Annotated in this window: 42 protein-coding genes, 2 tRNA genes, 7 pseudogenes, 1 riboswitch and 2 other annotated features (1 of these 54 running past the window's edge); of the genes and pseudogenes, 4 read left to right on the top strand and 47 right to left on the bottom strand. The window is 39.3% G+C overall.

Annotation, left to right across the window (positions count from 1 at the left end; all coding sequences use genetic code 11):
- From lon to ilvE, 15 genes are all read right to left on the bottom strand, one after another.
- Positions 1 to 1,282, bottom strand: partial view of an endopeptidase La gene (lon, locus tag JCM9140_RS09840; RefSeq protein ID WP_235715318.1) — the 5' portion only. 1,040 nt of this gene lie to the left of the window's left edge; only the first 1,282 of its 2,322 coding nucleotides appear in the window; its start codon is at positions 1,280 to 1,282; its stop codon lies off the left edge, out of view.
- 131 nt (positions 1,283 to 1,413) lie between these two features.
- Positions 1,414 to 3,084 (bottom strand): ATP-dependent protease LonB, encoded by a 1,671-nt coding sequence (lonB, locus tag JCM9140_RS09835; protein WP_034745455.1) that lies wholly within the window; start codon positions 3,082 to 3,084, stop codon positions 1,414 to 1,416.
- A gap of 154 nt (positions 3,085 to 3,238) precedes the next feature.
- Complete coding sequence (gene clpX, locus JCM9140_RS09830; RefSeq protein WP_034745452.1) at positions 3,239 to 4,513, bottom strand: ATP-dependent protease ATP-binding subunit ClpX; 1,275 nt, start codon at positions 4,511 to 4,513, stop codon at positions 3,239 to 3,241.
- 515 nt (positions 4,514 to 5,028) lie between these two features.
- Positions 5,029 to 6,321, bottom strand: a complete 1,293-nt coding sequence (tig, locus tag JCM9140_RS09825) for a trigger factor (RefSeq protein WP_034745451.1) — start codon at positions 6,319 to 6,321, stop codon at positions 5,029 to 5,031.
- Between the two features lie 143 nt (positions 6,322 to 6,464).
- A complete protein-coding gene (locus JCM9140_RS09820; protein ID WP_206777495.1) occupies positions 6,465 to 7,328 on the bottom strand; it encodes a HEAT repeat domain-containing protein in 864 nt (287 codons plus the stop codon).
- Entirely contained in the window at positions 7,322 to 7,504 is a 183-nt protein-coding gene (locus tag JCM9140_RS24220; RefSeq protein ID WP_206777494.1) for a hypothetical protein, read from the bottom strand. The genes JCM9140_RS09820 and JCM9140_RS24220 overlap by 7 nt, the downstream gene beginning before the upstream one ends.
- Before the next feature lie 202 nt (positions 7,505 to 7,706).
- Entirely contained in the window at positions 7,707 to 8,285 is a 579-nt protein-coding gene (gene leuD / locus JCM9140_RS09815; RefSeq protein WP_034745446.1) for a 3-isopropylmalate dehydratase small subunit, read from the bottom strand.
- 12 nt (positions 8,286 to 8,297) lie between these two features.
- Positions 8,298 to 9,716: a 3-isopropylmalate dehydratase large subunit gene (gene leuC / locus JCM9140_RS09810; RefSeq protein ID WP_034745444.1), complete on the bottom strand. Its 1,419-nt coding sequence runs from the start codon at positions 9,714 to 9,716 to the stop codon at positions 8,298 to 8,300.
- A 116-nt stretch (positions 9,717 to 9,832) separates the two neighbouring features.
- On the bottom strand, positions 9,833 to 10,924 hold the full coding sequence (gene leuB, locus JCM9140_RS09805; protein ID WP_034745442.1) for a 3-isopropylmalate dehydrogenase: 1,092 nt from the start codon (positions 10,922 to 10,924) through the stop codon (positions 9,833 to 9,835).
- A gap of 12 nt (positions 10,925 to 10,936) precedes the next feature.
- A complete protein-coding gene (locus tag JCM9140_RS09800; RefSeq protein ID WP_034745440.1) occupies positions 10,937 to 12,484 on the bottom strand; it encodes a 2-isopropylmalate synthase in 1,548 nt (515 codons plus the stop codon).
- A gap of 13 nt (positions 12,485 to 12,497) precedes the next feature.
- Positions 12,498 to 13,499 carry a ketol-acid reductoisomerase gene (gene ilvC / locus JCM9140_RS09795; protein ID WP_034745438.1) on the bottom strand — a complete coding sequence of 334 codons (1,002 nt, stop codon included), beginning with the start codon at positions 13,497 to 13,499 and terminating at the stop codon, positions 12,498 to 12,500.
- A 60-nt stretch (positions 13,500 to 13,559) separates the two neighbouring features.
- A complete protein-coding gene (ilvN, locus tag JCM9140_RS09790; protein ID WP_034745436.1) occupies positions 13,560 to 14,081 on the bottom strand; it encodes an acetolactate synthase small subunit in 522 nt (173 codons plus the stop codon).
- Positions 14,078 to 15,805, bottom strand: coding sequence for an acetolactate synthase large subunit (gene ilvB / locus JCM9140_RS09785; RefSeq protein ID WP_034745434.1), 1,728 nt, complete (start codon positions 15,803 to 15,805; stop codon positions 14,078 to 14,080). The genes ilvN and ilvB overlap by 4 nt, the downstream gene beginning before the upstream one ends.
- 117 nt (positions 15,806 to 15,922) lie before the next feature.
- Positions 15,923 to 16,166, bottom strand: a binding site (T-box leader).
- A 3-nt stretch (positions 16,167 to 16,169) separates the two neighbouring features.
- Positions 16,170 to 17,837: a dihydroxy-acid dehydratase gene (gene ilvD / locus JCM9140_RS09780; RefSeq protein WP_034745432.1), complete on the bottom strand. Its 1,668-nt coding sequence runs from the start codon at positions 17,835 to 17,837 to the stop codon at positions 16,170 to 16,172.
- Between the two features lie 50 nt (positions 17,838 to 17,887).
- Complete coding sequence (gene ilvE, locus JCM9140_RS09775; protein ID WP_034745430.1) at positions 17,888 to 18,781, bottom strand: branched-chain-amino-acid transaminase; 894 nt, start codon at positions 18,779 to 18,781, stop codon at positions 17,888 to 17,890.
- Positions 18,782 to 19,086: 305 nt separating this feature from the next.
- On the opposite strand from ilvE, the gene JCM9140_RS09770 reads away from it, so the two are divergent.
- Positions 19,087 to 19,500 (top strand): hypothetical protein, encoded by a 414-nt coding sequence (locus tag JCM9140_RS09770; RefSeq protein ID WP_034745428.1) that lies wholly within the window; start codon positions 19,087 to 19,089, stop codon positions 19,498 to 19,500.
- A gap of 31 nt (positions 19,501 to 19,531) precedes the next feature.
- Here JCM9140_RS09770 and JCM9140_RS09765 read toward each other — a convergent pair.
- The 10 genes and pseudogenes from JCM9140_RS09765 to JCM9140_RS09720 form a co-directional block, all read right to left on the bottom strand.
- Positions 19,532 to 19,608: transfer RNA gene (locus JCM9140_RS09765), tRNA-Arg, on the bottom strand.
- A 2-nt stretch (positions 19,609 to 19,610) separates the two neighbouring features.
- Positions 19,611 to 19,681, bottom strand: a tRNA-Gly gene (locus tag JCM9140_RS09760).
- Positions 19,682 to 19,981: 300 nt separating this feature from the next.
- The gene (locus tag JCM9140_RS09755; protein ID WP_034745426.1) at positions 19,982 to 20,494 is read right to left on the bottom strand and encodes a metallophosphoesterase family protein; all 513 of its coding nucleotides are present in this window, start codon (positions 20,492 to 20,494) and stop codon (positions 19,982 to 19,984) included.
- 11 nt (positions 20,495 to 20,505) lie between these two features.
- Positions 20,506 to 21,095, bottom strand: a pseudogene (locus JCM9140_RS09750) (XTP/dITP diphosphatase).
- Positions 21,096 to 21,114: 19 nt separating this feature from the next.
- The gene (gene rph, locus JCM9140_RS09745; RefSeq protein ID WP_034745424.1) at positions 21,115 to 21,852 is read right to left on the bottom strand and encodes a ribonuclease PH; all 738 of its coding nucleotides are present in this window, start codon (positions 21,850 to 21,852) and stop codon (positions 21,115 to 21,117) included.
- 131 nt (positions 21,853 to 21,983) lie between these two features.
- Complete coding sequence (locus JCM9140_RS09740; RefSeq protein WP_034745422.1) at positions 21,984 to 23,069, bottom strand: GerMN domain-containing protein; 1,086 nt, start codon at positions 23,067 to 23,069, stop codon at positions 21,984 to 21,986.
- A 284-nt stretch (positions 23,070 to 23,353) separates the two neighbouring features.
- Positions 23,354 to 24,148 carry a glutamate racemase gene (racE, locus tag JCM9140_RS09735; protein ID WP_034745420.1) on the bottom strand — a complete coding sequence of 265 codons (795 nt, stop codon included), beginning with the start codon at positions 24,146 to 24,148 and terminating at the stop codon, positions 23,354 to 23,356.
- Between the two features lie 29 nt (positions 24,149 to 24,177).
- Positions 24,178 to 24,621 (bottom strand): MarR family winged helix-turn-helix transcriptional regulator, encoded by a 444-nt coding sequence (locus JCM9140_RS09730; RefSeq protein ID WP_034745418.1) that lies wholly within the window; start codon positions 24,619 to 24,621, stop codon positions 24,178 to 24,180.
- Between the two features lie 142 nt (positions 24,622 to 24,763).
- Positions 24,764 to 26,478, bottom strand: a pseudogene (gene ptsP, locus JCM9140_RS09725) (phosphoenolpyruvate--protein phosphotransferase).
- Positions 26,478 to 26,741: a phosphocarrier protein HPr gene (locus tag JCM9140_RS09720; protein WP_034745416.1), complete on the bottom strand. Its 264-nt coding sequence runs from the start codon at positions 26,739 to 26,741 to the stop codon at positions 26,478 to 26,480. Before JCM9140_RS09720 ends, ptsP begins: the two are co-directional and overlap by 1 nt.
- A gap of 543 nt (positions 26,742 to 27,284) precedes the next feature.
- On the opposite strand from JCM9140_RS09720, the gene JCM9140_RS09715 reads away from it, so the two are divergent.
- Positions 27,285 to 27,509: a helix-turn-helix domain-containing protein gene (locus JCM9140_RS09715; protein WP_034745414.1), complete on the top strand. Its 225-nt coding sequence runs from the start codon at positions 27,285 to 27,287 to the stop codon at positions 27,507 to 27,509.
- A gap of 111 nt (positions 27,510 to 27,620) precedes the next feature.
- Here JCM9140_RS09715 and JCM9140_RS09710 read toward each other — a convergent pair whose 3' ends face one another.
- From JCM9140_RS09710 to JCM9140_RS09690, 5 genes are all read right to left on the bottom strand, one after another.
- Positions 27,621 to 28,085: an acyl-CoA thioesterase gene (locus tag JCM9140_RS09710; protein ID WP_034745412.1), complete on the bottom strand. Its 465-nt coding sequence runs from the start codon at positions 28,083 to 28,085 to the stop codon at positions 27,621 to 27,623.
- Between the two features lie 290 nt (positions 28,086 to 28,375).
- Positions 28,376 to 29,125 (bottom strand): succinate dehydrogenase iron-sulfur subunit, encoded by a 750-nt coding sequence (gene sdhB, locus JCM9140_RS09705; protein WP_034745410.1) that lies wholly within the window; start codon positions 29,123 to 29,125, stop codon positions 28,376 to 28,378.
- A complete protein-coding gene (gene sdhA, locus JCM9140_RS09700) occupies positions 29,122 to 30,891 on the bottom strand; it encodes a succinate dehydrogenase flavoprotein subunit (RefSeq protein WP_034745408.1) in 1,770 nt (589 codons plus the stop codon). The genes sdhB and sdhA overlap by 4 nt, the downstream gene beginning before the upstream one ends.
- 13 nt (positions 30,892 to 30,904) lie before the next feature.
- On the bottom strand, positions 30,905 to 31,534 hold the full coding sequence (locus JCM9140_RS09695) for a succinate dehydrogenase cytochrome b558 subunit (protein ID WP_034745406.1): 630 nt from the start codon (positions 31,532 to 31,534) through the stop codon (positions 30,905 to 30,907).
- Between the two features lie 309 nt (positions 31,535 to 31,843).
- Positions 31,844 to 33,193 carry a TrkH family potassium uptake protein gene (locus JCM9140_RS09690; protein WP_034745404.1) on the bottom strand — a complete coding sequence of 450 codons (1,350 nt, stop codon included), beginning with the start codon at positions 33,191 to 33,193 and terminating at the stop codon, positions 31,844 to 31,846.
- Positions 33,194 to 33,377: 184 nt separating this feature from the next.
- On the opposite strand from JCM9140_RS09690, the gene JCM9140_RS09685 reads away from it, so the two are divergent.
- Entirely contained in the window at positions 33,378 to 33,782 is a 405-nt protein-coding gene (locus tag JCM9140_RS09685; RefSeq protein ID WP_034745403.1) for a YslB family protein, read from the top strand.
- A 31-nt stretch (positions 33,783 to 33,813) separates the two neighbouring features.
- Here the strand turns inward: JCM9140_RS09685 and JCM9140_RS09680 are convergent, their stop codons facing one another.
- The 17 genes and pseudogenes from JCM9140_RS09680 to JCM9140_RS09600 form a co-directional block, all read right to left on the bottom strand.
- On the bottom strand, positions 33,814 to 35,043 hold the full coding sequence (locus JCM9140_RS09680) for an aspartate kinase (protein WP_034745401.1): 1,230 nt from the start codon (positions 35,041 to 35,043) through the stop codon (positions 33,814 to 33,816).
- A 116-nt stretch (positions 35,044 to 35,159) separates the two neighbouring features.
- Positions 35,160 to 35,348: riboswitch (Lysine riboswitch) on the bottom strand.
- Positions 35,349 to 35,419: 71 nt separating this feature from the next.
- Positions 35,420 to 37,194, bottom strand: a pseudogene (gene uvrC / locus JCM9140_RS09675) (excinuclease ABC subunit UvrC).
- Positions 37,195 to 37,326: 132 nt separating this feature from the next.
- Entirely contained in the window at positions 37,327 to 37,641 is a 315-nt protein-coding gene (gene trxA, locus JCM9140_RS09670) for a thioredoxin (protein ID WP_034745400.1), read from the bottom strand.
- A gap of 202 nt (positions 37,642 to 37,843) precedes the next feature.
- Entirely contained in the window at positions 37,844 to 38,821 is a 978-nt protein-coding gene (locus tag JCM9140_RS09665; protein WP_034745399.1) for an electron transfer flavoprotein subunit alpha/FixB family protein, read from the bottom strand.
- Positions 38,822 to 38,833: 12 nt separating this feature from the next.
- A complete protein-coding gene (locus tag JCM9140_RS09660) occupies positions 38,834 to 39,604 on the bottom strand; it encodes an electron transfer flavoprotein subunit beta/FixA family protein (RefSeq protein ID WP_034745398.1) in 771 nt (256 codons plus the stop codon).
- Positions 39,605 to 39,660: 56 nt separating this feature from the next.
- A complete protein-coding gene (locus tag JCM9140_RS09655; RefSeq protein ID WP_034745397.1) occupies positions 39,661 to 40,431 on the bottom strand; it encodes an enoyl-CoA hydratase in 771 nt (256 codons plus the stop codon).
- Positions 40,432 to 40,451: 20 nt separating this feature from the next.
- Positions 40,452 to 41,075, bottom strand: a complete 624-nt coding sequence (gene fadR / locus JCM9140_RS09650) for a fatty acid metabolism transcriptional regulator FadR (protein ID WP_052002169.1) — start codon at positions 41,073 to 41,075, stop codon at positions 40,452 to 40,454.
- A gap of 64 nt (positions 41,076 to 41,139) precedes the next feature.
- Complete coding sequence (locus JCM9140_RS09645) at positions 41,140 to 42,780, bottom strand: AMP-binding protein (protein WP_052002170.1); 1,641 nt, start codon at positions 42,778 to 42,780, stop codon at positions 41,140 to 41,142.
- A 303-nt stretch (positions 42,781 to 43,083) separates the two neighbouring features.
- On the bottom strand, positions 43,084 to 44,790 hold the full coding sequence (locus tag JCM9140_RS09640) for a long-chain-fatty-acid--CoA ligase (protein ID WP_034745461.1): 1,707 nt from the start codon (positions 44,788 to 44,790) through the stop codon (positions 43,084 to 43,086).
- A gap of 343 nt (positions 44,791 to 45,133) precedes the next feature.
- A pseudogene (locus tag JCM9140_RS09635) lies at positions 45,134 to 45,546 on the bottom strand (DUF350 domain-containing protein).
- Positions 45,547 to 45,561: 15 nt separating this feature from the next.
- Positions 45,562 to 47,922 (bottom strand): endonuclease MutS2, encoded by a 2,361-nt coding sequence (locus tag JCM9140_RS09630; protein ID WP_034745394.1) that lies wholly within the window; start codon positions 47,920 to 47,922, stop codon positions 45,562 to 45,564.
- A gap of 36 nt (positions 47,923 to 47,958) precedes the next feature.
- Positions 47,959 to 49,683 (bottom strand): DNA polymerase/3'-5' exonuclease PolX, encoded by a 1,725-nt coding sequence (gene polX, locus JCM9140_RS09625; RefSeq protein WP_034745393.1) that lies wholly within the window; start codon positions 49,681 to 49,683, stop codon positions 47,959 to 47,961.
- Positions 49,684 to 49,824: 141 nt separating this feature from the next.
- Complete coding sequence (locus JCM9140_RS09620; protein WP_034745392.1) at positions 49,825 to 50,364, bottom strand: CvpA family protein; 540 nt, start codon at positions 50,362 to 50,364, stop codon at positions 49,825 to 49,827.
- 1 nt (position 50,365) lies between these two features.
- A pseudogene (gene zapA / locus JCM9140_RS09615) lies at positions 50,366 to 50,640 on the bottom strand (cell division protein ZapA).
- Positions 50,641 to 51,535: 895 nt separating this feature from the next.
- Positions 51,536 to 53,959, bottom strand: coding sequence for a phenylalanine--tRNA ligase subunit beta (gene pheT / locus JCM9140_RS09610; RefSeq protein WP_034745391.1), 2,424 nt, complete (start codon positions 53,957 to 53,959; stop codon positions 51,536 to 51,538).
- 13 nt (positions 53,960 to 53,972) lie between these two features.
- Positions 53,973 to 55,006, bottom strand: a pseudogene (pheS, locus tag JCM9140_RS09605) (phenylalanine--tRNA ligase subunit alpha).
- A 57-nt stretch (positions 55,007 to 55,063) separates the two neighbouring features.
- Positions 55,064 to 55,293, bottom strand: a binding site (T-box leader).
- A 62-nt stretch (positions 55,294 to 55,355) separates the two neighbouring features.
- A pseudogene (locus tag JCM9140_RS09600) lies at positions 55,356 to 56,109 on the bottom strand (TrmH family RNA methyltransferase).
- 123 nt (positions 56,110 to 56,232) lie between these two features.
- Here JCM9140_RS09600 and sspI point away from each other — a divergent pair.
- Positions 56,233 to 56,439 (top strand): small acid-soluble spore protein SspI, encoded by a 207-nt coding sequence (gene sspI, locus JCM9140_RS09595; protein WP_034745390.1) that lies wholly within the window; start codon positions 56,233 to 56,235, stop codon positions 56,437 to 56,439.
- The last annotated feature ends 1,232 nt before the right edge of the window (positions 56,440 to 57,671 follow it).

The raw sequence follows: 57,671 nt of genomic DNA, 5'->3' as shown, positions 1-57,671 counted from the left end.
TTTTATCAATTTCATCTAATAGAAAAACAGGATTGATCGAACCCGCTTTTTTCATCCCTTGAATAAGACGTCCTGGCATAGCCCCGACATACGTTCTGCGATGACCACGAATTTCTGCTTCGTCGCGAACACCACCAAGAGAAATGCGGACAAATTTTCGATTTAATGAACGAGCAATGGAACGAGCTAATGACGTTTTCCCCACTCCTGGAGGACCAGCAAGACAGAGAATAGGGCCTTTTAGCTCACGTGTTAATTGCTGTACCGCTAAATATTCTAAAATTCGTTCCTTTACCTTTTCCAATCCATAATGATCTTCATCTAAAATTTCTTCTGCTCGTATGACATCTAACTGATCTTCTGTTTCATATGTCCAAGGAAGTTGAATAAGCCAATCTAAGTAATTACGTAATACGGAGCTTTCAGCAGAATTAGTCGGCATCTTCTCGTAACGATCTAGTTCTTTTAGAAATTTCTCTCTTATGGATTCAGGCATTTCAACTTCTTCTGCTTTTTCACGCAACGTTGAAACTTCACCTGATCGACCTTCTTTATCACCAAGTTCTTTTTGAATGGCTTTCATTTGTTCCCGCAAATAATACTCTTTTTGCGTTTTTTCCATCGACTTTTTCACACGTTGACTAATTTTCTTTTCTAAACCAAGTACCTCTTGTTCGTTGTTTAGAATCTCAATCAACTTCAACATTCGAGATCTCACGGATTGAAGTTCAAGCAATTCTTGTTTTTCTGGAAGTTTTAATGGCAAGTTCGCTGCAATAACATCAGCAAATTGTCCTGCTTCATTAATATCCTTTACTGAAGCTAAAGTTTCAGCAGATACTTTCTTTGAAACCTTTGCATATTGCTCAAACATAGCCAAAAGATTACGCATCAAAGCTTGTATTTCAGGAGTAAGGTACGTATCTTCCTCCATCATTAGCTCTGCATTCACTTGTAAAAAATCTTCCGTCTGCACAAATTGGTCAATTCGTGCTCGTTGCAATCCTTCAACATGAATACGAACCGTTCCATTTGGTAATTTCAAAAGACTTTTCACTTTTGCAAGTGTACCAATTGGGTAAATCTCTTCCTCTGTTGGGTCATCTATTGAAATTTCTTTCTGAGTTGCGAGTAAAATTTGATGGTCTGTTTCCATCACTTGCTCTAACGCCTGTACGGATTTCGGTCTTCCTACATCTAAATGAAGCACCATTGCTGGAAAAACTAGCAATCCGCGTAACGGTAGAAGCGGAATTTGTCGCCTTACATTCATTTCGACCATCCGCATACACCTCCATCTCCAAGTACATCCTATTTCTTCTTATACCCAATTATTTCCTCATTTGAAACCATTGGCTTTGATTCAATATTGAATGATTCAATTTTATCTTAACCATTTTTGTTTGTCTAATATTAGACCGGTGCGATGGAAGGATTCAGCTCCGTACTAGCCGGGACCGTTTCTTCTTCTTTTTCTTCTTGTTCAATTGCTAGGTCAAGTACCTCATCTAAATGTTCGACAGCGATCACTTCGATACCCGTAATCTTTTGAAGAATCGCTTGTTCATTTTCTTTTGGGATAATAACCATTTCAGCACCAGCTAGTTTTGCCGCCTCTACTTTCGCTACGACACCACCAATCGGTTTAACTTTTCCATGAATCCCTAATTCGCCTGTCATCGCGATAGTATTTTTCACTTTTTCTCCTTGAATAGCTGAGTAGATTCCAGTTGCAATTGCGGTTCCCGCTGATGGACCATCAACCGGACCGCCTCCAGGGAAATTAACGTGAATATCGTAATCTTGTGTCGGTATTCCCATGCGTCGAAGAACGGTAACGACATTTTCAACAGAGCCTTTTGCCATACTTTTTCTTCTAATGGAACGCATTTGATTTCCTGTACTCTCTTCCTCTGCAATTCCTGTAATATTCACAGTTCCTTTTCCAGGATTTTCGAGTACGTTTACTTCAATTTCTAACAATGCTCCCAAGTTGGGTCCATAGACGGCAAGTCCATTCACTAAACCAATCGCAGAATCGTTATGGATCTTCCTTTCTGGTCTTGGTGCAATTTGACTTGCATGAAGGACCCACTCAACATCTGCTACGGTCAATTCTGTACGATTTTCAGCTGTAGCAATTCCGGCTGCAATTTGAACGATGTTAACTGCCTCACGTCCATTTGTCGCATATTTGGCAATGCGTTCAATTGCTCCTTCCTCTGCACCAAACTGAATTTTATTTGCTGCCTTTTCAGCAATTTGAATAATTTCCTTTGGCTTTAGTGCGCGGAAGTACACTTCTAAACAACGAGATCGAATAGCAGGTGGTAGTTCATCTGGTGTTCTTGTCGTAGCACCAACGAGCCTAAAGTCAGCTGGTAATCCTTTTTGAAAAATCTCATGAATATGTCTTGGGATTTGTTGGTTTTCTTCACTATAGTAGGCACTTTCAAGAAACACTTTCCGATCCTCTAGAACCTTAAGTAACTTATTTAATTGAATCGAATGCAATTCCCCAATTTCATCAATAAATAGCATTCCGCCATGAGCTTTAGTCACGGCACCATGCTTAGGTTGAGGTATTCCCGCTTGTCCCATCGCTCCTGCTCCTTGATAGATCGGGTCATGAACCGAACCGATTAACGGATCCGCAATCCCTCTTTCATCAAAACGAGCAGTTGTCCCATCGAGCTCAACAAACACAGCATCTTGAGAAAATGGAGACTTTCCATTCTTTTTCGCTTCTTCTAATACAAGTCTGGCTGCTGCTGTTTTCCCAACCCCTGGTGGTCCATAAATGATCACATGTTGAGGATTTGGTCCACATAACGCAGCACGGAGTGACCGGATGCCTTCTTCTTGCCCAACGATATCCTCAAATGAGATAGGGCGCACTTTTTCGGCCAAAGGCTCACTCAGTGAGATCGAACGCATTTTTCTTAGCTCCTCCATCTCTTTGCGTGACTCACGGTCAATTGAGACCTTTTGATTACGTTGGTTTTTTAATAAATTCCAAAAATAGACTCCAATGATGACCCCAAAAAATAACTGAATCACCAGTGCAATTCCTGTCCAGTTCATGATGAAACCTCCCAGAAGTAGTCGTTTTGTTTCCCTTAGTATGACCGGGAAAAACAACACTAATCAAAGAAAAAATTGAGAATGATTGGAGGAAAACAACATTCGATTGGACGAATACCAAAAAGCGAATCCTTGACGGATTCGCTTTTTTTCATTAAGCACTTTCTTTTGGTTCTGATTTTGGCAATGTGATCTCTTCCCCATCAGCTGTGAGTAACGTTGGCAATTCATTGTCCGTTACACACTTATCGTGAATAATACACTTCACGATATCTTCACGAGATGGTAGATCAAACATCACATCTAACATGAGCGTTTCAATGATGGAACGCAATCCACGAGCCCCCGTCTTACGTTCAATTGCTTTATTTCCAATTTCACGTAAGGCTTGTTCTGTAAATTCTAATTCTACATCATCTAGCTCTAACAATTTCTTATATTGTTTTACTAGCGCATTTTTTGGCTTTGTCAAAATTTCAACTAGTGCATCAATATCAAGTGGCTCTAAGCTTGAGATAACTGGTAAACGGCCAATAAACTCAGGTATTAAACCAAAACGAAGCAAGTCTTCAGGCAACACTTTTCCTAAGTATTCTCCTGGCTTTAAATCTTCTTGCTTCACATCAGAACCGAAACCAATTACTTTCTTACCAAGGCGGCGTTTAATAATTTGCTCGATTCCATCAAACGCACCACCACAAATGAATAATACATTCGTCGTATCAATTTGAATAAACTCTTGATGCGGATGCTTCCGGCCACCTTGTGGAGGAACACTTGCACTTGTACCCTCAAGAATTTTTAATAGTGCTTGTTGAACCCCTTCTCCTGAAACATCACGAGTAATGGAAGGGTTCTCTGATTTACGTGCTACCTTGTCAATCTCATCAATATAAATGATCCCTTTTTCAGCCTTTTCTACATCATAGTCAGCTGCTTGAATCAACTTTAATAAGATATTCTCAACATCTTCACCAACGTAACCAGCCTCTGTAAGTGATGTTGCATCAGCGATTGCAAACGGTACATTAAGTATACGAGCCAATGTTTGAGCTAGTAACGTTTTCCCGCTACCTGTTGGCCCAATCATACATATGTTACTTTTAGCAAGCTCTACTTCATCTGAACGTGATAATGAATTAACACGCTTATAATGATTGTAAACCGCTACTGATAAAGACTTCTTCGCACGATCTTGCCCAATGACGTAATCGTCTAAAATTTGTCTAATTTCATTTGGCTTCGGAATTTCCTGGAACTCAACCTCTTCCTCTGTCCCAAGCTCCTCCTCAACAATTTCGGTACAAAGTTCAATACATTCATCACATATATACACGCCTGGTCCGGCAACTAACTTACGAACTTGGTCTTGTGTTTTTCCGCAAAAAGAACACTTAAGTTGTCCTTTTTCTTCATTAAACTTAAACATTCAATCATCACCCCTTAGAAAATATTGTACCATCCTCAAGTAACTGTGCCTAAAAAAGCTTTTTTATGAATGGACATGACAATACAATAATTACATTACGAATCTTCATAATCGTTATGTGTCGTCATTGTATCACATAATCAATCAGAACATCTAAAGAAAACCCTTATCTCCTTTAACGACTATGACCAGAATTGATACTGCTATTTCACACCTCCATGCTATTTAAAATTTACCGGGTTACTATGTGATTTTGAATCAACATAGAAGACGAGCAATCAAATATGATTACTTCATTTTATGTATGGATTGATTATACATTCAAGATTAAGTAAGAAAAATCCTTTTTCTTGTACAAATTTCATTGAATTGCTATTTATTGTATATGCCCATTCTTATATTAAGCTTGTTCAATTAAGACAAACTCCATACATGTTGCAAAGGTAAGGAAAAAACAAGGCACGATTCATCGCACCTTGTTTTTTTATCATTAATCTACATGCATGATTAAATTTCTACGCTTTTTTGCTGTTTTCAACAAGAAATTCGACAGCTTTTTGGATTTTTAGATCGCCTTTAATTCCTTCAAGACCACCTTGAGCTGCAAAAATATTTTTAATTTCTTCAGCAGAACGTTGGTACATTTCTGCCATTTTTTCGATTTCTTTATCTACGTCTTCATCAGTAGCTTCAAGATTTTCTGCTAATGCGATTGCTTCAAGTGTAAGATTTACACGAACACGCTTTTCTGCATCTGTCTTGAATTGCTCGCGCATAGCTGTTTCATCTTGTCCAGAGAATTGGAAGTACATTTCAAGATTCATACCTTGAGCTTGTAGACGTTGCTCAAATTCTTGAAGCATACGATCTACTTCTGTGTTTACCATAGCTTCTGGAATATCAATAGTTGCATTTTCAGATGCCTTTTCAACTAATGTATCACGAACTGCATGCTCAGCTTGGTGATCTTTATCTTTTTGAAGCTTGTCTTTTAATTGAGTTTTAAGCTCTTCTAACGTTTCTACTTCTTCGTTAGCATCTTTAGCAAATTCATCATCAAGTGCTGGTAATTCTTTACGCTTGATATCATGGATTTTGACTTTAAAAGTTGCTGCTTTACCAGCTAGGTTTTCAGCATGGTACTCTTCTGGGAATGTTACTTCTACGTCTTTTTCTTCTCCAGATTTAAGACCAACTAATTGCTCTTCAAATCCTGGAATGAATTGACCAGAACCAACTTCTAATGAATAGTTATCAGCTTGTCCACCTTCGAAAGCTTCGCCATCAACAAAACCTTCAAAATCAAATACAGCTGTATCGCCGTTTTCAATTGCTCCATCTTCTACAACCACAAGTTCAGCTTGACGCTCTTGAAGTTGTTTCAATTCAGCCTCAACATCTTCGTCTGTTACCGTTGTATCTTGCTCTTCTACTTCAAGACCTTTGTATTCGCCAAGTTGAACTTCTGGCTTCACAGTCACTTTTGCAGTAAAGACTAAAGTTGCACCTTTTTCCATTGTTTCAATGTCAATTTCTGGGCGGTCTACTGGCTCAATGCCTGCTTCTTGAATCGCACCAGCATATGCTTCTGGAAGTAGAATATCTAGAGCATCTTGATAAAGAGACTCAACACCGAATTGTTTTTCAAACATGCTACGAGGTACTTTCCCTTTACGGAATCCAGGAACATTTACCTTTTTAACAACCTTTTTAAACGCTTGATCAAGTGCTGCATCTACTTTCTCAGCTGCTACATCGATCGTTAGGACGCCTTCATTTCCTTCTAATTTTTCCCATTTTGTAGTCATTTACTTTCCCTCCAACTTATACACTCTTCGTTTATGTAAACGATAGATTTTCTTCTATAATCTTTGACAACCATTCTAGTATAACATATCGTCAGTCCATTTCAAATAGTTGATCCAAGCCTAGTCTACGTTTCACACTTGCCTTACGTGAGTCCACTCGTGTCTATTTGATAGACCATTGATTCAAGCTCCTTCACTTCTTCTACTTTTTCCATAAAAAAAGTACTCTTAAATTGATAACGCTCTTCTAACTCTACTAACTCTTCCTCTAATCCAATTCGTTCTGCAGCACAGTAACAGAACACGTGTCCCCAAAGCTTTGCGTCTTCTGGATGTGGCAAAAAGGGATACAATGACCATAGATGCGTCCAACTTAATTGCTTTGTTATTTCATATAAGAGTGGATCTTTATGTTCAAGTTGATCACTAACATATTCTAGTATTTGCTGATAAAATAATTGTTGATTGTCACTGTTGAATTCACTTGGTATAAGGGCCATTTCACGCCCTTGTTTCTTCATATGTATAACATCTTGACAATTCTTTTCTTCTAATGCCTTTAGCGCAATACTTTGGAGGACATAATCACGGTCTTTTTTATGAAGGAATTCTACTAATTTTTGGATCGCTTCCGGATGATCAATCTCTCTTAAGTGTTGAATGGCTTTCGACTGAAGCTCTAATGATTCGGACTCAAGCATTTCAAGTAACTCTTGCGGAATAGGTTCATCTCTTACCTCAGATTGATGTAACCATTCTTTGTCTCCAACCATTTGCCTACTAAAATGCAACAGTTGATAAAATGATTCTGCATATTGAGAAGGAAACTGATTTTCAGAGAGGACGGCATCTAGCATATCAACTACTTCCTGGTATTTTCCTAATTGAACAAGAAGAGAAATATGCACTTGTAGATTTTCATAATAGTCGCCAATTCCTTCACGAAGTAAGCTATTCGTATGTTCAACAGCTTCTTCTAATCGCCCCAACTCGACTAAACTTAGCATCTTCCCAAATAGGACTTGTGGATGATCAGGCTCATGTTCTTCTGCTGACAAAAAAAGTCATAAGCAGACTTCCCATCCTTTTCCTTTAACGCATCCATTCCTTTTTCAATTAAGCGCTTAACAAGTCCAGGATACAAGATCACTTTCTTATCATTTTTATGTATTCGTTTATCCACTGGAACCGCCCCACTCTGTTTCATGTATGAACAACACATGAATATCAATTTACCATTGTCAACTTATTACCTGTGAATTGTCGTTCATCTATTTCTATTATTTTAACAGTTCACTCATACCATTACAATGTGTGTTCAACAAAAGAAAAGAGTAACTCTAAACGCCAGCTTGCTACATGTTAGCGTTAGAATTACTCAGTCATTAAGCCTTCTGTTCGAAAGCTTTGATTTGTTCTTCATACGTAAGAGTTAAACCAATTTCATCCCAACCATTTAAAAGCATCTCTTTCCAATAAGCATCAATGTCAAAAGTGGCTTCAAAGCCAACTCCACTTATAAGTTGATCCTCTAAAGAAACCGTTAACTCATACTTTTCTTTTGCACCTTTGGCTAGCAGTTCATTCACTTTTTCTTCTTCCAAACGAATGGGAAGCATGCCGTTTTTCACACAGTTGTTGTAAAAAATATCAGCAAAGCTAGGAGCAATGATTACCTTAAATCCATAATCGTGCAATGCCCACGGGGCATGTTCCCGTGAAGAGCCACAGCCGAAGTTATTGGCTGCCACTAAAATAGATGCGCCTTGATTATGCTCTTGATTTAATTCAAATTTTGGATCAGGGCTTCCGTCAGCTAAGAAACGCCAATCATAAAATAAAAATTGACCAAATCCTGTTCTTTCTACTCGCTTCAAAAATTGCTTAGGAATAATCTGGTCGGTATCAACATTCACTCTGTCCATCGTTGCGACTATTCCTTTATGATTTACAATTGGTTCCATTGTTCTCCCTCCTTACTGAGTTACTTGTTGTTTCTTCCATTCTCTCACATCAACGAAATGTCCAGCGATCGCTGCAGCTGCAGCCATTTCAGGACTAACTAAATGCGTACGAGCGCCTTTTCCTTGACGTCCTTCAAAATTACGGTTAGACGTTGAAGCACAACGTTCTCCTTCAGGTACAACATCTGGATTCATACTTAAGCACATACTACAGCCAGAACTACGCCATTCAAAACCAGCATCAATAAAAATTTGATCAATGCCTTCTTCTTCAGCTAGCTGCTTCACTTTTTGTGATCCTGGCACAACAAGTGCACGAACGTGATTAGCAACCTTTTTGCCTTTGATAACACTTGCCGCAGCTCGTAAGTCGCTTAAACGAGAATTGGTACATGACCCGATAAAAACATGTTGAATTGAAATATCTGCAATCGGTGTTCCAGGTGTAAGTTCCATATAATCCAAAGCTTGTTTGATTGCCCTTTGGTCCGTTTCGTTCTTGCCATCGGCAGGAGATGGGACAGCTTTGGTAACACCAATTCCTTGTGATGGATTTGTTCCCCATGTTACCATAGGCTCAATCTCAGAAGCATCAATGGTCACAACTCGATCGTACGTAGCTCCTTCATCGGTAGCTAACTGCTTCCATTGCTCGACAACTTCCTCAAAAGCTTCCCCTTCTGGAACGAATTGACGACCTTGTAAATAATCAAATGTAACTTGGTCAGGACTGATTAATCCAGCTTTAGCACCGGCCTCAATTGACATATTGCAAATCGTCATACGCTCTTCCATCGTCATTCCACGAATCGCGTCACCTGTAAATTCGATAACAGACCCTGTACCTACATCTACTCCAAACTTGGAAATAATCGCTAAAATGACATCTTTTGCGGATAAATCAGAGGAAAGAGTCCCGGTTACTCGTACTTCTAATGTTTTCGGACGTGATTGCCATAAAGTTTGAGTGGCAAGTACGTGTTCAACTTCACTTGTACCAATACCGAATGCTAATGCACCGAATGCACCGTGGGTGGACGTGTGACTGTCCCCACAAACAATCGTCTTCCCTGGTTGAGTTAACCCTAGTTCAGGACCAATTACGTGAACGATTCCGTTTTCTGGATGATCCAAATCCGCTAACTCTACCCCAAATTGCTTACAGTTCGATTCTAACGTTTCCATTTGTGTTCTAGCAATCTGATCTGAGATATCATAGCGGTTCACAGTTGGAACATTATGGTCCATTGTTGCGAATGTTAAATCAGGACGTCTGACTTTACGATTTGCTAAGCGTAGTCCTTCAAACGCTTGTGGAGACGTTACTTCATGGACCATGTGTAAATCGACATAGAGGAGACTTGGCTTTCCTTCTTCTCGTACTACTTCATGCGCTTCCCAAATTTTCTCAATAATCGTTTTAGGTGCCACCTTGCACTCCTCCTTATGACCGTTTATTTTTTTCAAAGTTTAAGAGTTTAATGAAGGAAACACCTTCCTAAACAATATAGGTTGGTTGTTTCCTTAACGTTTTTTCCTCATATTCCTTAAGAGTTAACGGCTTTTTTTGTTAACGCCTGAATCACTTGATTTGTCATTTCAGTTGTTGACAAAACTGCCCTCTCATCACTTGTTAAATCTGCAGTTCTATGGCCTGCCTCTAACACATCATTGATCGCAGCTGATAATACGTCTGCCTCTTCTGTCATGGAAAATGCATATGTGAGCATCATCGCAACGGAAGATAGCGTAGCTAAAGGATTAGCAATTCCTTTTCCTGCAATGTCAGGAGCAGATCCATGGATTGGTTCAAATAATCCAGGGCCATCCTCACTTAAACTTGCAGAAGGAAGCATTCCTAGTGAACCAGTAATCATAGAGGCCTCATCGCTTAAAATATCACCAAACATATTCTCTGTAACAATCACATCAAATTGGCGCGGATTTCGGACCAATTGCATAGCAGCATTGTCCACAAGCATGTGACTATAGGAAATATTCGGGTATTCTTTTGCTACTTCATCGACGACTTCACGCCATAGACGACTTGATTCAAGTACATTCGCTTTATCAACAGAGGTTAAGGTGCCGCCCCTAATTTCAGCAAATTCAAATCCTTTGCGAACAATACGTTCGATTTCTTTTCTAGAATAAACTAACGTATCAACAGCTAATTCTTCTTTCCCTTCCCCTCGACGTTCACGAGGCTCACCAAAGTAAAGTCCTCCGGTTAATTCCCTTACAATAACTAGGTCTACACCTTGGATGACTTCATCTTTTAAAGGAGAAGAATCTGCTAAAGCATCATAAATCGTTACTGGACGTAGGTTAGCAAATAAACCTAACTCTTTTCGTAATCCGAGTAAACCTTTTTCTGGACGCTGTTCTCCAGGTAGCGTATCCCATTTAGGACCACCAACGGCACCTAGTAAAACAGCATCGCTATTCTTACAGATTGTTAACGTTTCTTTTGGAAGTGGATTCCCTGTTTTATCAATAGCGATGCCACCTAAATCTCCATAAACAAATTCAAATTGATGTTGAAACATCGTACCAATTTCATTTAATACGGTTGTAGCTGCCTCACATACTTCTGGTCCAATCCCATCACCAGGGAGAATGGCTATACGTTTCTTCATGTTACGTCCTCCCTACACGTTTAATGGATTTGTTCGTTGTTCATTGAATTGCTTACGATTAATCGTACGATTCACAGCATTAATATAAGCCTTAGCAGAAGCTTCTAGAACATCATGAGCCGTTCCGCGGCCAGAGGATTCTGTTCCGTCATATTTAACTGTTACATACACTTCAGCTAAGGAATCACGACCAGCTGTTGTTGATTGGATTCGATAATTCGTTAATAATACTTCTTCATCAATCACACGTTCCAGTGTATTGTAGATGGCTTCAACACTACCCGAACCAGTAGCAGCTTCCTGAACGGTTTCTCCTGTTGGAAGTTTCATTGTGATCGTAGCCGTTGGAATATTCGTTGTTCCATAGTTCACTTGTAACGTTTCAAGTTCATAATGAGCAACGCTAGAGCCAACAGTTGCTTCTGTCATAAGAGCAAACAAATCGTCCTCTGTTATATCTTTTTTCTTATCTGCTAAATCTTTAAACGCAACAAATGTTTTTTGTAACTGCTCTTCTGTACCGTTGAATCCTAATTCCATAAGCTTTTCTTTGAAAGCATGACGACCAGAATGCTTTCCAAGAACCATTCTGTTAGAAGATACCCCGACAAGTTCAGGCGTAATGATTTCGTATGTTTCTTTGTTTTTCAAGACACCATCTTGGTGGATCCCTGACTCATGAGCAAATGCATTCGCACCTACTACAGCTTTGTTATTTGGAACGACCATACCCGTTAATTTGCTCACCAATGAACTCGTTCTTTTAATTTCTTTTAAAACAAGGCCTGTGTCCGCTTTGTAGTGATCTTGACGAATATTAAGGGCGACAGCTATCTCTTCAAGAGAGGCGTTTCCAGCTCGTTCTCCAATCCCATTTACTGTACATTCAACTTGACCAGCACCATTTTGAATTGCAGCTAATGAGTTGGCAACAGCCATCCCTAAATCATCATGGTTATGAGTCGATAAAATGGCACGGTCGATATTCGAAACATTTTCTGACACATAACCGAACATTTGACCGATTTCATACGGTGTTGTGTAACCAACTGTATCAGGTAAATTTATAACCGTTGCGCCTGCATCAATAACCGCTTGAATGATTTTTGCTAAAAATGGTAAGTCTGAGCGACTGGCATCTTCTGCAGACCATTGAACTTGAGGAAACGTCTTCTTAGCTAACTTTACTGCTGCAACAGCATTTTCAATCACTTGTTCCGGAGTCATTTTCAACTTATATTGCATGTGGATAGGAGATGTGGCAATAAACACATGGATTCTTGGTTCAGCGCTATCCTTCAATGCTTCCCAAGTCGTTTCAATATCACGCTCAAGTGAACGGGCTAGACCTGTAATTGAGCTTCCTTTAACGGTTCTTGCAATCGCTTGAACAGAAGCAAAGTCTCCTTGAGAGGAGGCTGGAAATCCAGCCTCAATAATATCTACACCCAAACGCTCTAGTTGCTTCGCTATTTCTAGCTTTTCTTGAAAGTTTAAATTCACACCAGCAGACTGTTCTCCGTCCCGAAGCGTGGTATCGAAAACATTAATCTTCCGCACTACTATCCACTCCTTAGATTGTTGATTTTGCCTTTACGAATGGCATCATTTCACGTAATTCGCGTCCAACAACTTCAATTGGGTGTTGGCTTTCAGCTCTTGTGATAGCTGTAAACTCAGGACGATTTGCTTGGTTTTCTAGAATCCAGCCTTTAGCAAATTTACCAGTTTGAATATCAGTTAAAATTTTCTTCATTGATTTCTTCGTCTCTTCTGTCACAACTTGTGGCCCAGCTACATAGTCTCCCCATTGAGCTGTATCAGAGATTGAATAACGCATTCCTTCTAATCCACCTTCATACATTAAGTCAACGATAAGCTTTAACTCATGCAAGCACTCGAAGTATGCAACTTCTGGTTGATAGCCAGCTTCAACTAGTGTTTCAAATCCAGCTTTTACTAGAGCAGACGCTCCACCACATAATACTGCTTGCTCCCCGAAAAGATCCGTTTCTGTTTCTTCTTGGAATGTAGTTTCTAATACACCTGCACGTGCAGAACCGATTTGTTTTGCATAAGCTAATGCAATTTCTTTTGCATTTCCTGTAGCATCTTGGAATACAGCAATCAATCCTGGTACTCCGCCACCTTCTTGGAATACACGACGAACTAAGTGACCTGGACCTTTTGGCGCTGCTAAAAATACGTCAACATTGCTTGGTGGTACAATTTGGTTGAAATGAATGTTAAAACCATGAGCAAATGCTAAAGCTTTACCTTCTGTTAATTCAGGCTCAATTTCATTTTTATAAACAGTTGTTTGAAGCTCATCTGGTAATAAAATCATGATTAAATCAGCTTGAGCAGCAGCTTCACGTACTGAAACAACTTCAAATCCATCTTCCACTGCTTTATCCCAAGACTTTCCTGGACGTAGACCAATCACAACATCTTGACCACTTTCACGCATATTTAATGAATGAGCATGACCTTGTGAACCATAACCGATCACTGCTACTTTTTTCCCTTTTAAGATTCCTTCGTTAACATCTGAATTGTAAAATACCTTTGCCATAATAAAATCTCTCCTCTTAATTTAAGTAGTTTATCTATATTAATTTTGGTATTGCCTCAATTAGTTGATTAATGTTAATCGATATGGATCATGTACTGGTTTTTTTGTACTGCGGTTAAATGCTGTAATTCCAGTTCGAGCAATCTCTTTAATACCATAAGGACGTAACAAATCAATAAATGCTTCTACTTTTGGATGATCCCCAGTAATTTGAATGGTCATCGATTCACGACCAACATCAATGATCGTAGCTCGAAAGGGATTAACTAGTGCTGCCACTTCTCCACGTTGCTGCGGAGTTGCTACAATCTTTATAAGGGCCAATTCTCTAGCAACAATGGATTCATCCGTGATGTCTTTTACTTTTAACACATCAACTTGTTTGTTCAGTTGCTTAATTACTTGTTCCACATTTTCCATACTGTCTGCTGCAACGACAAAGGTCATTCTAGAGATTGACGGATTCTCCGTTACCCCAACTGTGATGCTTTCAATGTTGTAATGCCTTCTAGCAAACAGACCAGTGATTCTGTTTAGGACACCTGACGTATTATTTACAAGAGCTGTGATCGTACGTTTCATTGTGGCTTAACTCCCTCCATTTGATGCTGACCTTTACCAGGAGCAATCATCGGATACACATTTTCTTCTTTTGCAACACGAACTTCTAGTAAAACAGGTCCTGGATGCTGAAGCATTTCTTCTAAAGCTCCCTTTAAATTGCTTAGTTCATCGACTCGCATGCCTTTAATGTCATAAGCTTCTGCAAGTTTCACGAAATTCGGCTGAATTGGAAACAGTGAATTTGAATAACGCTCACCATGGAATAACTGCTGCCATTGTCTAACCATTCCTAAAGATGCATTGTTGACAATGACAATCTTCACTGGAAGATTAAGCTCTTGTAAAATCGACATCTCCTGTGCTGTCATTTGGAAACCTGCATCCCCTATAACAGCAATTACTGGTGTTTTCGGTTCAGCAAATTGTGCTCCAATAGCTGCCGGGAAGCCAAATCCCATTGTTCCAAGTCCACCTGATGTAACCCAGCGATTTGGTTTTTTAAATGTAAAGAATTGCGCTGACCACATTTGATGTTGACCAACATCTGTCGTAACAATTGCTTCTCCATTCGTTGCTTCATATATCATTTCAATCAAGTGTTGTGGTTTAATCACTTCACCGTCTTTTTGATACCAAAGTGGATATTCTGCTTTTCGTTCTTGTTGAACGCTCCTCCACTCTTCTGTATTTCCTGGTGTGCCATCTTCTTCTAATAGCATTTTCAAGGCTTGCTTTGCATCCCCAACGACAGGAATCTCAGTCTTAATGTTCTTACCAATTTCGGCTGGATCGATATCAATATGAACCACTCGTGCATTTGGAGCAAAATGAGCTAAATTTCCTGTTAATCGATCATCAAATCTTGCGCCAATGCTTATTAATAGATCAGATTCATATATAGCCATATTCGCTGTATAAGTTCCATGCATTCCCCCCATACCTAGGAACAATTCATGGTTTCCAGGAAAACCACCAAGACCAAGTAGCGTATTAACAACCGGAATTTTCATTTTTTCAACATATTCAAATAATTCTTCCGATGCTTTCCCGTGAAGCACACCTGCGCCTGCTAAAATGATTGGTCTCTTCGCTTCTGATACTGCATCAACGACTTTTCTGATCTGAAGACGATTTGGAACAACTGTTGGTTGATAACCAGGTACGTTTACTTCCTTGCTATAATCGAACATCCCTGATGCAAGTGAGACATCCTTTGGTAAGTCAATTAAGACCGGACCAGGACGACCAGTTGTAGCAATGTGGAAAGCTTCCTTTATAATTCTCGGAAACTCTTCAACAGAGCGCACTTGATAATTGTGCTTTGTTATTGGCATCGTAATTCCAATCATATCCGCTTCTTGAAATGCATCTGTTCCAATGACGGTTGTAGCAACTTGCCCCGTAATTACGACAAGCGGCAGTGAATCAATCATCGCATCGGCAATTCCTGTCACAACATTGGTTGCACCAGGTCCAGACGTTACGATACAGACTCCAGGTTTTCCAGATACTCTTGCGTAGCCTTCTGCTGCGTGAATAGCTCCTTGTTCATGTCTTGCTAAAACGTGGTGAATACCTGTTTTATAGATCTCATCATATGTTGGTAAAATGGCTCCTCCAGGGTAGCCGAAAATAACGTCGACACCCTCATTTGCCAAAGCTTCAATTAACATACTTGAACCTGACATTTGTTTCGGCTCTGAATTTGTTTGTTGTTCCTTCTTTTTCACGTTCGTACTCATCTTTCATGCCTCCTTATTCAGACTCTTTCATTAACAACCCCAAAGTTTATTTACAGAACAACTTTTTCTCCAATAAAAAAATCTTTTCACCCCATATAAGCTACAAATCTTGTAGCTAAAAGGGGCGAAAAGACTTCTTTCCACGGTACCACCCTTATTCATTAAATAGAGAAAGCCCCTATTTAATCTTAATTGTTTTGATAACGAGTGCTGTGTACACTCGACCAATCTTAATAGAAAACATTCGTTCAGATTGGTACTCTGAGGCGAGCTTCGTCAAAGGTAACAACACCGCATCTCAGCACCACGGCTCTCTGTTGATGTTACATCAATGATTACTTTTCCTCTTCTTCGTTTTTGTCTATTATATTTTCATAACTCCACCGGTATTCGCCGATGTAACTAATTTTGAATATCTAGCTAAATAGCCTTTTTTCACTTTTGGCTCTGGCTCAACCCAACCTTCTTTGCGTTTGGCATGCTCTTCATCCGACACAAGCCATTCCATTGTTCGATTAGGTAAGTCGATACGAATACGATCACCATTTTGAACAAAAGCAATTGGACCTCCTTCAGCAGCTTCCGGCGAAATATGACCAATTGAAATTCCTCTTGATGCCCCTGAGAAACGACCGTCCGTAATAAGTGCGACTTTCGTTCCAAGACCTCTTCCAGCAATAGCTGAAGTTGGAGCTAACATTTCAGGCATTCCCGGTCCACCCTTTGGACCTTCATATCGAATTACGACAACATGGCCTTCATGTACAAGTCCATCGTTGATGCCTTGTTGAGCTTCTTCTTGAGAGTTGAAGACAATCGCTTCCCCATCAAAGACTTTAATCGATGGATCTACTGCCCCAACTTTTATGACAGCACCATCTGGAGCAATGTTTCCGTACAATACGGAAAGTCCTCCAACCGGGCTATAAGGATTATCTTTACGACGAATCACATCATCGTTTGTAATTTTTGCATCTTTTACATTTTCATACAAACTTTTCCCAGTAATCGTAATTCGATCAGGATGAATAGCGCCCTCAATGTTACATAATTCTTTTATAATAGCACTTACCCCACCTGCGTGATGGACATCATCCATTGAATAATCAGAAGCCGGACTAATTTTTGATAAATAAGGTACTCGTTCAGCTACTTCATTAATTCGATTAAGGTCATACTCAATTTCTGCCTCGTTTGCAATGGCTAATGTATGAAGGACTGTATTGGTTGATCCTCCCATTGCCATATCGAGAGCAAAAGCATCGTCAATGGTTTCTTTCGTGACAATATCTCTTGGACGAATATCTTTTTCAATTAAGTTCATCAAATGTTTAGCAGCATCTTTGATTAGTTGATGACGATCATTAGACGTTGCGACGATCGTACCATTTCCAGGTAACGCGAGACCAAGCATTTCCATTAATGAATTCATAGAGTTAGCTGTAAACATTCCTGAACAGGAACCACATGTTGGACAAGCTGTTTGTTCAATCTCTAGTAACTCTTCTCTTGTCATATTACCTGACGAAAATGCGCCTACTCCTTCAAAGACAGATACAAGAGACAAGTTTTTACCGTCTTTTGTTTTTCCTGCCTCCATTGGGCCTCCTGATACAAATACAGCTGGTACGTTTGTTCTTACTGCCGCCATTAGCATGCCTGGTGTAATTTTGTCACAGTTCGGAATGTAAAAGACGCCATCAAACCAATGTGCATTAATAACCGTTTCTGCAGCGTCACAAATAATTTCTCGGCTCGGAAGCGAATACCTCATACCGATATGCCCCATCGCAATCCCATCATCTACACCAATTGTGTTAAATTCGAATGGAATCCCTCCGGCTTCTCGAATTGCTTGCTTTGCTACTTCTGCAAATTTATTTAGATGCATATGTCCTGGTATAATATCAATGTATGAGTTACATACACCAATAAATGGTTTATCCATATCCTCTTCTTTAACACCTGCTGCTCGAAGTAAGCTTCGATGTGGCGCCCGGTCAATTCCCTTTTTAATCATATTACTTCTCATGCTACCCGCTCCCTATATTACAAAACTCTCTATCTCAGCTTCACTCGGCTCTATTTAAAAGTCTCTGTATAAACTTTTTCACCTTCTAATACAACTCTTTTTCTAAATGCTTCTAACAAGTTCTTCGTTTCTTTTCCTGGTTTTCCTTCGCCAATAACTCGACCATCAACTTTTACTACGGCAATGACTTCAGCTGCTGTCCCAGTTAAGAAAACTTCATCAGCTACATACACATCATGTCTAGTAAAAGGTTCTTCTTTGACAACATAACCAAGATCTTTAGCTATTTCTATAATCGCATTTCTCGTAATTCCTTCAAGCGCTCCTACATAGCCAGGAGGTGTAAAAAGCTCATTTCCTTTTACAATAAAAACATTATCAGCAGATCCTTCGGCTACATAACCTTGATCGTTTAACATCAATGCTTCACTTACTCCAGCGAGACTGGCTTCAATCTTTACGAGAATATTGTTCAAATAATTCAGAGATTTCACTTTAGGACTAAGCACATCTGGACGATTTCTTCTCGTTGCGACTGTAACGATTTCAAGTCCAGAATCATATAGTTCTTTAGGAAATAATGCTAGTTCTTCAGCAATAATGATAACCTGTGGAGTTCCACAAGATGTAGGGTCCAGTCCTAAATTTCCGACTCCTCTTGAAATGACTAGGCGTATATAAGCATTGTGAAGTTGATTCTTTTGCAATGTTTGAACGACTAGATTTTTCATTTCCTCTTTAGTGTGTGGAATCGAAAGCATGATGGACTTAGCTGAATTATATAACCGGTCAAGATGCTCCTGCAACCTGAAAACATTTCCTTCATAAACACGAATACCTTCAAAAACTCCATCTCCATACAAGAAGCCATGATCATATACTGAAATTTTTGCTTCGTGTTTTTGCACAAAATCTCCATTTAAATAAATCCATTGCTCACTCATGACGTTTTAACTCCCCTTGTATGATGTAATAGTCACATAAAATGTTAATAGAAACTATTACAAGTTTTATCTCTCTAGAGCGGACATTTGTTTTTTCATATAGTGTTGTTTGAGATTTATCATACGCTCATTCTGCACTATGGTCAACCATTTTTTTAAAATTATTCGACTATTTTGATTAGTCTCTTTAGTTGTATACGCTTACAATACTACTATTACGTTTATTCTAAAATAATATTTCCATTCTTACCTATATAGAGCATATTCCCAATTTGATCGGACATCCTATAATTGGGTGATACAATATGTTAAAAAAATACAAAAAATACGTGCACTTCTCCAAAAAATTTCCCTATGTACAGCTTCTTAAGAAAAGACGTGCTTCTCTTGTCTTAGTGGAAGAATTGGAACAAACCTGCAACAACGAGTGTGAAAAACTTTTGTACAAGCAGTTACGTTCAAATATGTACTATCCAACCCCGCACTATTGGATTGAGCATATTAAGGCAAACTTAGCTCTAGTACCGTACAAGCTTGCTCTCATTGAAACGCAACCAGGTTTGAACGAAAAAAAGATCATTCGTCAATTAAAGAAAAAAGGCTGGCAAGTGCTGTTTTACGATAGAGCACAATTGCTAGAGAACCATCAATTGTATGTAAATCAAGTGTTAGCACAGGCATCAGCTGGACAAACAAAAAACGTCTCCACTTCATCGTAAGTGGAGACGTTGTTCATTTTATGTAATTAGATGGCGTCCCAGGAGAGATTCGAACTCCCGACCGACGGCTTAGAAGGCCGTTGCTCTATCCTGCTGAGCTACTGGGACAAAGCGGGTGATGAGAATCGAACTCACGACATCAGCTTGGAAGGCTGAGGTTTTACCACTAAACTACACCCGCACAGTTATTTAAAATTATACCTCTTCGTCTTACTTTTCGCCAGTCATGTCTTTTCCTCTTCTAGTAATTCATAGAAGCGTATGCGTCAAGACAACTCGTAGCATTTCCACAGATGATTACGCTCGTGGCTGAGGTTTTACCACTAAACTACACCCGCATATTAATTAAGATTTTTTCATTACATCTTGTGACGACATTTATTACTATAACCCATAAAAACTTTAATGTCAACAACTTCACTAAAAAAAAATGATATTCTCTCTTTATACATTGATCCATTGTGATAAAGAGAGAATAAGCTTATTTTAACTCAAACCTGTAGACCATGTCTTCAATCACGTTGCCATCAATATCATAGAATGTAACTATTGCTATCGTATCGTTGTAATCACAAATACAATATGTTTTTTCTACTCTGTTTCTTGGTAACCTGATACTTCCAGGATTAATGTACACAACTCCATTTTCTACAAAAGCGCCCGCTACATGAGAATGACCAAAACAGGCAATATTTGCCCCTTTTTCCTCTGCTCTATAACTTAATGGCACATGGGTCATTTTCACATTATATAAATGGCCGTGGGTAACATAGATCTTAACCCCTTTTACTTCTTCCGTTATATCATTTGGAAAATCATCACCAAAGTCACAATTTCCTTTTACGGTGTTTACACCTCTCAGTGCATTATGCTCTTTGTGTAACTCTGAATCGCCACAATGTATTAGAATATCAACATCTTTTCTATGTCGATCAATGACTTTTTTCAATTCCTGTTCCCAGCCATGACTATCACTTATAATAAACGCCTTCATTCATTTCCCTCCTAAACATTCCAAACATGTTCATAGGTCAGCAATTTGTTTATGGCGTTTGCCCGATGGCTAAGATTATTTTTTTCTTCAGGAGATAATTCAGCCATCGTTTTTTCGTGCTTTGGTACATAAAAAATCGGATCATACCCAAAACCGTTCGAGCCTATAGCTTCTTGAGCGATTATTCCTTCACATGTCCCCTCATAAAATAGCGTTTGTTCGTTGGGTCTTGAAACGGCCATAACACATATAAACCTAGCTGACCGGTCTTCTGCAGGTACGTCAACTAATTCTGCTAATACTTTTCGCAAATTGGCCTCGTCACTTTTACTATCGCCTGCATACCTAGCTGAATACACCCCTGGTCGACCTTGTAGGCATCTACTTCAAGGCCCGAATCATCTGCAATTACGATACAATTGAGGTGGTTAGCAAGTGTCTCAGCTTTTATCGCTGCATTTTCCGCAAATGTCTCTCCATTCTCAATGATCTCTGGAATTTGTGGATAATCTAGTAAAGAGCGAACTTCCCACCCTTTTAGCAATTGTTTGAATTCAGCAATTTTCCCTTTGTTCTCTGTCGCAATTACAATCTCTTTCATAAGCTATCACCTATTATTCTTATTTGATACGAGTTGCAATTTCTCCTAACGCTTCCTTTTGCTTCGTAATAAGCGCATTAATCCCCGTTTCAGCTAAATCAAGCAATTTGTTAAGTTGAGCTCTTGAATAGGTTGCTTCCTCACCGGTACCTTGAAGTTCAACAAATTCAAAATTCCCTGTCATAACTACATTCATATCTACTTTTGCTGCAGCGTCCTCCACATAACAAAGGTCAAGAATTTCTCCTCTTTTTTGATCGACCCCTACTGAAATAGCTGCTAAGAAATCACGAATTGGCCACTCTTTAATTTTTCCTTTTGACATTACTTTTTCCAACGCAAGTGCTAATGCCACGAAAGCGCCCGTAATTGATGCGGTTCTTGTTCCACCATCAGCCTGGATAACATCGCAATCAATCCAAACTGTACGCTCTCCAAGTTTTTCTAGATCAATAACTGATCGTAACGTTCTTCCAATCAATCGTTGAATCTCCATCGTTCTTCCTGATACTTTTCCTTTTGAGGATTCTCGGATGTTTCTCGTTTCTGTCGCTCTAGGTAACATTGAATATTCTGCAGCAATCCATCCCTTGCCTTGCCCTCTTAAAAAAGGAGGAACCCGGTCCTCTACCGTTGCTGTACATATTACTTTTGTATCTCCCATTGAAATTAAGACAGAACCTTCTGGATGTTTCACATAATTGGTTTCAATCGTTACCTCTCTAATTTGATCTACTTCACGTCCGTCAACTCTCATGACAACCTCCTAAATGTACTGGCTCTATCCATATAAATTTTATGTAAGGATAAAAAGGAGGAAGCCTAATCGCTCCTCCTTTTTACTATCATCATTATAAAGAATTTTGTTACGAGAGTCCAATCAACTTGTTAATAAGCACCTGTGTTTACAAGTGTTGGTCTTGAAACAGGCTCCACCACATTCCCTGACTCTGATAATATATCTGCTTCCCCGTTCACTTGAACAGCAACTTTTTCAATTCCTTCTTGTTCTGTTAAAGTCAGTGCCAACATGTTTAACACTTCGCTCGATACAGCAGAACCTTGATTTTGTGAAAGCAATGACTCATTAAAGTTTAAAGTGACCGTGCCATTCTCATAAAGTGGCTCGTCAATCAATGCAACTTCATGACGGAAATCTGTAATAAGCTGCGACTCGTTCGATGGTCCCTTTAACAACTCTTCAACAGCTGCAGTAAGAGATTCTGTACCCGTTGCCACTCGGCGTGTTACCGGAACATAGTACGTATTTTCACCGTGTTGAGCTAGAAAGTAAAGAGTAACCGCCTTGCTATTTACAACATCTGTCACAGAACCTGTTTCTAAGTTAATTCCGTTAGCACGGCTAACTCCTTCTCCAATTGGTGTTCCATCAACAGGCATTGTATCTTGCTTATATCCATTCACATTGATTTGAACACTATCAACATTTTCAAATTGAGTTAACGTCCACGTAACAGCTTCTAAAACTTGCTTTTCTTGGCTTGGATTATAATCTTTAAATTCATTTGAAAAGTCTGCTACAGCCATCCCATCACTTTTCAAGTTTACCGTTACCTCTGTGCCAGCCGGCAAAACTGCTTGGAATCCATTAGGGAGTAATTCCGTAACAGGACCACCATCTACTAAGTATTCTAATGACTGTTTAAGCACACTTTCTGTTTTAGGTAACTCAAATGTTTGTGGGACGACTAATCCATTTGAGTCGATTAAATATAATTCACGTTGCACAGAATCACTTGTCGCATCATCACCTGAATTTTCCTCATCACCTTCTGCTTCATCAGGTACGTCATCTGTGTCCTCTTCTAGACCTAATGATTCATCCTCTTCTAAGTAATTCGTTGGTGGTGTATCCATCTCATTTCCAGCTTCGTTCGCTCCAGAGGAACAAGCTGCCATTGTTAACATTGTGAATGCAAGAATGGGAACCCCTTTTCGTAATACTTTGCGCATTGTTTTCCCTCCTAAGATAGTTTGTACTAGATGTATACGAGCCCCCAAAAAAGAATAGACCATCTTTATTAAAATTTGTCCTATTTTTTTCTTCTTTTATGCAATAGAACACACTGAGTCGCTTCCATTTCATTTCACTATTAGTAAACTTACGAGAACAGCCAATAAAAAAGTGTGCCAAAAATCAACTTAGTTGACCTTTTGGCACACTCAAATAGCAAAGTCCCTAACGCTCTCTTAAAACCTTGAGAATGGAACATTGCTTACCTACTTTTATTCATCTATTATTGTAAATTCGTTTTCACACAATCAACATTCATTTCTAACCACTGATCTGCTAATAGTTTGAAGCGCACTTCATCTCCAGTTGTGTAGAATCGATGAGACGGCTGCCTTTCTTGAGTAAATAACAAATTCTTATGATATAAAAGACTACTAACCTCACGCGCAGTTTCATCGCCCGATGAAATGAGGTTAATATGTTCACCTACTCGCTTTCCAATCACTTCTTTTAATAACGGATAGTGAGTGCAGCCTAAAATAAGCGTATCATATGCAAGATGATCTAAAGGCTTGAGAGCCTCATTAACGATTTGCTCAGCTTCTACCCCGTCGAATATTCCTCTTTCTACTAAAGGCACGAAGGGTGGGCAAGCAAGGCTTTCGACCTTTACTTCACTATTGATTGCCTTTAACGCTTTTTCGTATGCCTGACTTCGGATCGTACCTGTCGTTCCTATAATAGCCACATGATCTCTTTTCGTAACTTTTAGGGCACTAATAGCACCTGGATGTACCACCCCAATTACAGGAATAGACAGCTCTCTTTTCACTTCTTCAAGCACTACAGCTGTCGCGGTGTTGCAAGCAATGACTAACATTTTAATCTTTTCTTTTAACAGATGATCGATCATTTCCCATGTGAATTTACGAACTTCCTGTTCTGATCTCGGTCCATATGGACATCTTGCCGAATCACCTATATAGACTATTTCTTCTTTCGGAAGTTGCCTCATAATTTCTTTTGCTACGGTGAGACCCCCTAATCCCGAATCAATTACTCCAATTCGCCTATCCAAACAATTCCCCTCATTCTATCTAATCGTAATTATGAGTTCGCTCTAGTTGTTTTCATTTCTTCATGAAGAACATGCAAACTCTTTTCAAGGAAATCTACCTCTTCTTTTGAAAAATCAGAAAGGATTCCTTCTAAGTAATCTTGACGTTTTTTTATCACTTCTTCAATAATCGTACGGCCTTTATCTAATAAATGAATTCGGACTACACGCCGATCATTCTTATCTTTTACTCGTTCTACTAACTCATTTTTTTCCATTCTATCTACTAAATCGGTCGTTGTGCTACATGCTAAATACATTTTTGTAGACAGCTCACCTATTGTCATATCACCATATTCGTTTAACCATTGTAATGCTACAAACTGCGGTGGGGTAATGGGAAATTGCGTTAGGATTTCTCGCCCCTTTTGTTTAACCATTTCTGATACTCTTCGTAATGAACGTTCAATTTCTTCAATTTGGCGATGTTCCACCTTTACGCACCTCCAATAATAACTAAACTAATTGTCGCTTGTTTTATTAGGAAAAGCAAGGCATTTATATGACAATTATCGCTAATCTTCGAAGTAGTTCTACAGTAAAAAGAGGTTGACCATAAAGTCAACCCCCCCTTTATTATTTCATGTATGTCTCACGAACACGCTTTTCCACTTCATCTGCCGTATCTAAATAGATCATGTCATTCGCAAAAGAAGATAATTCTTCTTTTGAAAGAGATAATAACTGATTACGAGCAGGTAATATGGATGTAGCACTCATACTAAATTCATCTAAACCTAGACCTAATAAAAGTGGAATTGCCACCTCATCACCGGCCATTTCACCACACATACCAGCCCATTTGCCTTCTTTATGAGCAGCATCTACGACCATTTTTACTAAACGTAAAATAGCAGGGTGATACGGTTGATATAAATAAGAAACTTGTTCATTCATGCGATCAGCAGCCATTGTATATTGAATCAAATCATTTGTTCCAATACTAAAGAAATCAACTTCTTTAGCAAATAAATCAGCTGCAACGGCTGTTGACGGAATTTCAACCATCATTCCAATTTCAATCGAATCTGAAACGGATACACCGTTTGCTACTAATTGATCTTTTTCTTCAAGTAGCATCGCTTTCGCTTGGCGGAATTCATCAAGTGTTGCAATCATCGGGAACATAACTTTCAAGTTACCAAATGCACTCGCTCTTAAAAGAGCACGCAATTGCGTACGGAAAATTTCCTTTTCTTCTAAGCAGAGACGAATGGCACGGAACCCTAAAAATGGTTCATCTCTTTTGGAAGATTTAAGTACGGAAGCTCTTTGTCTCCACCAATGTCTAACGTGCGGATGACAACTGGTTTCCCTTCCATACGTTCCACTACTTCCTTATATGCTTGAAACTGCTCTTCCTCAGATGGAAGTTCTGTTCTTCCCATATAAAGAAATTCTGTACGGTACAGTCCAATTCCTTCAGCTCCATTGTTAATAACACCTTCTAAATCTTTTGGTGTTCCTATGTTCGCTGCAAGTTCAACGTGCTGACCGTCTTTTGTTGTTGTTTGCTCATTGACTAGCTTCGCCCACTCAGCTTTTTGTTTCGCAAAATCATCACGTTTCTTCGTATATGCTGCAATTTCTTCCTGAGAAGGCTCAATAATGACTGCTCCATCTAACCCGTCAACAATTACTGTCATACCGGTTTGAATTTGTTTAGTCACTTCTTTCGTCCCAACAACAGCTGGAATTTCTAGCGATCTAGACATGATTGCTGAGTGTGAAGTACGTCCACCGATATCTGTAGCAAAACCCTTAATGAAAACAGGATTTAATTGAGCTGTATCAGAAGGTGTTAAATCTTCGGCAATAATAACCGTTTCTTCTGAGATGGTTGCTAATGATTGAACTTCCAGGCCCAGTAAATGTCCAAGTACACGTTTTGAAACGTCACGAATATCCGCTGCACGTTCCTTCATGTATTCATTATCCATGTTTTCGAACATCGTAATAAACATAGAAGATACTTCATTCATTGCATACTCAGCGTTTTGCTTGTCATCTGTAATCTTCGTTTTTACTGCATCAACAAGCTCAGGGTCACTAAGAACTAATAGGTGTGCAGCAAAAATTTCAGCTTTATCAGGCCCAAGCTCTTTTTCCGTTTTGTCTTTAATAACAGATAGTTCTTCTTTAGACTTCGCAAGCGCGTCGTCTAAACGTTGAACTTCACTAGTTGGATCTTGAATCTCTCTTAATTCGATCGTCATATCAGGCTCTTCATGTACGAACGCTTTCGCAATCGCGACACCAGAAGAAGCTGCGATACCCGTCAATTTTTGCATTATTCTCCTAATCCTTCCTTAATTACACCTTCAATAGCTTGAAGTGCCTCATCAGCATCAGATCCTTCAGCTTTTACAGTAACTTCTGCACCTTTGCCAACGCCTAAAGACATAACACCCATAATTGATTTTAAGTTAACAGATTTACCTTTGTACTCAAGTGTAATATCTGAAGAGAATTGACCTGCTTTGTTTACTAGTTGAGTTGCTGGACGTGCATGAATTCCCGTATCTGCTGTAATTAAAAATGTTTTTTCTGCCATAATCATCTACCTCTTTCTTTTCATAAGAATTTTTAATAAGAAAAAGAGACCTTTTTCTTTTGTCATTATACTTATTGTCTTCTACATTTGCACATTTAAACAACATTTTGTGAAGGATATTTAAAAAGGCATAAGTAAAGAAAGGAATATGTAGATCACAATAAGTAAGTGCTCTTTATTAGAGTACCCCAAAGAAATCCCATATACACTTCAAATACTTATGCCTGATCGAATCAGTAACACGTATTAAATGCACAATTTGGAAGTTATACAATATAGTATTGTAAGATGTGTGCTTATTAAAGCCATTAACAGTATAGCATAGGCTTTTAACGCTTTTCAATAGATTAGTTGTCGAAGTAGAACCTTGTCGAAATTTCGTCATAATCCAATCAAAAAATATAAATAAAAAAGTGAACGATTGCCTGAAATAAAACACGTAGTACGCCTTGCACACATATACTATCGAGACTAAAACCCTTCAAATAGTGGGAATTAGTCCCCACAAAGCGCTCTCAGCCCGAGCAAGAAGGAGTGAACTCATTGAAAGGAGCAGATTTTGGACCTAAACCCTTGCTTACAAAAAGGGAACGTGAAGTTTTTGAATTACTCGTCCAAGATAAAACTACAAGAGATATCGCACAAGAGCTTTTCATAAGTGAAAAAACAGTACGAAACCATATCTCTAATACGATGCAAAAGTTGGGAGTAAAGGGGCGCTCTCAAGCTGTAATCGAATTAGTAAGATTGGGTGAACTTGAAATATAGGTAGGCTAAAATTTACAGCTCTTCTACCATTTCGTTGGTCGCTAACGTTTTAGTCGTCTCATATTTTACAAGATCCGCAATACTCCAACAGCGAGCATTGCGGATCTTCTTTTATTCACTCAGCTGAATAGGATTTTCTAATAATCGTCTCGCTTCTTCATCAAATGGAATGGCTTGTCCTGTCATTTTGCTTATTTGCACCATCGTCCCTCGTCCAGTTAGGCAAATGTCTCCATCCTCGTTTAACGCAATGTAATGCATGTCAAGAGAGGCTCCTCCTACCTGCTCCACCTTCGTTCCTACCTTTATTCGTTCTCCAAATTGAATTTGTTTGTAATAGTCACATTGTAAGTTCGCAACGACAATGATGCTTTCATTTTTTTCACTTTCCCATCTTTTCATTAGACCTATCTGTTTGTAGAACTCAATGCGCACATCTTCAAAGTACACAAATGCATTTGTATTGTTTACATGACCAAACGCATCTGTTTCGCTGAATCGCACTTTTACCGGAATAAAGAACTGAAAAGACTTTCCCCACTCGAACATATTTTCAATATAATCTGGCGTTCTCATTCTTCTCACACCCTTTTTTTGATTTTTTGAAAAGTTGTTGCTGTGACTAAAAGGTATTTCTCCTAGTGAAATGGAGCGGAAGCCACTCGACTCCTGCGGGAAATAGAGGTAGGGTCGAGACCCCACAGGTGAAGCCGAGGAGGCTCGACACCTCCCCGCGGAAAGCGAGTGGCTGCAGCGCAATGGAACGAACATGAGAAGAACACCTAACCATAAAACAACAACAACAAAGTAGTGACCTTTTAAAAAAGGCCTAGCCTCTTTTTTGAAGAAGCTAGACCTTACATTACTTACGCACCGAAGAAGTTTTTAAATGATTGTAATGTTGTTGAACGGTTTAATGCGGCAATTGATGTTGTTAATGGAATACCTTTTGGACATGATTGCACACAGTTTTGTGAGTTACCACAGTTTGCGAGTCCGCCTTCGCCCATAATCGTTTCTAAACGTTCTTCCTTATTCATCTCACCAGTTGGGTGAGCATTGAACAAGCGAACTTGAGATAACGGAGCAGGTCCAATAAAGTCAGACTTGCTGTTTACATTTGGACAAGACTCTAAACAAACACCACATGTCATACATTTTGATAGTTCATATGCCCATTGTCTCTTTGTTTCAGCCATTCTTGGACCTGGTCCAAGATCATACGTTCCATCAATCGGAATCCATGCTTTTACTTTTTTCAATGAATCAAACATACGACTACGGTCAACAATTAAGTCACGTACAACCGGGAAAGTTTTCATTGGCTCAAGACGAATTGGCTGCTCTAGTTGGTCAACTAACGCCGTACACGATTGACGAGGCTTACCGTTAATAACCATTGAACATGCTCCGCAAACTTCCTCTAAGCAGTTCATATCCCATGCAATTGGTGTTGTCTCTTTTCCGCTTGTTGTAACTGGATTACGGCGGAATTCCATTAGAGCCGAGATCACGTTCATATTTTGACGATATGGTACTTCAAACTCCTCTACATAAGGAGCACTGTTTGGATCATCTTGACGTGTTACTTTAAATTTAATTGTTTTATCACTCATGATTTAGCAGCTCCTTGCTTTTTTTGTGAGTAGTCACGTTTACGAGGCTTGATAAGCGACGTGTCAACTTCTTCCCATGAAAAGTCAGGACCATTTGTAGCAGGGTTAAATTTCGCTTTTGTTGTTTTCAAGAACTCTTCATCATTACGTTCAGGGAAATCTGGCTTATAATGAGCTCCACGACTTTCATTACGGTTATAAGCTCCCAGTGTAATAACACGAGCCAGGCTTAGCATCCCATCTAATTGACGAGTGAAAGATGCCCCTTGGTTGCTCCATTTCGCTGTATCGTTGATGTTAATATTCTTGTAACGCTCCATCAGTTCTTGAATTTTTTCATCTGTTTTAAGAAGTTTGTCATTGTAACGAACAACTGTTACGTTATCCGTCATCCATTCACCAAGCTCTTTATGAAGAATGTAGGCATTTTCTTTTCCATCCATTTTCATAATGTCGTCAAATGCTTGCTGTTCTTTCTTCACTTCATTTTCAAATAAAGATGAAGGCATAGAATCAGCTGATTTGTCTAATCCATTCATATATTCAACAGCCTTAGGTCCAGCTACCATTCCTCCATAAATCGCAGAAAGAAGCGAGTTTGCACCTAAACGGTTACCACCATGCTGTGAGTAATCACACTCACCTGCTGCAAATAATCCAGGGATGTTTGTCATCTGATCGTAATCAATCCACATACCACCCATTGAATAATGTACGGCAGGGAAAATCTTCATAGGTACTTTACGAGGATCATCACCCATGAATTTTTCATAGATTTCGATGATTCCACCAAGTTTGATATCAAGCTCCTTTGGATCTTTATGTGAAAGATCCAGGTATACCATGTTCTCGCCATTGATTCCTAGTTTTTGCTCAACACAGACGTCAAAGATTTCACGTGTTGCAATATCACGAGGAACAAGGTTACCGTATGCTGGATATTTCTCTTCAAGGAAGTACCAAGGTTTACCATCTTTATACGTCCAAACTCGTCCACCTTCTCCACGAGCTGATTCACTCATTAATCTCAGTTTGTCATCACCAGGAATTGCTGTTGGGTGAATCTGAATAAACTCCCCATTTGCATAATAAACGCCTTGCTGATAAAGTTTTGCCGCTGCATATCCTGTGTTAATAACGGAGTTTGTTGATTTACCAAAAATAATTCCAGGACCACCTGTAGCCATAATAACAGCATCACCTTGGAAACTACGGATCTCAGACGACTTTAAGTCTTGAGCCGTAATCCCACGACAGGTTCCTTCATCATCTACGATAGCTGATAGAAATTCCCAGCCTTCGTACTTTGTAACAAGTCCACTTACTTCATGACGACGAACTTGCTCATCAAGGGCATATAATAACTGCTGACCAGTTGTTGCACCAGCAAATGCTGTACGGTGATGTTGCGTTCCTCCAAAGCGACGGAAATCTAGTAATCCTTCTGGAGTACGGTTAAACATAACACCCATACGATCCATTAAGTGGATGATGCCAGGCGCTGCTTCTGTCATCGCTTTTACTGGAGGTTGATTCGCTAAAAAGTCTCCTCCATAAACCGTATCATCAAAATGCTCCCAAGGAGAGTCTCCTTCCCCTTTCGTATTAACCGCTCCATTAATTCCACCTTGCGCACAAACTGAGTGTGAACGTTTCACTGGAACTAAAGAGAACAGATCAACAGGAACCCCTTTTTCTGCTGCTTTAATCGTTGCCATCAGACCAGCCAGTCCGCCACCGACAACAATAACTCTACCTTTACTCATATTGACCCACTCCTTAAATGTTTGCTAAGTCTGGATTAATGAATGCTAGAATTGCTCTAATTCCAACAAACGTTAATGCGAAGAAAATCGCCATTGTTACGTACGTTGCTATTTTTTGAGAACGAGGTGTTACCGTAATCCCCCAAGATACTGCGAATGACCATAGACCATTAGCGAAGTGGAAAGTTGCTGCAATAACCCCGACAATATAAAAGACAATCATAAATGGATTACTGAAAATGTTAGCCATCATATCAAAGTTTACTTCTGCACCAAATGCAGCAGCTACCCTTGTTTCCCATACATGCCAAGTAATCCAGATCACTAAAAATACTCCAGTCCAACGTTGAATACGGAACATCCAGTTACGGAAGAAACCGTATCTAGCCGTATTGTTTTTTGCTTGAAATGCAATGTATAGACCATAAATTGCATGATAAAGCAATGGAATAAAAATTAAAAAGATTTCAAGAAGGTAACGGAAAGGTAAATTCTCCATAAAATGAGCCGCTTGGTTAAAAGCACTCGCTCCTCGTGTTGCAAAATGGTTAATTACAAAGTGTTGAACTAGAAATAATCCAACTGGAATGACGCCTAGTAATGAATGAAGCTTACGATTAAAAAATTCCCGGTTGCCAGCCATACCTTTTTCCCCCCACAAATAAATTTGCTTCTTACAGATTTTTAGAACTTTGATTTTTTTCTATCTTCTATATATATTGCTCCTTGTAACTAACAAATTCATAAATTACTAAATTACTAGATTACAAGTAACAATATTATGAAACTTTTAGCAAGTTTCTGTGAAAAAAATCTGACAAATTTATTGTACTCCCATCAGATACCCTCGTCAAGAAAACGTATTCACTCTTTTTTGGGTATACAAAGGAAAAAGCCCCATTTTAAGGGCTTTTTCCACAAAACAGTACGATTTCCTAAATATCTAGCAATTTTACCCGATAATAATTCTTTCAGTCGGATATTTAAAATGTGTTTTTGTTTCTCTTTTACGAACTGAGAATAAAAAGGCAATTAGCCCTACTCGACCGATAAACATGAGAATCATTAAGACAAACTGACTAGGCAAGGATAAGTAAGGAGTAATCCCCATTGACAGCCCACAGGTTCCAAACGCAGATGCTGTTTCAAATATAATTGCCATTAGTGTAATTTCATTATTTGCTTCAAATGCTGCTATTAATGTTACAGCGGCAAATAACAGGACGAGAAAAACGGATAAGACAATGAATGCCTTTTGCCGATCTTCAGGATGAATTTCTCGGCCAAACACCTTCACGTCACTTTTCCCTAAAGCGAAACTCCTTATGGTTAAAAACATGACCGCTACAGTAGTCGTCCTGATTCCTCCACCAACACTTGATGGACTTGCTCCAACAATCATTAAACCAGAAATAAAGAGCAGTGTTCCAACATTTAATTCAGACACATCCATTATAGATAGTCCACCACTTCTTGCCGTTGCTGAATTAAATATGGAATAAAATAACTGCTGGTGCCACTCTAGACCGACATAATAGTGACCCGTTTCCAGTGCCCATATTCCTATAATTCCAATGACAAAGACAGCAAAATACGTTGTTGTTGTGATTTTCGTGAATAAGCTAAATTTAAAATTGTTGTTCCTTTTAGAAAAATATTCTCTTAATTCAAGTAAGACAGGGAAGCCAATTGCACCTGCAATAATTAACAGAATTACAACAAATTGGACGTAGTAATCATTTGCAAAAGGAATCAATGATTGTCCTGTCACATCAAATCCGGCATTTGTGAATGCACTTAATGAAGCAAAGGCTCCTTGGTAGAACGCTTCTCCTACTGTATCAAAATAACGAATAAAATAAGTACCAAGAATAAGCGCACCAATTAATTCAATGATAAGAGCAACAATTAGAATTCCCCTCATCAGATTGACTAATCCCGAAAACGTATTTTGATTTTGGTCGACCATGATTAACATACGTTGAGCTAAATTTATTTTTCGACCAAATAGCATCCAGACAAATGTACCCATCGTCATAATCCCAATTCCACCCAGTTGAATCGCTAACGCTAAAAACGCAATTCCTACATAGCTGTATGTTTCTGGGACATTAACAACCGTTAATCCTGTCACACTAACTGCGCTAACAGATGTAAAAAGAGCTTCTGAATACGTCAGATCAACGCCGGGTTGATGAGATATGGGTAAATATAACAAGATACTAAATAGAAACATCGCAATAATATAGGCGATAATGATTACCCTAAAAGGAGAGAGAAACTGGTTTAAGCCTGACTTCATTTTTAATACCTCCGCATACGTTCGCGGTTAAGTATAACATTTTACAAAATGCAAGGCTAGAACCCTTCAACTTTTGAAGCCCCGGTGATTTTATCTTGTTTGCTTCATAAACATCGTATATGATCAGAGTAGCATTTCTCTTACAGGCTTGCGCTTTTAGGGAGTATGGGAGGGAGCGGTATATATGGAAGATCGCGTAAATCAGTTTGGGTATGATTTGATTAGGAACGATGTACTCAAAGAATTATTAGGAAAAGAACATGATTCTATTTTATATTGGGTTGGCAAAACACTTGCAAGAAAAAACATTCTCTCAACTGTAGAAGAAATGATTCCTTTTTTTGAAAAGGCAGGATGGGGAAAACTGTCGTTATTACAAGAAAAAAAAGAATTGCACATTTTTGAATTAAAAGGCTCTTGGATGACAGACAAGGACGAACGGTGTTATCAACTAGAAGCAGGGTTTCTTGCTCAGCAGATAGAACATTCGCAAGGTTGCATAACAGGAGCTACGTACAAAAAGAAAAAAGATTATATCCTTATTCATGTTGAAACAGACAAACGAGATGCCATTCAAGAAAAGAGGTAAAGCAGCTATAAGCTGCTTTACCTCTTTTTTGTTAAACCGTAACGGCTTCTTCTGCTAATTGAAATTCTTTATGCAACATCTCAACAGCTAATACCATATCGATCTCTTGAACAACAACAGATACTTTAATCTCCGATGTACTAACCATTTTCACAAAAATATCGTTATTTGCCAACACATCAAACATTTTAGCCGCAACCCCAGGATTTGAGACCATACCTGATCCTACAATCGACACCTTAGCCAATTCTTCCTCAAACACAACATCAGTAAACTGCAACTCTTCCTGTGCTTCTTGTAATACTGCAAGTGTTTCTTTTAATGAGCTTTGCGTAATGGAAAATGAAATATTTATATGATTTTCATCTATTTGATTTTGAATAATAATATCTACATTAACATGATGTTCGGATAAAGTCGTGAAAAGTCTTGACAATGTCTGAAGACGATTAGGTAGCCCTTTTACCGTTACTTTTGTTACGTCATTCTCAAATGCAATTCCACGAACGATTAGATTTTGTTCCATTGATACTTCCTCCTCAATTAATGTACCTTCAATGTCTTCCATACTCGATGCAACCATTAAAGGGACATTGTAATTTTTTGCAAATTCAACTGCCCGTGGATGTAAAACGCCCGCCCCTAAATTAGCCATTTCGAGCATTTCATCATAGGAAATCGAATGTAATTTTCTTGCTGACTTTACGTAACGAGGATCTGTTGTAAACACACCTGTAACATCTGTATAAATATCACAACGATCTGCTTTCAAGGAAGCTGCTAGTGCAACGGCTGTTGTATCTGAACCGCCACGGCCAAGTGTTGTAATTTCTCCATTTACACTGATGCCTTGGAATCCAGCAACAATCACGACTTTCCCCTCCGATAACTCTGTTTCAACACGATCAGGAGTTATCGCTTCAATACGAGCATTACCGTGGCTTTCTTCAGTTTGAATTCCAGCTTGCCATCCAGTTAAAGATGTTGCTGTAACTCCACGAGCTTGTAGCGCCATTGAAAGTAACGAAATCGTTACTTGTTCACCTGTCGTAAGAAGCATATCCATTTCACGTTTACTTGGTGTATCCGTTATTTGGTTTGCCAGTGCCACCAGTTCATCCGTTGATTTGCCCATTGCTGAAACAACAACAACAACCTCATCTCCAGCCAGAACAGCCCGCTCTATTCTTGATGCCACATGCTGAATTCTCTCGACCGAACCAACGGAAGTCCCTCCGTACTTCTGTACAATTCTTGCCATATCTATTCTCTCCTTTTCATACTCACGGTCCTATTGGAATGCAAAAAAGCAACAATAAGGAAAACCCCTCACTGTTGCATCAATACCGATCGGTACCACACTGCTCCCTGTTTCTCTCGTGAGATAGTTCTCCACATACTTCTTGGGTGTAAGTATGTGACAGCCCTATGCCTATTTAGCATAGGTCCAGCACAAGAAAAGATGAGTCTCACCTTGCACTTCGGCGAATTCCCCTTTTAACGTACGTCTACAGATCTCATTTCCTCGGCACGTCTACTAATGGTTTTCGCTCCTCTACCAATCACTTCATATTCGAAGTGTGGCATATTCAATTGACTATTATTCTAACAAACCTTCCTCCCTTATGCAAGGGATATCAGCCTTTTTGGTTTAGTGTTTCTAATATAGCCTCTGCCACTTTTTCCGGAATGGCTAATTTCTTTAAATCCTCTATCGTTGCTTCTTTCATTTTTTTCACCGAACCGAAATGTTTTAACAGTTGACGCTTGCGTTTTTCCCCTACACCTGGAATATCATCCAACTCTGACTTGAAAAACGTTTTTGAACGTGTTTGCCGGTGGAACGTGATCGCAAAGCGATGAACCTCATCTTGAATACGTTGCAATAAATAAAATTCATGACTATCCCGTTTTAAAGACACCTCAACAGGAGGGTCCCCCATTAACAATTGAGACGTCCGATGCTTCTCGTCTTTTGCTAACCCACAAACGGGGATCGAAAGCCCTAACTCATCGGTAATCACTTCTTGAGCAACTGCAATTTGCCCTTTTCCCCCATCGATCACGATAAGATCTGGAAGCGGCAATGATTCTTTCAAAAGACGAATGTATCGTCTACGAACAACCTCGCGCATCGAGCCGTAATCATCTGGACCTTCGACCGATTTAATTTTGTATTTTCGATAATCTTTTCGGCTTGGTTTTCCATCTACGAAACTAACCATGGCAGAAACAGGTCCGTACCTTGTATATTAGAGTTATCAAATGCCTCAATTCGGTATGGGGTTCTAATACCCATCGCTTGTCCTAATCGTTCAATTGCTTTGATGGTTCTTTCTTCATCTCGCTCAATTAAGGAAAATTTGTCCTTTAAGGCAATTTGAGCATTTTTGTTTGCTAAATCCAGTAAATCTTTTTTCTTCCCTCTTTTTGGATGATGGGTTTTCACTCCAACTAATTGTTCAATTAAGTCCCCGTCTACTTCCTCAGGAAGGAAAATTTCCGAAGGCTTAATGTGCTCTTTTTTCATATAAAATTGCCCAATGAACGTCATCAAATCTTCTGTAGCATCTTTATAAAATGGAAAAATAGACACGTCACGCTCAATCAGTTTTCCTTGCCTAATGAAAAACACTTGAACACACATCCAACCTTTATCATAAGCAAAACCAAAAACATCTCTGTCGGTTAGGTCACCAATCATCATTTTTTGCTTTTCGATCACCGTATCCATGTGACTAAGAGTATCTCGTATCTCTTTGGCTCGCTCGAAGTCCATTTCCTCTGCAGCTTTCATCATTTTCTCCGTTAATTGAGCTTTGATCTCATCATGCCCAGAACGTAAAAATTTTGTAATATCTTGGACCATTGCTTGATTTTGTTCTTTCGTCACTTCTTCGACACATGGTGCAAGGCATTGTCCAATATGATAATACAAGCATACTTTATCAGGCAATGTTCGGCACTTGCGTAAAGGGTAAAGACGATCAAGCATCTTTTTTGTTTCAGTGGCGGCTCCAGCATTTGGATAAGGACCAAAGTATTTTCCACCATCTTTTTTGACTTGGCGAGTTGTAATCAACCTTGGATGCTCTTCGTTTGTGATTTTCAAATAGGGGTATGATTTATCGTCTTTTAACATGACGTTGTATTTTGGATCATGTTTTTTAATTAAATTCATCTCTAAAATAAGAGCTTCAATATTAGAGGATGTAACAATATATTCAAAATCAGCAATCTCACTAACTAACCGCTGTGTTTTCCCATCGTGAGAACCGGTAAAATAGGATCTAACCCTATTCTTTAAAATCTTTGCTTTTCCTACATATATAATCGTACCTTGACGATCCTTCATTAAATAACAGCCAGGCTGATCAGGAAGAATCAACAATTTCTCTTTTATTTGACTCATCGTATTCCACCTCTCTTCTATTGTTTGCGAGAAGTTGGACAAATGCAAGTTAGAAAAACTGGAAGTATTCCATTACACATAAAAAAGTGATTCCATTTAACCAATACTGGAAAATGAAATCACTTGTTCACCTTAAAGGTGTTTATTAAGAAGTTCTGCTAAAGCTTCTTTTGGTTGGAAGCCAACTACTTGGTCTACCACTTCACCATCTTTAAAAACAAGAAGCGTTGGGATACTCATAACGCTGTATTTGCCAGCTGTTTCTTGATTCTCATCAACATCAAGCTTCGCAATTTTTACTTTATCGCCCATTTCAGAATCTAATTCTTCAAGGACAGGAGCAATCATCTTACAAGGTCCGCACCAAGGTGCCCAGAAGTCTGCTAGTACAACTCCTTCACTTGTTTCAGATGCGAATGTTTGATCTGTTACATTTACGATTGCCATTGAAAATCCTCCCTTTTCCTATTACAAAATTGTTTCCACACAATTATACCAAACACTTCCACTGCTGGCGAATTTATTGCTTCGCTTTATTTTATCCTCACAACTATAAACTTACACAAGAAAAAGAGGTTTTTCAAAAGGACATGGTTGCCCTTCCAAAAACCCCTAGATTATCTTGTACTTTTGATGTGACGTTATAATTTTAGTTGGAAACGAGTAAATTTCTTAATTCTTCCGTTAAGATAGGAAGAATCTCAAATAAGTCGCCCACAATCCCATAGTCAGCTACCTCGAAAATAGGTGCTTCTGGGTCTTTGTTAATCGCAACGATTACTTTTGAATTCGACATCCCCGCTAGATGTTGAATGGCTCCTGATATACCAATCGCAAAATACAAATCTGGTGTGACGACTTTTCCAGTTTGCCCAATTTGTAAGCCATAATCACAATAATCAGCATCACACGCACCTCGTGAAGCTCCTACTGCTCCTCCTAAAAGATCAGCAAGCTCCTGAAGTGGTTGAAATCCTTCTTTGCTCTTTACGCCTCTTCCTCCTGCAACAATGACGTTAGCTTCAGACAAATCTACTCCACCCGTCGCTTTTTGAACAACATCCTTAATCACTGTACGTAAATCTTTTATATCAACTGCAACAGTTGATACGTCAGCTTTCTTCGTTGGATCTTGTTCAAGTGCAGCAATATTATTTGGTCGAATTGTCGCACACACAATTCCTTCCTTTACCTTTTTCTTTTCAAACGCTTTCCCTGAATAAATAGGTCGAGTAAAAATGGCGTCATCTCCATCTAGTTCAACTGATACAGCATCTGACATGAGACCAGCTTGTAATTTCATGGCAAGGCGTGGTCCAACATCTTTTCCCATCGCTGTATGACCGAGTATCACACCATCTGGATTTTCAATATCAAACACTTGAAGAATAGCTTGTTGATACGCATCTGTTGTATACGTTTTTAAATCAGGGTGTTCAGCTACAATAACACGGTCAGCTCCATATTGAGCAAAGACATCTGTTAAACCGCTTACATTATCACCTAATAAAACACCTACTACTTCTCCTCCATTTGCAACTGTTTTCCCAGCTGCAATAGCTTCAAATGAAACATTACGTAACTCCCCATCACGTACCTCTCCGATAACAAGAACCTTTTTAGTCATCTTAACCCCTCCTTAAATAACTTTTGCTTCCGATTTCAGTAATGATACGAGTTCCTTCACTTGATCTGCAGGTTCACCCTCTAAAATTTTCCCCGCTTGCTTAACTGGTGGTAAGAAAATTTCCACTGTCGTTGTTTTGGCTTCCACATCATCTTCGTCCAGATCAAGATCATCTAAGTCAAGCGTCTCCAAAGGCTTTTTCTTCGCTTTCATAATTCCAGGTAATGATGGGTAGCGAGGTTCATTCAAGCCTTGCTGTGCTGTTACAAGGACCGGAATTGCAACTTCAACCGTTTCCTCATCTCCTTCAACATCTCGAACGATTGTCGCTATATTTTCCTTGACTGTTAATTTTGTAATCGTTGTAACTTGTGGGATTCCTAACAATTCAGCTACTCGTGGTCCAACTTGACCAGATCCACCATCAACGGCTACATTCCCACCTAAAATGATGTCAATTTCTTGGTCTTTTAAATACGCTGCAAGCAAAGAAGCCGTTGTAAATTGATCTAATTCATCTAGTTCTTCACTATCAATTAATACCGCTTTATCAGCTCCCATTGCGAGCGCAGTCCGTAACTCTTTTTCCGCTTCTTCTTCTCCAACTGTAACGACTGTTACTTGACCACCGTGTTCATCGCGCAACACAATAGCCTCTTCAATGGCATATTCATCGTAAGGGTTGATAATAAATTCAGCTGAACTGTCATCAATCTTTCCATTGTTTAACGTAATTTTTTCCTCTGTATCGAACGTGCGCTTCATAATAACAAAAATATTCATAATGTCCCTCCTAAAATCTTAATTGTTTACTAGTTTTAAAAAAGTTGAGTGATTTCTCATTCATTTTTTTGGTTAAAAACAGGCTTGCGCTTTTCAATAAATGCAGAGATCCCTTCTTTTGCATCGTCTGTTGCAAAAATTTCGCCAAATCGTTCTGCTTCCTGTAACGATCCTTCTTCAAACTGAGCTGAATGATTGTATAATAGTAGCTCTAATGTCCTCTTCACAGACTCTCTACTTTTTGCTGCTATTTTCTCTGCAAGCTTCTTCGCTTCTTCATGCAAGGCTTCTTCTTTAAATGCTCTGTTCACAAGCCCTAATTGCACAGCTTCTATTCCGCTTATCGGCTCACTCGTTAACATCATTTCGCATGCTTTTGCTACTCCAACATACCTAGGTAACCTTTGAGTCCCTGCAAAACCGGGAATTAATCCAAGTTGTAATTCTGGGAGACCTAATTTTGCATCCTCTGTAGCTAATCGAATGTGGCAAGCCATAGCCAGTTCCAACCCTCCCCCTAAAGCAGCTCCATGAATTGCCGCGATGATCGGCTTAGGGAAACGTTCCATTTTGTCAAACAGTTGCTGACCTGCTCGAGCAAGATCAGCTGGATTCGTTACTTGAGTAAATTCTTTTATATCTGCTCCAGCTGCAAAGAAGCGCCCTTCACCATTTATGAGCAGAACATGGACATCCTCGTTTTTTTCTAGGTCTGTTAATACATGATCTAATTCCTGTAAGACCGCCTTTGACAAAGCATTTGCAGGCGGCCTATTTAACGTAATCGTGGCCACATGTTCGTGAATCGATATGTTTAAAGAACTCACTTGCTCACTCCCTTTAACATTTAAGATGAACGCAATCCACCAAGTAACATGTTATGGACTGGCTCTGCTAAACTAACTAAGTCATACTTGCACTCTTTCATAACCCAATTCGTTACGACCTCATCAACGGTACCAAAAATCATTTGACGAGCTAAACGGTTATCAAGGTCAGCTTGGAAAAATCCATTCTCTTTCCCTTCTGTTAGCAATTCATCCACTAACACTAAGTAGCCTTTAAGAATTTCGTTTATTTTTAAACGTAAATCCGTATTGGACTGCCTTAATTCTAATTGTGTCACAACTGCTAGATGATGATCATCCTGAAGCTGCTCAAGATGCTTTCTGATTAATATTAGAAACTTCTTTTCGGTAGACAAATCAGAAGTAAGTTGTGTGCGAATGTACTCGACAAAACTCCCCAATTTCTCTTCGAATAGTGAAGTTAATATATCTTCTTTGTTCTCAAAATATAAATAAATGGTTCCATCTGCTACCCCTGCTTCTTTAGCAATCTTAGAAACTTGAGCCTGATGATAGCCATGATTTGCAATCACTTTTACTGCTGCATCTATAATCTGGTTGTATTTAGGTCCTTTTTTCTTTCCCACTTTATTCTCCCCTTTAGTGAATGAGTATTCATTCATATGTCTTATTTTAGTGAAAAAGAATGTGATTGTCAACCCATCTGTCTTTCTTCTTGCTCATACTTTACTTAGATACTGGTAGCTTTTGTTTCTCTTCTTCTATTAATACACGCTTTAAAATTTTACCCACTAGCGTTTTTGGTAGTTCGTCTCGAAACTCATATATTTTTGGTACTTTATACGCAGCTAGGTTCTTCCTACAATGTTTCTCGAGCTCTTCTTCGGTTAATGTAGATCCTTCTTTTTTCACAATGAACACTTTAACCGTTTCCCCTCGATACTCATCTGCGACACCGATCGCAACCGCTTCTTGAACATCTTCATGATGGTAAAGAACCTCTTCAATTTCTCTAGGATAGATATTAAATCCACCTGCAATAATCATGTCTTTTTTCCGATCAACAACAAAGAAATAGCCTTCTTCATCCATGTAACCAATATCACCCGTTAAAAGCCAGTCGTCTTTTAACGTCATCGCTGTATCTTCAGGACGATTCCAATAACCTCTCATGATTTGAGGACCTCTTACAGCAAGCTCCCCTAATTCTCCAGGTTCCACCATTTCCCCTGTCTCCATCGATAAAATGACCGCTTCCGTATCGGGCCATGGAAGACCAATACTAGCTTCCTTCCTTTTCCCCCATACACTATTACAATGCGTGACCGGCGCTGCTTCTGTCAAGCCGTACCCTTCGACAAGCTTTCCACCAGTTAGTTTTTCAAATTGCTGCTGGACATCTAACGGCAAGGTAGCTGACCCACTAATACAAGCTTTTATCGATGATAGGTTATAATTTTGAATGTCTGGCTGATTAATAAGACCGATATACATGGTTGGAGCTCCAGGAAACGACGTTATTTTTTTCTTATCAATGATTTTTAATATTTGTTTTGGATCAAATCGTGGGACCATGTGTAATTCATTCCCCATTGATAACGTTAAATTCATGCATGTCGTCATTCCATATACGTGAAAAAATGGGAGTGCTGCAAGTGTCCGTTCTTTTCCTTCTTCTAATTTATACAACCAATTGCGACATTGAATCGTATTAGCGACTAAATTAGAGTGAGTGAGCATAACCCCTTTTGCCACTCCAGTCGTCCCACCTGTATATTGTAACAACGCCAAATCTTCTTTTGGATGAACATCAATAGTTGGACGAGTGTCTTCACCTGTAGCTAGTAGCTGATTAAATTTGTGTACGTTGCCTCTGTACTCAATTTCTATTTTCACTCCTGTATTTCTCTTTTGAATAAATGGATAGATGATACTTTTCGGAAACGGCAAATAATCTTTGATAGCGGTTACAATAATTTGTTCAATTTTCGTTGCTTTCATTACATTCATCACTCTTGAATACAATAAATCTAAACAAATGATCATCTTTGCTCCCGAATCCACCAATTGATGTTCTAATTCCCGTTCAACATAAAGTGGATTCGTTTGGACGACAACCCCTCCTGCTAATAATGTCGCAAAATAGGCAATCACCCCTTGTGGACAATTTGGTAGCATAATAGAGACACGTTCTCCTTTTTTTAAACCTAATGAAATCAATTGGTTGGAAAACCGAATCACAGATTGATTGAACTCTTTATATGTAATCGACTTTCCGAGAAATTCAAGCGCGACTTGATTTGGAAAGCGATTCCCTGCTTGTTCAACCAACTCGTGCAACGTTACGTCCGGATATTCAATAGTCATTGGAACCTCATCGGGGTACTGTTCTAGCCACCTATTCAAACAAATAGCCTCCTTAGATCTCTCCTTTTCAATAAATTCATCCTCTCTCCTCTATTGTAATGAATGTTCATTCATTTTTAAATACATTTTTTTATTTTCTTTTGATTTGTTTTTCAAAACGAAATCATGTTCAAAACATAACCTATCAGAGGCTGTGAACACCAGTAAAAAAACCTTCTATGAGGTTTCCTCACAGAAGGCGATCAATGGGTCAAGACATCATAACCCTAATTAATAAGCGTAAACCTTTTTGAACTTCAAGGATTACTCATTACTTACTTTTTCAGTCGAGGCTCGTTTCTCTTTTTCCTCTTCTACAAGAACGCGTCTAAGAATTTTTCCAACTAATGTCTTTGGTAGCTCTTCTCGAAACTCATAATACTTTGGTACTTTATAGGCAGCTAAGTGCTTTCTACAGTACTCTTCTAGTGCCTCTTCGTTTAAAGAGCTTCCTTCCTTTAGAACAATAAAAGCCTTTACCGTTTCCCCTCGATATTCATCTGGGACTCCAATGACTACGGCTTCCTGTATAGCTTCGTGCTCATACAATACTTCTTCAATTTCTCTCGGATAAATGTTAAAGCCGCTAGCAATAATCATATCCTTTTTCCGATCGACAATATAAAAATATCCTTCTTCATCCATATATCCCATATCTCCGCTTAGAAACCAATCCTCTTTAAAAACTCGTGCCGTTTCTTCAGGACGGTTCCAATAGCCCTTCATCACTTGAGGTCCTCTTATTGCAATTTCACCAACCTCACCAACTTCAGCTGGTTCACCTGTTTCTGCTGAGATTACCTGTACTTCTGTATCAGGCCATGGAACTCCTATGCTTCCTGTTTTTCTCTTTCCCCAAATGGGATTAGCTGCAGCCACAGGAGAAGTCTCGGTTAAACCGTACCCTTCTACTAACTTTCCACCTGTTAACTTTTCAAATTTTTGCTGAACTTCTAATGGTAGGGGTGCTGCGCCACTTAAACAAGCTTTAATGGATGAGAGGTCATAATCAGTAATGGTTGGATCATTCACTAACGCCACGTACATGGTGGGTGCTCCTGGAAAGAGTGTAATTTTCTGTTTCTCGATTGTCTTTAAAACCATTTTCGGGTCAAATTTAGGCAATATGACAGTCGTAAATCCATTCATAATACCAAAATTCATGCTTACCGTCATTCCGTATACATGAAAAAAAGGTAGCACAGCCAAACCTCTTTCTTTACCTGGAACGGTTTTATATGTCCAGTGGATGCATTGGATTGTGTTTACAACAAGATTTTGATGAGTCAACATAACTCCTTTTGCTGGCCCGGTCGTTCCACCTGTATATTGTAAAAGAGCTATGTCTTCAACGGGATCAAGTGAGACGTTTAGATCTTGTAGTGAACCAGCTTTTAAAAACGGCTTAAATGATAACGTATTTTTATCATACACAACATCAACTTTTATTCCTGTATTTTTCTTTTGAACGAATGGATAGAGTAGATTCTTTGGAAAAGGAAGATAGTCTTTTATGCCTGTAACAATAACATATTCTAGGCTCGTATTGGACCTAACCTTTTGAACACGTGGAAAAACTAAGTCAAGACAAATGATGACTTTCGCACCAGAGTCTATTAGTTGATGCTCTAATTCTCTTTCAACATAAAGTGGATTTGTTTGAACGACTACTGCACCTACCATAAGGGCTCCATAATAACTAATAACCCCTTGTGGACAGTTAGCAAGCATAATGGCTACACGATCTCCCTTTTTCACACCGAGAGATAGCAATTGATTGGCAAACATTTTGGATTGCTCATACAATTCTTTGTACGTCATGTCCTTCCCTAGAAAGTGCAATGCATCTTGATTCGGATACTTCCCCGCTGATAATTGCAAATAATCGTGTAAACACCTTTCATCATACTCAATTGAATGGGGCACTTCCTCAGGATAGCTCTCTAACCAAATCTTTTCCTCCGTAGCCAAGACAATCTCCTCCTTAAGAAAATTATATGATACTCCTTTCTTCAACGTTCATCTCCTCTACTCTATTGTATTGTAATCGCTTACAATTTTGTACCGTTTTTTGATTATTTTCACTTTTTTTTTTTAGAAGGATCAAAAACCGCAATACGTCATACATTTCAGCCTAAAAAAGAGTGTCTGTCAAAAGGTTAAACTTGACCGTTTTGACAGACACTCTTTAACTTGCTCTTCCCCTGTTTTTCTCTTAAGGGGCAAAGAAAAGCATAAAAATAATACCTGCTACAATAAATACCCCACAACTTACATATAAAATTTTCATTAAAAGCTCCACATGTTTGCTCCTTTACCTAGCAAGTATACTTGCACCAATAACATAGGACAATCCAACAGAAAGAACGAGCGCGATTAAACCGACCGCACGATTATCCCTTTGTATCTCCTCATCGACCTTAAAACCCGGAGTTAAAAATTCAAACACAAAGTAACTAACCATTAGCAACGAGAAACCTAGTACTCCCCATGCCAGCATCATTAGCATGGAATCGGTGTATTCGATGGAGTGTCTAAAAATATTAGCACCCCAAATATTTTCCCACCCGTTGCCATAGCTACAGCGATATTCCCCTTCTTAATCTCCTCCCAATTGTGATAACTTGTCACCAATTCAAAGATTGTTAAAAACAAAATAAGAGCAAGAAGAGAGACACTATAATACGCCGCTGTTCGAATCCATTCATTCTCAAGTAAAACTTCCATATTCTTCGCCTCTTTTTATTTCAATTCAACAACTGTGTTTCCAAGGCCCCCTTCATTCATACCACCATCTCGTTCAGCTTTTACATGAGGGTGCTTTTTCAAAAGTTGTTTAACTCCTTTACGTAAGGCTCCACTGCCTTTTCCGTGAATAATGGAAACTTGATGATATCCAGCCAACAAGGCGTCGTCAATGTATTTTTCAACTTTTAACATGGCATCTTCGTATCTTTGGCCACGTAAATCTAACTCAGCTTTTACGTGTGACTGGCCACCCCTTATCATAGCAAGCGGTTTGGTCTCCACAGGTTTTGGACGATCTAATAGCTGTAAATCATCTTTTTTGACTTTCATTTTCATAATTCCCATTTGAACTTGGAACTGTTCGTCATTTATTTTTTCAACGACAAACCCTTTTTGTCCAAAGCTAAGTACTTTTACTTCGTCACCAGCTTGGATGTTTTGTTTCGCTTTAGCTGCATCCTTTTTGATTTTCTTTTGTTTTGCTGTTAATTTCGGTGCCGCTTCTTCTAGATGTTTTTTCGCATCAATAATTTGATGCTCTTTAACAGAAAGACCTTCTTTTTGCATCTCTCTTAATTCACCGATAATGAATTCGGCTTCTTCTTTTGCTTCTTTAACCGCTTTTTCAGCTTTCTCTTCTGCTTTTTTTAGAATACGTTCTTTTTCTAGTTCCAATTGATCCAATTGTTTAATGAGATCTTCACGTAACTTCTCTGCTTCAAGACGAATCGATTCCGCTTCTTCTCTTTCTGATTCAGCCGACTTCTGACTCGTTTCAAGAGAGGAGATCATATTTTCAATCTGGTTTGTTTCCTGATCAATTTGTTCCTTTGCACGGTCAATGACTCGTTCATCTAAACCTAACCTTCTCGAGATAGCAAACGCATTACTTCTACCTGGTACTCCAATGAGGAGACGATAGGTCGGACGAAGGGTCTCTACATTAAATTCTACACTTGCATTCATTGCACCTTCACGATTATACGCATACCCTTTTAATTCGCTATAATGGGTTGTTGCGACAATGCATGCCCCTCGATTGTACACATCATCTAAAATGGAAATCGCCAAGGCTGCTCCTTCTGTTGGATCTGTCCCAGCTCCTAATTCATCAAATAAAACAAGGCTTTGGAAGTCCACTTTTCCTAATATATCCACAATGTTTGTCATATGAGAGGAAAACGTACTTAAGCTCTGCTCAATGGATTGCTCATCACCGATGTCCGCAAAGACTTGTTTAAAGACGGCTAGCTCCGACTCTTCTTCTACCGGTACATGCAAACCAGATTGGGCCATTAGTGTTAGGAGTCCAACTGTCTTTAATGTGACCGTTTTTCCTCCCGTATTCGGTCCGGTAATAATTAACGAACGGAATTCCCCACCTAGTTGGACATCAATTGGAACGACTTCATCCGCCTCTATTAGTGGATGTCTTGCTCTTTTTAAATGCATGTAGCCATCCTCATTAAGCATTGGTTCTGTTCCTTTTATTTGATGAGCATACCGTGCTTTAGCAAAGACAAAATCTAAAACCGCCAGTACGGTTAAATTGTGTAGCAGCGCATCAGCTACTTCTGCTACTTCGTTTGATAACTTTGCTAATATCCGTTCAATTTCTTGCTTTTCACGGCTTTTGGCCTCACGTAATTGGTTATTTAACGTTACAATGGCTTGCGGCTCAATAAACAAGGTTGCTCCTGATCCAGATTGATCATGGACAATCCCACCAAAGGAACTTCGGTATTCCTGTTTGACTGGAATAACAAAGCGATCATTTCGAATCGTCACAATCGCATCTGATAGCATTTTTTGTGTACTTGATGACCTCGTTAAGCTTTCTAATTTCGAGCGGACAGATGCCTCATAACTACGGACTTGCTGACGTATCGTTCTTAGCTCATGGCTCGCGGAATCAAGAACATGTCCGTTATCATCAATGCATTGTTTGATTTCTCGTTCAACATCTGTTAAAGATTCAATTTGTGAGGCATATTCAAATAAGGATGGAAGCTCAATTTCCTCTTCCTCCACCATGGTTACAATAAATTTCTTTAATCGACGGCCCCCATAGATCGTACTTGCAATCGCCATCAATTCACTTGCCGCAAGAGCTCCTCCGATTTTTGCACGTTTTACATTCGCAGCAACGTCTGTTATCCCTCCTAAAGGAGCCTGCCCCTTTAGCCTGAGAACTTTTGCTCCTTCTGCTGTCTCATGTTGCCATGCTTGAACTTCACCTAAATCAACAGAAGGGAACAATTGCTCAACTTTTTGTCTTCCTAAAGAAGATGAAACATGCTCGAGCAACTGCTTTTTCATTTTTTCATATTCTAAAACTCGTAACACTCTTTCCATTAACATAGCTCCTTTTTCATGACCTGTTGACTTGGATTAACGATTTAAAAAAGCTTGAAGCTTCTCAAGCGACCACGTATTCATGATAGACTCTGGCTTTAACATGGCCTTTCTAGCGATTGCTGTTCCATAAGTCATGAGATCTAATGATTCGGTATTATGAGCATCCGTATTAATTGCAATCACGACTCCTGCTTCTTCGGCTTTTTTCAACCAATGTGCTGACAAATCCAATCTGTGTGGATTCGCATTTAACTCAAGTGCTGTATTTGTCTCTTTTGCTAGTTCAATCAACATCTCAACGTCTACATCATAGCCATCACGACGTCCGAGCAAGCGACCAGTTGGATGTGCGATAAGATCAACATGCTTGCTCATCAGAGCTGCTTTTAATCTCTTCATAATTGTTTCGCGGTCTTGTTGAAACGAAGAATGAATTGCGGCAATCACAAAATCAACCTCAGCTAGAATTTCATCCTCATAGTCCAACGTTCCGTCAGGTAAAATATCCATTTCAATTCCTGTAAGAATGGTAAAGTCATCATATTGTTCATTTAGTTTTTTTATTTTCGCATGTTGTTCCTTAAGACGTTCAACAGAGAGACCATTTGCCACTCGTAAATATTTGGAGTGATCTGTAATGGCGATATAGTCATAGCCTTTTTCTTTTGCTGCCTCAATCATTTCCTCTATTGAATGAGCTCCATCGCTCCAAGTTGTATGCATATGCAAATCACTTCTTATTAACTCATCTGTCACATATTGAAGCGCATGATCGATTCCCTTTTCTGCCTTTTCTACTTCTCCTTGGTCTTCTCTTGCTTCTGGTGGAATAAACGTTAAGTGAAAGTGTTCAAAAAAATCTTGTTCGGATAAAAAGGTCTTCACTTCACCTGTTTCAAGATTTTCCACACCGTACTCACTAATTCGCTCACCTCTAGCTTTAGCAAGTTGACGCATTTTCACGTTATGGTCTTTTGAACCCGTAAAATGATGGAGGGTTGTAGCAAACTCTTCTGGACGAACTAGCCTGAAATCAATCGAAATCGGATATTCCCCGACTACCTCGACAGAAATTTTTGTATCTCCATTGGCAATAATTTTACTAATTGCTTCTAAGCCGAGAATTCCTTCTCTTACTTTTTCGATCTCTGTTGTTGCAATAATAAAATCAAGGTCTTTTACCGTTTCGCTCATCCTGCGTAAACTTCCGGCACGAGAGAACCGCGTTACCCCATCCATTTTTGCTAGAGCTTGTTCGATTGAAACAGCGATTGGTAAGACAATTGGAAGAGCCAAGCGTTCTGGTCGTGTATTTGCCTCTTCAATGGCAATTAAGATTTTTTCCTCTGTCTTTTTGCCAAATCCGGCCAGCTGCTGTACCTTCTTTTCAACACACGCCGCTTTCAAAGTATCGATACAGACTATCCCTAGCTCTTTGTATAGTTTCCCAATCTTTTTGCCGCCTAGCCCCGGAAGCTTCAGCAATGGCAAAAGTCCTTCAGGAACGTCTTTTTGTAACTGATCAAGTATCGTACATTTTCCGGCATTTTTTAATTCTAAGATTACTTCAGCCGTACCTTTTCCAATCCCATTTAAAGATGCTGGATTCTCGATTTCATTTAATGTTCGCTCATCTGCCTCTAGCGATAATGCCGCTTTGCGATAAGCCGATATTTTAAAAGGATTTTCTCCTTTAATTTCTAAGTAGGTTGCAATTGTTTCTAAATAACGGATCACATCTTTTTTGTTCATCTTCATCGTCCCTTTCTTCTATCCCCATCATACCTATAGTTGGTAGTGAAAATCAACGAATGTACGTTAACGAAAAAAGAGCGTGCCCAAAAGGTTGTATACTCCTTTTTAAGACACCCTCTTCTTCATATGATTGTTTTTCTTCCTTTAGATATGGTTGTTAATCCACAATTCCTTAATCCAGTCTGATAGGAAAGGTGTATGATTTAACATGACTTGAACGACAATAGAACGTTGCATCACATCTTGGACCATATCAATAGGCAATAACGCTAATACAATTAATAAAATAAACAAAATCAGGTACGCTTCTACAAAACAAAGAATCCCACCTAAAAAGCGATTAATAGACTTTAAAATAGGCAAATGCGCTAGAAAATCCAACATAGAGCCTAATAAGTGCAGGACAATCTTTGTTCCAAAAAATAAAATAGCAAACGCAATTCCTGAATAATAGACACTTTCTGCATCAAACGTATTAATAATCATTCCGACTGTGCTGTCTGATGAAAATTGTGGATAAGGAATCCACAGACGGATGTATGTTGCAAATTCGCTAAAGTATGTATAGGCTACTACAATTGCAACAACGAAACTCACTAAATGAATCAGCTGTAAGATAAAGCCTCTTCTTCTACCAATAAAAAAACTACAAAATAAGATAAATAGAATGAGAAAGCTCAGCATGTTAATCGCCTCCTGATGATTTATCTTTGTTGACTTTTTCGCTTAACATTTCATTTTCCTGTTTTAATTTCATATAATCATCAACAATGTTGACTGCTGTTAATACCGCTAACCTGGTCGTATCAAGATATGGATTAACTTTTTTTATTTCTCTCATTTTTTGATCGACTATATGGGCAACATCTTTTACATATGCCGGAGCTCTTCGCCGACGACTGTATACTGTTGTCCATATATTGAAACAGTAATGCGCTGCTTTTTCTTCTTATCTGCCACAGAAAAAGCCTCCTATCTATTAGTCAAGTGCAAAATACAATCCACAAAAATACCAAGTTCTATCATACCATGAAGGTTCATGTAAAGAAATACAGGGATTGAAAAATGTTACTATTTGTCTGTTATTGGTTTATTTTATAAAAGTCCCTTTTTTGAAGGTTAGATGTTCTTGCCATGTTCGTTTCATTGCGCTGCAGTCACTCGCTTTCCGCGGAGAGGAGCCGATCCTCCTCGGCTGCGCCTGTGGGGTCTCACCCCTACCTCTAAATGAGGGCACTGAAAAAGTCCTCTAATCTTTGTGATTAATGAGAGAGTGGCGTAAATAAGTGCATCGAATCCGCTCCCGGGATGGGGGGCACGCTTTCCGCAGGCGGGCGTTGAACTAACCGGCTGCGCCGGTGGATTTCAACCTGCCCTTCCCTCCTGCAGGAGTCGGCCCCCCATCCCGTCCGCTTTATTGAACGATAGAAATTTCCTGCTTTTCAACGATCAAAAGAAAATAAAAGAAACTTAAAAAGGCCTTTGAGAAAACTCAAAGGTCTTTTTGTCTATAGACGGTGAATCTCAAGGGAATAATATAGCTTTCAAATGAAAAAGAGTAACAAATAAGAGATAAATAAATGTAACCTAGCAGGGGAATAACACGGAGACTCCTGCGGGACCAGTGACCCACGTGTGAGACCCCGCAGGCGACAGCCGAGGAGGCTCACCGGGCACCCGCGGAAAGCGGAGTGTTATTCCCCTGCGGCAGTTAAGCAGGTTTTCTGTAGCCTTCCTCTATTTCCGCTGGAGTTGAGTGGCTTTCCTCCATTATACTTTGTGGATATACTAAAGTATGTTCAACGGCCTTTAGTATAAAAAGCTGTTGAGCATGAGCTCAACAGCTTTTTTGATCTTATCCTCTTAATGTTGCTCCTACATGTTCTTCTAGCATTTTTAATACTTCATTGTGCTTCGTTGTTACTTCTTCATCGGTTAATGTACGTTCTGGGTCAAGATATGTTAAAGAGAAGGCAAGGGATTTTTTCCCTTCTTCCATATGTTCGCCTTGATATAGATCAAAGAGGCGAACTTCTTTTAACAACTCTCCTCCAGCCCAACGAATAACGGCCTCTACTTCTCCTGCTGAACGATGGGTATCAACAACAAGCGCAATATCCCTTACCATTGCAGGGAAACGTGGAAGTGGTTGATACACAACTGATTGTGTGTCATGTGTTAAAAGAGCCTCAAGCTCAAGTTCGTACACATACGTTTCTTTCAATCCAACTTCTTTTTGCAAAGCAGGGTGAACTTGTCCGATAAATCCAATTTCCTTGCCATCTAACTTCACAAGAGCCGTTCGTCCTGGATGTAGATCTGGTAATGTAGCTTGTTCGAATACAATTTGCTCATTAATACCTAATGCGTTAAACATTTCTTCAAGGATTCCTTTTACAACAAAGAAATCAACCTTATTCTTTTCCCCTTGCCAATTATGTTCGTACCAAACACCAGTCAATGCACCCGCAACCATCTCACGTTCGATTGGTTGCTTTGTTAATGTTTCTTCATCGGTTAAAAAGATTGAACCAATCTCAAACACATGAACGTTTTGATTTTTACGATTCACATTATAACTTAATACATCAAACAAGTGAGGAATGAGGCTTGTACGCATCGTACTACGATCTTCACTCATCGGCATAGCCAGACGTACGGGAGTTTGATTCGTTTCAAATGCAAACCCTTTTGCTTTTTCCGGACTTGTTAACGAGTACGTAATGACTTGCGAAAGTCCTGAACTCTCTAACACACGACGTACATGACGTCTTTTCTTTTGATAATCCGTTAATGCACCTTGTGTGGTTGCTCCTTGCGGTAGGGTCGTTGGAATATGATCGTAGCCATATAATCTTGCTACTTCTTCCATTAGATCTTCTTCAATTTGAATATCTGCACGACGAGATGGAATCGTCACAGCTAACACGTTGCCATCTTGTTCATAGGTGAATCCTAGACGTGACATGAACGACGCAGCCTCTTCAATCGTTACATTCATTCCTAATCGGCGATTTACTCGGTCAAGATCTAAACGAACGGTCGCCATTTCGTACGATAAAACATCTTTTTCGACAACCCTAGAAACAATCGTTCCACCAGCTAATTCAGCAATGAGTTGTGCTGCTCGTCTACCAGCAGCCAGAACACGATCTTGGTCGACTCCTTTTTCATATCTTGTACTTGCATCACTTCTTAATCCTAGATCTCGTGATGCTTTACGAATGGTTGATCCTTTAAAGTAAGCAGCTTCTAACAGAACCGTTGTTGTTCCTTCGTGCACTTCCGAAGTCGCACCACCCATGACCCCAGCAATTGCTACAGGTTCTTTTCCGTTCGTAATCACAAGATGATCACTCGTTAGTGTCCGTTCTTGATCGTCTAATGTCACAATCTTCTCACCATCGGTTGCACGACGAACAAGCACTTCTTTTGAACCAAAACGATCGTAATCAAAAGCATGTAACGGTTGACCGTACTCTAACAACACATAGTTCGTTACATCGACAACATTGCTGATCGGACGGATTCCAGCTGCCATAAGGCGGTTTTGCAACCAAAGAGGCGATGTTCCTACTTTTACATCTTTAATAATGATTGCGCCGTAATAAGGATTATCTTCCACTGCATCCACTTTCACATCTATATAGTCAGATGCTTGTTCATCATTTGTTGCGACTTCAATTGTCGGAAGCGTTACTTCTCGCTCATACAACGCCCCTACTTCATACGCAACACCAAGCATGTTTAAGCAATCCGAACGATTAGGCGTTAAGTCTAACTCTAGTACTTCATCATCTAAATTGAGTGCTGCCAGAGCATCGCTCCCAACTTCCACCTCATCTTGGAATACGTAGATCCCTTCAGAGAATTCCTTTTGAACCAATTTACTTTCGATCCCTAACTCTTGCAAGGAACAGATCATTCCTTGTGATACTTCTCCACGTAACTTGGCTTTTTTAATTTTAAAGTTGCCAGGTAATACAGCACCAACCTTAGCGACGGCTACGTGCTGTCCTGCTGCAACATTTTTCGCTCCACATACAATTTGAACTAATTCTTCTTCCCCAATATCAACTTGACAAACATTTAGCTTGTCTGCATTTGGATGCTGTTCACATTCCTTTACATACCCAACAACAACTCCAGTGATCCCTTTATTAAGTTGATGAACAAAATCAATTTCAATTCCACCACGCGTCATTTTTTCTGCGATGTCGCGAGCAGAAAGATCACTCACATTAATATAATCTTGTAACCATTTATAGGATACTAACATTTTTCTTCCTCCTTTACACCCGTTTGAATTGCGCTAGAAAACGTACATCATTTGTATAAAAATGGCGAATATCATCAATGTCGTATTTAAGCATAGCTAATCGCTCCACACCCATTCCGAACGCGAACCCGCTATATTTCGTTGAATCAAATCCACTCATCTCTAACACACGTGGATGCACCATTCCTGCTCCTAATACTTCAATCCAACCAGACTGTTTACAGACTCTACATCCTTTCCCGCCGCACATTCCACATGAGACATCTACTTCAACAGATGGTTCTGTGAAAGGGAAGAAACTTGGACGTAAACGAATTTCACGATCTTCACCAAAAAATGATTTCGCAAATTGTTCTAATACGCCTTTTAGGTCACTCATTCGAACATTCTCATCAACAAAAAGTCCTTCAATTTGCATGACTGATGCGAATGAGTTGCGTCGTCGTCATCGCGACGGAATACTTTTCCTGGACAGATGACTTTTACAGGGCCTTTTCCTTTATGTAATTCCATCGTTCTTGCTTGCACTGGTGATGTATGTGTACGTAGTAACAATTCCTCTGTAAAATAAAACGAATCTTGCATATCACGCGCTGGATGATCTTTCGGTAAATTCAACGCTTCAAAATTATAATAATCAACTTCTACCTCTGGACCTTCTGCAACTGAAAACCCTAAACCTAAAAATGCTTCTTCCACCTCTTCAACTACTTGCGTTAAAGGATGAGTTGACCCACTTTTAATTGAACGGCCAGGTAATGTTACATCAATACTTTCACGCGCAAGCTGTTCTTCAATGGCAGCTTGTTCTAACTCCAATTCTTTTTTCTCTACTTGCTCTTTAATCGCATCTCGTACATCATTGGCCATCTGTCCAATGATCGGACGCTCTTCAGCAGATAGTTTCCCCATCCCTCTTAACACTTCTGTAATAGGACCTTTTTTCCCTAAATAAGCGACTCGCACATCTTGTAATGCTTTTACGTCTTCGGCTACTTCTACTTTCGCTAACGCCTCATCACGTAAAGCTTCTAATCGTTCACGCATCCTATTTGCCTCCTTTAGAATAAACATTTTTGCAAAATAAAAAGCCTTCGCTCCCGCAAAAGGGACGAAGACTCGTGGTACCACCCTTATTAATGAAAGATCTCTCTTTCATTATCTTCATTGCTTTAACGGCTTTAAACCGGAAACACCTTCACAAAGAAACATTGTGGTCCAGTGCCTGCTCCAGAGTGAATTCTGCTTTTCCTTCCATAAAAATGCTTACAGTCTAAGGCATTTTCTCCCTGAATGGCGGTTTAAAGCATACTACTCTCTTTCTTTGCATTTAATGATATACTATTGATTTATTTATTATAGTGAATAAAGTTTATAGTTGCAACCTTCCTTATTCTTAGCCACGCAAATAATACAATAAAATTCCTGATGCAACAGCAACATTCAAAGACTCGGCTTGTCCGTAAATAGGAATATAAAGGTTTTGATCTGTTTTTTCTAAAAGGTTCTGGCTAACACCCTCTCCTTCATTCCCCATGATTAACGCAAATGTTTCTTGTGGTTCAATGGCTGAATATGAGCTTGCTTCGTTTAAAGTTGTCCCAAACACAGGAACATTCGATTGTTTCAATCGCTCCATCCACTGTTCTAAATCCCTTTAATAACGGAAGATGGAATATAGATCCTTGTGTGGCCCTTATGACTTTGCTATTAAAGACATCTACACTGCCTTCACCGAGTACCACACCGGTTAAACCTGCCGCATCAGCAGTACGAATCATCGTCCCTAAATTTCCTGGATCTTGAATTCGGTCAAGCAATAAATATTGGCCTGTTAATTGATCAACCTCTGGTGCTGATGGAATTACACAGACGGCGGCAATTCCTTGAGGTGTTTCTGTCTCTGATAATTCCTTCATAACAGCATCACTTACGATAATCACATCTTGATTTTGTACCGATAAAGTAGCCGGAAGAACTGTATCTTCTTTCATCAAAATGTACTCGACCATCATATCAGCCTTTATTGCTTCTTCTACTAAATGAAACCCTTCGACAAGAAAACGTCCAGCCGTATCTCTCCCTTTTTTGGTATGTAGCTTTTTCCACCGTTTTACATGTTCATTTTTACTTGAATCAATTCGCTTCATGCTCGACTCCTTTTTACTTCTATCTCATTTCATCCATTTTACCCATTTTTTTCGTCATAATCCAGTGAAGGCTGATACATACTACAAATAGATTCACATTATCTTTATAAGGGGTGGGACCACATGAGTTTTAATTTACGTGGAGCTATTATGGCAAATATTCAAGGAAATTCGCAGGAAGAAGTGGAAGCAACGATTGTTGACGCTGTTCAACGCGGAGAAGAAAAAATGCTTCCAGGCTTAGGCGTTATGATGGAAGTGTTTTGGAAAAATGCGAATGAACAACAAAAAAATGACGTTTGCCAACAGATTAGTCAAGGTTTGAAATAATATTTTAAGGAGCAACTGTGATGAGTTGCTCTTTTTTTATTGGTGTTTTCACATACTCAGTTTTTTAAGGTTGGCTGCTCTTCATGAGTTCGTTCCATTACGCTGCAGCCACTCGCACCCGTAAGGAGGGTGCCGAGCCCCTACCTCTTCTTGAGGTCACTGAAAAAGTGCCCGTTTACTTCGGACTTAAAAGGGAGCTTTGCCATCGCTCCCGGGATGGGGGGCACGCTTTCCGCAGGCGGGCGTTGAACTAACCGGCTGCGCCGGTGGATTTCAGCCTGCCCTTCCCTCCTGCAGGAGTCGGCCCCCCATCCCGTCCGCTTTTTGAGAGGAGCGATAGAAATTCCCAGAAAAAAACAAGGTCTAATGAGGTTGCAAATGAGTTAGAGACCAGATTGGTATTGTACTTGGTCGTTTCATAGGAAATAGCGCGAGGCTTATCATCACTGGCTGTATTTCAGTTTGATCCTATAAAACGTACTACCGTTTATCCTTCGAGGCATTTCCAAAAAGTGATCTGTGATGTGGAAGGTGAACCACAAATTCGCTCAATTCCCATCGTTAAAGAGAAAAGAAAGTGTTAAAAGAAATCGTAGAAGATTAAAAGTAACAAAAGTAACCCTAGCAGGGGAATGACACGTAGACTCCTGCGGGAGCAGTGACCCACGTGTGAGACCCCGCATAGCCGAGGAGGCTCACCGGGCACCCGCGGAAAGCGGAGTGTCATTCCCCTGCGGCAGGTAGGCATTTTTTCAGTGGCCTCCCTCTTCTTCCCGCAGGAGTCGAGTGGCTTCCGCTCCATTTCACTATGAGAAATGACATTGCTACAGCATCTTCCCCCTTTACAAGAGCAATCTTTTTACTTAATCAAACGTTTGTTTAATAAATAAGTTACTGGTAAAAGTAACGGGTTCAGTTTCGGGAGAGAAAATGACAAATGACATTAAAAGTGGCGTACAAATTCGCAATGATTTTGTACGCTTGTTGAGATTAGATGTTAAAATAATTGTAATTGTATGGAAATTATTCATTTAACTAACGGAGCAATTATGGAAATAGGTTTGTCTTTTTGCAGGAGAGATTTTTAATAGAGAGGTAAGGTTTTTAAATGAAAAATAAAAAGTATATAATTGTTGGACTTGTAGTCAGTCTATTTCTCTTCTCTTTTAAAATGTTTAATGATTATAGGGAGAAAAGCTTAGATAGTATCATTAGTTAATGATCATCTAATT

The sequence above is a fragment of the Halalkalibacter wakoensis JCM 9140 genome (assembly GCF_000513095.1).
In the GTDB taxonomy this organism is placed as follows: Bacteria; Bacillota; Bacilli; order Bacillales; family Bacillaceae_D; genus Halalkalibacter; species Halalkalibacter wakoensis.
Note: the sequence above shows the minus strand (reverse complement) of the source record. Positions and strands in the feature narration are given on the sequence as shown.

Coding starts and splice junctions, on each gene's coding strand:
- lonB (WP_034745455.1), bottom strand. CDS start 3,084: ATGAACTGGACAGGAATTGCACTGGTGATTCAGTTATTTTTTGGGGTC.
- clpX (WP_034745452.1), bottom strand. CDS start 4,513: ATGTTTAAGTTTAATGAAGAAAAAGGACAACTTAAGTGTTCTTTTTGC.
- tig (WP_034745451.1), bottom strand. CDS start 6,321: ATGACTACAAAATGGGAAAAATTAGAAGGAAATGAAGGCGTCCTAACG.
- JCM9140_RS09820 (WP_206777495.1), bottom strand. CDS start 7,328: ATGCTAAGTTTAGTCGAGTTGGGGCGATTAGAAGAAGCTGTTGAACAT.
- leuD (WP_034745446.1), bottom strand. CDS start 8,285: ATGGAACCAATTGTAAATCATAAAGGAATAGTCGCAACGATGGACAGA.
- leuB (WP_034745442.1), bottom strand. CDS start 10,924: ATGAAGAAACGTATAGCCATTCTCCCTGGTGATGGGATTGGACCAGAA.
- ilvC (WP_034745438.1), bottom strand. CDS start 13,499: ATGGCAAAGGTATTTTACAATTCAGATGTTAACGAAGGAATCTTAAAA.
- ilvN (WP_034745436.1), bottom strand. CDS start 14,081: ATGAAACGTACGATCACAGCTCTTGTAAATAATACGTCAGGTGTCCTA.
- ilvB (WP_034745434.1), bottom strand. CDS start 15,805: ATGAGTACGAACGTGAAAAAGAAGGAACAACAAACAAATTCAGAGCCG.
- ilvD (WP_034745432.1), bottom strand. CDS start 17,837: ATGAGAAGTAATATGATTAAAAAGGGAATTGACCGGGCGCCACATCGA.
- ilvE (WP_034745430.1), bottom strand. CDS start 18,781: ATGAGTGAGCAATGGATTTATTTAAATGGAGATTTTGTGCAAAAACAC.
- JCM9140_RS09770 (WP_034745428.1), top strand. CDS start 19,087: ATGTTAAAAAAATACAAAAAATACGTGCACTTCTCCAAAAAATTTCCC.
- JCM9140_RS09755 (WP_034745426.1), bottom strand. CDS start 20,494: ATGAAGGCGTTTATTATAAGTGATAGTCATGGCTGGGAACAGGAATTG.
- rph (WP_034745424.1), bottom strand. CDS start 21,852: ATGAGAGTTGACGGACGTGAAGTAGATCAAATTAGAGAGGTAACGATT.
- JCM9140_RS09740 (WP_034745422.1), bottom strand. CDS start 23,069: ATGCGCAAAGTATTACGAAAAGGGGTTCCCATTCTTGCATTCACAATG.
- JCM9140_RS09720 (WP_034745416.1), bottom strand. CDS start 26,741: ATGGCAGAAAAAACATTTTTAATTACAGCAGATACGGGAATTCATGCA.
- JCM9140_RS09710 (WP_034745412.1), bottom strand. CDS start 28,085: ATGAGAACGCCAGATTATATTGAAAATATGTTCGAGTGGGGAAAGTCT.
- sdhB (WP_034745410.1), bottom strand. CDS start 29,125: ATGAGTGATAAAACAATTAAATTTAAAGTAACACGTCAAGATGATCCA.
- sdhA (WP_034745408.1), bottom strand. CDS start 30,891: ATGAGTAAAGGTAGAGTTATTGTTGTCGGTGGCGGACTGGCTGGTCTG.
- JCM9140_RS09695 (WP_034745406.1), bottom strand. CDS start 31,534: ATGGCTGGCAACCGGGAATTTTTTAATCGTAAGCTTCATTCATTACTA.
- JCM9140_RS09690 (WP_034745404.1), bottom strand. CDS start 33,193: ATGAAGTCAGGCTTAAACCAGTTTCTCTCTCCTTTTAGGGTAATCATT.
- JCM9140_RS09685 (WP_034745403.1), top strand. CDS start 33,378: ATGGAAGATCGCGTAAATCAGTTTGGGTATGATTTGATTAGGAACGAT.
- JCM9140_RS09680 (WP_034745401.1), bottom strand. CDS start 35,043: ATGGCAAGAATTGTACAGAAGTACGGAGGGACTTCCGTTGGTTCGGTC.
- trxA (WP_034745400.1), bottom strand. CDS start 37,641: ATGGCAATCGTAAATGTAACAGATCAAACATTCGCATCTGAAACAAGT.
- JCM9140_RS09665 (WP_034745399.1), bottom strand. CDS start 38,821: ATGACTAAAAAGGTTCTTGTTATCGGAGAGGTACGTGATGGGGAGTTA.
- JCM9140_RS09660 (WP_034745398.1), bottom strand. CDS start 39,604: ATGAATATTTTTGTTATTATGAAGCGCACGTTCGATACAGAGGAAAAA.
- fadR (WP_052002169.1), bottom strand. CDS start 41,075: ATGAATGAATACTCATTCACTAAAGGGGAGAATAAAGTGGGAAAGAAA.
- JCM9140_RS09645 (WP_052002170.1), bottom strand. CDS start 42,780: ATGACTATTGAATATCCGGACGTAACGTTGCACGAGTTGGTTGAACAA.
- JCM9140_RS09630 (WP_034745394.1), bottom strand. CDS start 47,922: ATGGAAAGAGTGTTACGAGTTTTAGAATATGAAAAAATGAAAAAGCAG.
- polX (WP_034745393.1), bottom strand. CDS start 49,683: ATGAAGATGAACAAAAAAGATGTGATCCGTTATTTAGAAACAATTGCA.
- JCM9140_RS09620 (WP_034745392.1), bottom strand. CDS start 50,364: ATGCTGAGCTTTCTCATTCTATTTATCTTATTTTGTAGTTTTTTTATT.
- pheT (WP_034745391.1), bottom strand. CDS start 53,959: ATGTTAGTATCCTATAAATGGTTACAAGATTATATTAATGTGAGTGAT.
- sspI (WP_034745390.1), top strand. CDS start 56,233: ATGAGTTTTAATTTACGTGGAGCTATTATGGCAAATATTCAAGGAAAT.